49 protein-coding genes and 1 other annotated feature (1 of these 50 running past the window's edge) are annotated in these 57,671 nt (G+C 47.8%); of the genes, 20 read left to right on the top strand and 29 right to left on the bottom strand.

The genetic code is table 11. The annotated features are described in order from the left end of the window. A protein-coding gene (locus AAA939_RS09605) for a hypothetical protein (RefSeq protein WP_338207800.1) crosses the window boundary here: on the bottom strand, positions 1-442 show its 5' portion. It extends 26 nt beyond the left edge of the window; 442 of the gene's 468 nt are visible here — the first part of the coding sequence; its start codon is at positions 440-442; its stop codon lies off the left edge, out of view. A gap of 103 nt (positions 443-545) precedes the next feature. Here AAA939_RS09605 and AAA939_RS09600 point away from each other — a divergent pair, with 103 nt between their 5' ends. The 4 genes from AAA939_RS09600 to AAA939_RS09585 all read left to right on the top strand — a co-directional run bounded on the left by AAA939_RS09600 (position 546) and on the right by AAA939_RS09585 (position 3,687). Further along, a complete protein-coding gene (locus AAA939_RS09600) occupies positions 546-971 on the top strand; it encodes a MarR family winged helix-turn-helix transcriptional regulator (RefSeq protein ID WP_338207799.1) in 426 nt (141 codons plus the stop codon). Positions 972-1,139: 168 nt separating this feature from the next. Then, positions 1,140-2,096, top strand: a complete 957-nt coding sequence (locus tag AAA939_RS09595; protein ID WP_338207798.1) for a Dyp-type peroxidase — start codon at positions 1,140-1,142, stop codon at positions 2,094-2,096. A 180-nt stretch (positions 2,097-2,276) separates the two neighbouring features. Further along, a complete protein-coding gene (locus AAA939_RS09590) occupies positions 2,277-3,002 on the top strand; it encodes a demethylmenaquinone methyltransferase (RefSeq protein ID WP_338207797.1) in 726 nt (241 codons plus the stop codon). Further along, positions 2,992-3,687 carry an ElyC/SanA/YdcF family protein gene (locus tag AAA939_RS09585; protein ID WP_338207796.1) on the top strand — a complete coding sequence of 232 codons (696 nt, stop codon included), beginning with the start codon at positions 2,992-2,994 and terminating at the stop codon, positions 3,685-3,687. Before AAA939_RS09590 ends, AAA939_RS09585 begins: the two co-directional genes overlap by 11 nt. Before the next feature lie 48 nt (positions 3,688-3,735). Here AAA939_RS09585 and AAA939_RS09580 read toward each other — a convergent pair whose 3' ends face one another. After that, the gene (locus tag AAA939_RS09580; RefSeq protein WP_338207795.1) at positions 3,736-4,707 is read right to left on the bottom strand and encodes an SGNH/GDSL hydrolase family protein; all 972 of its coding nucleotides are present in this window, start codon (positions 4,705-4,707) and stop codon (positions 3,736-3,738) included. Positions 4,708-4,830: 123 nt separating this feature from the next. On the opposite strand from AAA939_RS09580, the gene AAA939_RS09575 reads away from it, so the two are divergent. The 3 genes from AAA939_RS09575 to AAA939_RS09565 all read left to right on the top strand — a co-directional run bounded on the left by AAA939_RS09575 (position 4,831) and on the right by AAA939_RS09565 (position 7,589). Then, complete coding sequence (locus tag AAA939_RS09575; RefSeq protein ID WP_338207794.1) at positions 4,831-6,735, top strand: heavy metal translocating P-type ATPase; 1,905 nt, start codon at positions 4,831-4,833, stop codon at positions 6,733-6,735. A 242-nt stretch (positions 6,736-6,977) separates the two neighbouring features. Further along, positions 6,978-7,298: a thioredoxin family protein gene (locus AAA939_RS09570; RefSeq protein WP_338207793.1), complete on the top strand. Its 321-nt coding sequence runs from the start codon at positions 6,978-6,980 to the stop codon at positions 7,296-7,298. A 12-nt stretch (positions 7,299-7,310) separates the two neighbouring features. Next, a complete protein-coding gene (locus tag AAA939_RS09565) occupies positions 7,311-7,589 on the top strand; it encodes a metal-sensitive transcriptional regulator (protein WP_338207792.1) in 279 nt (92 codons plus the stop codon). Positions 7,590-7,669: 80 nt separating this feature from the next. Here the strand turns inward: AAA939_RS09565 and AAA939_RS09560 are convergent, their stop codons facing one another. The 3 genes from AAA939_RS09560 to AAA939_RS09550 all read right to left on the bottom strand — a co-directional run bounded on the left by AAA939_RS09560 (position 7,670) and on the right by AAA939_RS09550 (position 8,776). Then, positions 7,670-7,867, bottom strand: a complete 198-nt coding sequence (locus AAA939_RS09560) for a hypothetical protein (protein WP_338207791.1) — start codon at positions 7,865-7,867, stop codon at positions 7,670-7,672. Positions 7,868-7,991: 124 nt separating this feature from the next. After that, complete coding sequence (locus AAA939_RS09555; RefSeq protein ID WP_338207790.1) at positions 7,992-8,546, bottom strand: ferritin-like domain-containing protein; 555 nt, start codon at positions 8,544-8,546, stop codon at positions 7,992-7,994. Positions 8,547-8,557: 11 nt separating this feature from the next. Continuing rightward, positions 8,558-8,776 carry a heavy-metal-associated domain-containing protein gene (locus tag AAA939_RS09550; RefSeq protein ID WP_338207789.1) on the bottom strand — a complete coding sequence of 73 codons (219 nt, stop codon included), beginning with the start codon at positions 8,774-8,776 and terminating at the stop codon, positions 8,558-8,560. A 474-nt stretch (positions 8,777-9,250) separates the two neighbouring features. Here AAA939_RS09550 and AAA939_RS09545 point away from each other — a divergent pair, with 474 nt between their 5' ends. From AAA939_RS09545 to AAA939_RS09530, 4 genes are all read left to right on the top strand, one after another. Beyond that, positions 9,251-9,916 carry a Crp/Fnr family transcriptional regulator gene (locus AAA939_RS09545; RefSeq protein ID WP_338207788.1) on the top strand — a complete coding sequence of 222 codons (666 nt, stop codon included), beginning with the start codon at positions 9,251-9,253 and terminating at the stop codon, positions 9,914-9,916. 149 nt (positions 9,917-10,065) lie between these two features. Next, positions 10,066-11,982 (top strand): M13 family metallopeptidase, encoded by a 1,917-nt coding sequence (locus AAA939_RS09540; RefSeq protein ID WP_338207787.1) that lies wholly within the window; start codon positions 10,066-10,068, stop codon positions 11,980-11,982. A gap of 81 nt (positions 11,983-12,063) precedes the next feature. Then, positions 12,064-12,540, top strand: coding sequence for a GNAT family N-acetyltransferase (locus AAA939_RS09535; protein ID WP_338207786.1), 477 nt, complete (start codon positions 12,064-12,066; stop codon positions 12,538-12,540). A 298-nt stretch (positions 12,541-12,838) separates the two neighbouring features. After that, entirely contained in the window at positions 12,839-14,176 is a 1,338-nt protein-coding gene (locus tag AAA939_RS09530) for an FAD-dependent oxidoreductase (RefSeq protein ID WP_338207785.1), read from the top strand. Positions 14,177-14,315: 139 nt separating this feature from the next. On the opposite strand, the gene AAA939_RS09525 is transcribed toward AAA939_RS09530, so the two are convergent. The 5 genes from AAA939_RS09525 to AAA939_RS09505 form a co-directional block, all read right to left on the bottom strand. Beyond that, on the bottom strand, positions 14,316-16,451 hold the full coding sequence (locus tag AAA939_RS09525; RefSeq protein ID WP_338207784.1) for a lectin-like domain-containing protein: 2,136 nt from the start codon (positions 16,449-16,451) through the stop codon (positions 14,316-14,318). A gap of 17 nt (positions 16,452-16,468) precedes the next feature. Next, positions 16,469-17,485 (bottom strand): WxLIP family cell surface protein, encoded by a 1,017-nt coding sequence (locus AAA939_RS09520; RefSeq protein ID WP_338207783.1) that lies wholly within the window; start codon positions 17,483-17,485, stop codon positions 16,469-16,471. A gap of 90 nt (positions 17,486-17,575) precedes the next feature. After that, the gene (locus tag AAA939_RS09515; RefSeq protein WP_338207782.1) at positions 17,576-18,262 is read right to left on the bottom strand and encodes a WxL domain-containing protein; all 687 of its coding nucleotides are present in this window, start codon (positions 18,260-18,262) and stop codon (positions 17,576-17,578) included. Positions 18,263-18,292: 30 nt separating this feature from the next. Beyond that, complete coding sequence (locus AAA939_RS09510; RefSeq protein WP_338207781.1) at positions 18,293-18,865, bottom strand: WxL domain-containing protein; 573 nt, start codon at positions 18,863-18,865, stop codon at positions 18,293-18,295. Next, complete coding sequence (locus AAA939_RS09505) at positions 18,865-19,155, bottom strand: cell surface protein (protein ID WP_338207780.1); 291 nt, start codon at positions 19,153-19,155, stop codon at positions 18,865-18,867. The genes AAA939_RS09510 and AAA939_RS09505 overlap by 1 nt, the downstream gene beginning before the upstream one ends. On the opposite strand from AAA939_RS09505, the gene AAA939_RS15250 reads away from it, so the two are divergent. Together AAA939_RS15250 and AAA939_RS09500 are read left to right on the top strand one after the other, a co-directional pair. Next, the gene (locus AAA939_RS15250; RefSeq protein WP_404411836.1) at positions 19,156-19,200 is read left to right on the top strand and encodes a hypothetical protein; all 45 of its coding nucleotides are present in this window, start codon (positions 19,156-19,158) and stop codon (positions 19,198-19,200) included. It begins immediately after the preceding gene. A gap of 606 nt (positions 19,201-19,806) precedes the next feature. Then, entirely contained in the window at positions 19,807-20,391 is a 585-nt protein-coding gene (locus tag AAA939_RS09500) for a TetR/AcrR family transcriptional regulator (protein ID WP_338207779.1), read from the top strand. Between the two features lie 394 nt (positions 20,392-20,785). On the opposite strand, the gene AAA939_RS09495 is transcribed toward AAA939_RS09500, so the two are convergent. The 5 genes from AAA939_RS09495 to AAA939_RS09475 are packed head-to-tail and all read right to left on the bottom strand — an operon-like array spanning position 20,786 to position 27,918. Next, a complete protein-coding gene (locus AAA939_RS09495; protein WP_338207778.1) occupies positions 20,786-21,085 on the bottom strand; it encodes a hypothetical protein in 300 nt (99 codons plus the stop codon). Next, positions 21,078-22,421, bottom strand: coding sequence for a vWA domain-containing protein (locus AAA939_RS09490; RefSeq protein WP_338207777.1), 1,344 nt, complete (start codon positions 22,419-22,421; stop codon positions 21,078-21,080). Before AAA939_RS09490 ends, AAA939_RS09495 begins: the two co-directional genes overlap by 8 nt. An 11-nt stretch (positions 22,422-22,432) precedes the next feature. Then, positions 22,433-23,626, bottom strand: a complete 1,194-nt coding sequence (locus tag AAA939_RS09485; RefSeq protein ID WP_338207875.1) for an ATP-binding protein — start codon at positions 23,624-23,626, stop codon at positions 22,433-22,435. A 36-nt stretch (positions 23,627-23,662) separates the two neighbouring features. After that, complete coding sequence (locus tag AAA939_RS09480; RefSeq protein ID WP_338207776.1) at positions 23,663-26,797, bottom strand: AAA family ATPase; 3,135 nt, start codon at positions 26,795-26,797, stop codon at positions 23,663-23,665. A 2-nt stretch (positions 26,798-26,799) separates the two neighbouring features. Further along, positions 26,800-27,918 (bottom strand): exonuclease SbcCD subunit D, encoded by a 1,119-nt coding sequence (locus AAA939_RS09475; RefSeq protein ID WP_338207775.1) that lies wholly within the window; start codon positions 27,916-27,918, stop codon positions 26,800-26,802. A 328-nt stretch (positions 27,919-28,246) separates the two neighbouring features. Here AAA939_RS09475 and AAA939_RS09470 point away from each other — a divergent pair, with 328 nt between their 5' ends. Further along, positions 28,247-28,906, top strand: a complete 660-nt coding sequence (locus tag AAA939_RS09470) for an MIP/aquaporin family protein (protein WP_272946836.1) — start codon at positions 28,247-28,249, stop codon at positions 28,904-28,906. A 69-nt stretch (positions 28,907-28,975) separates the two neighbouring features. Here AAA939_RS09470 and AAA939_RS09465 read toward each other — a convergent pair whose 3' ends face one another. After that, complete coding sequence (locus AAA939_RS09465; protein ID WP_338207874.1) at positions 28,976-30,712, bottom strand: ABC1 kinase family protein; 1,737 nt, start codon at positions 30,710-30,712, stop codon at positions 28,976-28,978. Positions 30,713-30,864: 152 nt separating this feature from the next. Further along, positions 30,865-31,120, top strand: a binding site (T-box leader). A gap of 65 nt (positions 31,121-31,185) precedes the next feature. Here AAA939_RS09465 and brnQ point away from each other — a divergent pair. Further along, entirely contained in the window at positions 31,186-32,580 is a 1,395-nt protein-coding gene (brnQ, locus tag AAA939_RS09460; protein WP_338207774.1) for a branched-chain amino acid transport system II carrier protein, read from the top strand. Between the two features lie 69 nt (positions 32,581-32,649). Here brnQ and AAA939_RS09455 read toward each other — a convergent pair whose 3' ends face one another. The 6 genes from AAA939_RS09455 to AAA939_RS09430 form a co-directional block, all read right to left on the bottom strand. Beyond that, the gene (locus tag AAA939_RS09455; RefSeq protein ID WP_338207773.1) at positions 32,650-34,689 is read right to left on the bottom strand and encodes a beta-galactosidase; all 2,040 of its coding nucleotides are present in this window, start codon (positions 34,687-34,689) and stop codon (positions 32,650-32,652) included. Positions 34,690-35,181: 492 nt separating this feature from the next. Beyond that, positions 35,182-36,177: a LacI family DNA-binding transcriptional regulator gene (locus tag AAA939_RS09450; protein WP_338207772.1), complete on the bottom strand. Its 996-nt coding sequence runs from the start codon at positions 36,175-36,177 to the stop codon at positions 35,182-35,184. A 24-nt stretch (positions 36,178-36,201) separates the two neighbouring features. Next, positions 36,202-37,677, bottom strand: coding sequence for a UDP-glucose--hexose-1-phosphate uridylyltransferase (locus AAA939_RS09445; protein WP_338207771.1), 1,476 nt, complete (start codon positions 37,675-37,677; stop codon positions 36,202-36,204). Continuing rightward, positions 37,677-38,681, bottom strand: a complete 1,005-nt coding sequence (galE, locus tag AAA939_RS09440) for a UDP-glucose 4-epimerase GalE (protein ID WP_338207770.1) — start codon at positions 38,679-38,681, stop codon at positions 37,677-37,679. The genes AAA939_RS09445 and galE overlap by 1 nt, the downstream gene beginning before the upstream one ends. A 36-nt stretch (positions 38,682-38,717) precedes the next feature. Then, on the bottom strand, positions 38,718-39,896 hold the full coding sequence (locus tag AAA939_RS09435; protein ID WP_338207769.1) for a galactokinase: 1,179 nt from the start codon (positions 39,894-39,896) through the stop codon (positions 38,718-38,720). A gap of 282 nt (positions 39,897-40,178) precedes the next feature. Beyond that, positions 40,179-41,210 (bottom strand): aldose epimerase family protein, encoded by a 1,032-nt coding sequence (locus tag AAA939_RS09430; protein ID WP_338207768.1) that lies wholly within the window; start codon positions 41,208-41,210, stop codon positions 40,179-40,181. A gap of 409 nt (positions 41,211-41,619) precedes the next feature. On the opposite strand from AAA939_RS09430, the gene AAA939_RS09425 reads away from it, so the two are divergent. Then, entirely contained in the window at positions 41,620-43,653 is a 2,034-nt protein-coding gene (locus AAA939_RS09425) for a beta-galactosidase (RefSeq protein ID WP_338207767.1), read from the top strand. 520 nt (positions 43,654-44,173) lie between these two features. On the opposite strand, the gene xylB is transcribed toward AAA939_RS09425, so the two are convergent. The 4 genes from xylB to yicI all read right to left on the bottom strand — a co-directional run bounded on the left by xylB (position 44,174) and on the right by yicI (position 50,944). Next, on the bottom strand, positions 44,174-45,679 hold the full coding sequence (gene xylB / locus AAA939_RS09420; RefSeq protein WP_338207766.1) for a xylulokinase: 1,506 nt from the start codon (positions 45,677-45,679) through the stop codon (positions 44,174-44,176). A gap of 99 nt (positions 45,680-45,778) precedes the next feature. Next, complete coding sequence (xylA, locus tag AAA939_RS09415; protein WP_338207765.1) at positions 45,779-47,134, bottom strand: xylose isomerase; 1,356 nt, start codon at positions 47,132-47,134, stop codon at positions 45,779-45,781. Positions 47,135-47,367: 233 nt separating this feature from the next. Next, the gene (locus AAA939_RS09410) at positions 47,368-48,558 is read right to left on the bottom strand and encodes an ROK family protein (RefSeq protein WP_338207764.1); all 1,191 of its coding nucleotides are present in this window, start codon (positions 48,556-48,558) and stop codon (positions 47,368-47,370) included. 97 nt (positions 48,559-48,655) lie between these two features. After that, positions 48,656-50,944 (bottom strand): alpha-xylosidase, encoded by a 2,289-nt coding sequence (yicI, locus tag AAA939_RS09405; RefSeq protein ID WP_338207763.1) that lies wholly within the window; start codon positions 50,942-50,944, stop codon positions 48,656-48,658. 350 nt (positions 50,945-51,294) lie between these two features. Here yicI and AAA939_RS09400 point away from each other — a divergent pair, with 350 nt between their 5' ends. The 4 genes from AAA939_RS09400 to AAA939_RS09385 all read left to right on the top strand — a co-directional run bounded on the left by AAA939_RS09400 (position 51,295) and on the right by AAA939_RS09385 (position 55,137). Further along, positions 51,295-52,539 (top strand): PTS sugar transporter subunit IIC, encoded by a 1,245-nt coding sequence (locus tag AAA939_RS09400; RefSeq protein WP_338207762.1) that lies wholly within the window; start codon positions 51,295-51,297, stop codon positions 52,537-52,539. A 24-nt stretch (positions 52,540-52,563) separates the two neighbouring features. Then, the gene (locus AAA939_RS09395; RefSeq protein ID WP_338207761.1) at positions 52,564-53,352 is read left to right on the top strand and encodes an alpha/beta hydrolase; all 789 of its coding nucleotides are present in this window, start codon (positions 52,564-52,566) and stop codon (positions 53,350-53,352) included. After that, positions 53,352-54,236, top strand: a complete 885-nt coding sequence (locus tag AAA939_RS09390) for an ROK family protein (protein ID WP_338207760.1) — start codon at positions 53,352-53,354, stop codon at positions 54,234-54,236. The genes AAA939_RS09395 and AAA939_RS09390 overlap by 1 nt, the downstream gene beginning before the upstream one ends. 94 nt (positions 54,237-54,330) lie before the next feature. Further along, entirely contained in the window at positions 54,331-55,137 is an 807-nt protein-coding gene (locus tag AAA939_RS09385) for an AraC family transcriptional regulator (RefSeq protein WP_338207759.1), read from the top strand. Between the two features lie 56 nt (positions 55,138-55,193). On the opposite strand, the gene AAA939_RS09380 is transcribed toward AAA939_RS09385, so the two are convergent. The 3 genes from AAA939_RS09380 to AAA939_RS09370 form a co-directional block, all read right to left on the bottom strand. After that, positions 55,194-56,192, bottom strand: coding sequence for an SGNH/GDSL hydrolase family protein (locus tag AAA939_RS09380; protein ID WP_338207758.1), 999 nt, complete (start codon positions 56,190-56,192; stop codon positions 55,194-55,196). A 239-nt stretch (positions 56,193-56,431) separates the two neighbouring features. After that, positions 56,432-57,130, bottom strand: coding sequence for a carbohydrate ABC transporter permease (locus AAA939_RS09375; RefSeq protein ID WP_338230857.1), 699 nt, complete (start codon positions 57,128-57,130; stop codon positions 56,432-56,434). A gap of 59 nt (positions 57,131-57,189) precedes the next feature. Next, positions 57,190-57,671, bottom strand: a 482-nt coding sequence (locus tag AAA939_RS09370) for an IS3 family transposase (protein ID WP_338230856.1), incomplete at its 5' end; no start/stop codon positions are given.

Raw genomic sequence — 57,671 nt, 5'->3', positions numbered from 1 at the left:
GAAACAACAAGCGCCGAACTAGCGGCATAATCAAGATGTCGCGGACAAAGTAAGCCGTCGTGAACGTGCCAAAAAAGCCTAAAATAAATTGTTCGACCGTCAAATGATAAAACGTCCCATTGATCAAAAGTGCCCGGGTACTCATCGTAAAGCTCATCATCAGTAACATTGTCCAGCCGCGAATGGCCCCGGACTTGAAACCAATCGCTTCAGAATCAGTCATCCCCTTGGTCCACCATTTAGCCAGTAACTCTGACAAAGTGGAGACCACCACAAAATTAAAAACAAATGCAAACGCAATGGTCGGTGCAAGTGCCAGCCAGAATACCCGCCACATTGCGGCATTAATCCCCATATTGGTCGCCATGCCCAACCAACTCATACTGGTCGCCATACCGATACACATCAATAACGTAAAACCTAACCGCTGTTTAAAAGTCATTTTAATTTCTCCTTATAGTTGATAAGTCAACTGTTACAGTTTAGTCGGATTTGGTTTACTTGTCAACTATATGCTATAATAATTCAAAAAGGGGGCAGCTGCTTTGGATACTGTAAGACTTGGAAAATATATTGGTGCACTCCACCGACGCTTTCAGACGGCCATGAATCACGAACTGGCATTGCCAGAAATTAACGCCAGTAACGCCAACTTTCTACTATTTATCGGCGAGCAGGACCGGGTAACTGCCAAGCAGATTACGACCGAACTCGCCATTAACAAGGGCCTCGTCAGTCGTGAGTTAACGCGCCTAGAAACTGGTCAGTATATCACCAGAACGCCTGATGACAATGATCACCGCACCACTTGGGTCAGGATCACACCAAAGGGACTCGCGGCGTGCAAAACCATTCGGCAAATCAAGCAATCGCTCTGGGACCAAGTTCTTGGGGATACAACGGACGCCGACTTAGAAACGATCTTCACTCATTTAGCCGACTGGAGTGAACGAGCAAAGCAGTTCAAATAATCAGAGAATTGATATCAACACTACAATAGTAGCCAACGTTTCATCACCTTTCAAACCAACCATATCCGTCATAAAAAGGTCCGTTGAAAGTTACCATCGCAATTGTTTGACTATCTGAGAGGGCTCCGGTACGCTGAGTTTAATAATGATTCTGGAGGGGATTTTCTCATGTCAATCGATCCAAGTCGTGCCCAAGATGTCTGGAAAGACGTTGGGGAACATGTTCAATTCACCGTTTTAAAGTTAAACCGTCAAGATCAGCGCCACGATCAAGAAGTTTTCCAAGAATTTGCTGACCGTTCGCAAGCCATTATTCGCTCGCTACGCATTCGTGATGCCAAACCCGAAACGGGGACCCAATTAAAAGTCTCAATTGGGATTAGTAACGCGGCTTGGGACTACCTATTCCCCAACGCCCCGAAACCTAAAGAACTCGAAACTTACGAAACTTTGACGGGTCCCGAATACGAAATGCCCGCAACACCGGGTGACCTCTTCTTCCATATTCGTGCTAGCAACGAAGCGGTCGTTTACGAGGCCATCACCCAGTTCGAACGGGTGCTAAGCCCAATTACCACCGTGCTCGATGAAACGAAGGGCTTCCGTTACTTCGAAGGTCGCGCCATCATTGGCTTCATCGATGGTACCGAAGCACCCGCCGTTGAAGACGCTGCCGACTACGCCTTAGTTGGCGATGAAGACCCCACCTTTGAAAACGGGTCTTACGCCTTCGCACAAAAGTGGCAACATGACATGCCTATCTGGGAACACATGCCAACTGAAAAGCAGGAAAAAGCCGTTGGTCGTGAAAAGTTCAGCGACTTTGAACTGGCAGATGAAGATAAATTTAAAAATGCCCATAACGTGGCTTCGAAATTTGAAGTGGACGGCGAAGAACAGAAAATCGTTCGGATGAACGTGCCATTTTCCAACCCGGCCGCCGGCAACACTGGGACTTACTTTATTGGTTATTCCCGTTACTGGCACGTTACCAAGGGAATGCTAGAAAACATGCTGGCCAAGTCAGACTTCTTACTGACATTTTCGACCTTATTATCCGGTCAACTCTTCTTCATTCCATCCCGCGACCTATTAGAAAAGATTGCGGATGGCGATTTCCACTAATTGCAATGAATGTTAGGATTTGGGACAAAACTCAAAAAACCAACCAAATTTCTGGTTGGTTTTTTCTATTGTTATGGTCGAAACGTAGTCCAAAAGGCAATTTGGTCCACTCTCTTTTTCGCGCACTTTTAAAAGGCTTCTGCTATAGTAAGACTAGCAGTACCACGAGGAGGAACAATCATGGCAAATCGATATTTACATAACGTTCAGGGGCTATTTGATACCATCGCCCCCAACTATGACCGGATGAACAACATTATTAGCTTAGGCACCCACCGTCACTGGCGCAAACAGACGATGCACCGAATCCACCTAGCGCCCCACGCGCACGCCTTAGATCTCTGTTGCGGCACTGGTGACTGGACCATCGCCATTGCACAAGAATTGGAAGCTCCCGGTGAAGTAATTGGCTTTGATTTTTCAGCACCGATGCTCCAGCTCGCCCAGCGAAAGGTCGACCAAGCCAAGCTTCATGACCGGGTCTGGTTACGACGTGGCAACGCCATGCACCTGCCATTCAAAGACAACTCCTTTGACCTCGTGACCATTGGCTTCGGGTTACGTAACCTTCCCGACAAGGAGCAGGCTTTAGCTGAAATCTTACGGGTTCTAAAACCCGGGGCACAGTTAGTCTGCTTGGAAACGTCACAACCCGATCAGCCTTTAATTAAACCAGTCTGGCAGTTCTACTTCACCAAAATTGTGCCACTATTTGGCCGTTTATTCGCACACCAATACCAGGAATACTCCTACTTGCAGGAAACGACCCGGCACTTTGCGAGCTATTCCCAATTAGCAACGATGTTCAAACAAGCGGGCTTTCAACAAGTCCACTACGAACGTTTCAACTTCGGCGCGGCGGCGGCCCACTTTGGGACTAAACCGGAGGCCCGCCATGCCGACTAAGCTAGCAGCCTTCAATCAATGTTTAAACTGGCTGACGCAAGCAACGACTTTACCCAAACAAGTCGACGGACTCGTCCTATGCGGAAACAGTCAGCCAGCGACGGCGACGGCAGCCGGACAATTGGCCCAACAATACGCTTTACCCCGCACTATCATTGCGGGTGGTATCGGTCACGCCACCAAGTACCTCCGACAAAATCTAGGCGTCAGTAACACGCTAAGCGAAGCCACCATGATGGCCGACCTCGTCCGACAAACTGGTTATCAGGGTGAAATTCGGTTGGATCAAACGTCAACTAATTCTGGCAGCAACGCTGTCAATGCGTTGGCGTTAGCCCCGTCAGACTGGCGCAGCGTCCTCCTCGCCCAAGACCCAGTGCTAGCACGGCGAACCGCTCTGACCTTCGTCAAAAATTGGGGGACAACTTACCAGTTCAGCCGGTACCAACCGCAAACGCTTAGCGTACGGCAACTTGATCCGTTAGTTTTCACTACTGACAATGACTTTAACTGGCCGGCAGATTACTTGACTGAGTTAGTCCTTGGTGAGTGTCAGCGGCTCATCGACACGCCAGCCGGGTACGGGCCGTTGGGGACCAACTTCATCCCCCACGTAGACGTCCCCGAACCGGTCATCGCCGCGAACCAATTTTTACAACAACAGGCGCTTCGACGAAAGCGCTAACCAATAAAACCAGCAGGATTGCGCAAATCCTACTGGTTTTATTTTGTTCTATTCTAAAAACAATTGGGGATACCGCTGTTGTAAAGCTTGCGCTAACGCCTGCCCCGCGACTTGTGAGCCCGCCAGATTCAAGTGAACGTGATCGGTCAAGCCCGGCTGCCACTCCGCCGTTTCAATCAAATCAACCGCGCTAAACTGTGCCACTGCCTTGCGAATAATCCGGTCAAAACGCTGACTAAACGGAATCATCACCGCAATTTGGCTATCCGGATAAAGGGTTTGGACCCGTTTTAAGAAACGATTGAAAAGGGCTAAGTACGCCTCCGCCGATTCGCGACCGTCGTTGGTCCCAACGTTAATAACGACTAAGTCCGTCGCAATAGGCGTCCACGGCGTTGTGGCATCCAGCTGCGTTAAAACGTCGACTAGCGGGGGCACACCCCCGGTGCCTGGTTTGCTTAATCCCGCCGCGCTGTAAGCAATCCGTACGTTACGAGCGCCCAGGCAGTCACTAGCAATAGCCGCGTAGTTGGCTTCCCCACGGTAATCTTCCGCCGGCTTTTGGCCAGCAACCCAGCAACCGGCCGTAATGGAATCGCCAATAAAAGTAATGCTTTGGTGCCCAAGTTGCACGGGTTGGAGTTGCCCATCGCTAGTCAGACTTTGAACCGCAAAGCCACCATCGCCCGTCCACACTTGGTCTTCGTCGGTATTTCCACTCATCACAACGCGAATGACGTGTGGTCGCTGATCCATCGTTAGTTGGATGGCATCCATTGTCACGGCTTGGCGTTGAAACGGTAACCCATCAATTTGAATTGCAATCCAACTCGGCATCTCAACGGCGCGGGGTAAGAATTTCAAACGAACCCAGCTCGCTGAACTGATGCGAAAATCAAACTCCGCCCCTAAATTTGTACTATACATAACGGGTTGACCAGCAACGTTTTTTTCCGCCCACCGGCCTTGAAAATAGGCCGGCATCAACGGATTATTGGCCGCCACAACTTGATACTTCATCTAAATTCCTCCTCAAAATGCTAATTTTTCAATAAAAAGGCCAAACTTGACCCCCATCAATTTGTTATCAAGGAATTCTTCATATACTAGAGCCATCAAATCAATTAAGGAGCGCATCTAATTATGAAATTCCAAATCTTTTTAACCAAACATACGAATCAGATCACCTTAGCAACCGGCGTCCTCATTGTCCTCGGTATGCTAAGTAAGTACCTCTTGAACTTTACGCCCGGTTACACCGTTACTTTAGCCGTTGCATCCGTCATCGCGGCCGTACCAATTGCCGTCCGGGCGTTCAGTGCCCTCCGCAATAAAGTCTTCAGTATTGAACTACTCGTGACCATCGCCGTCATTGGGGCCTTCGTCATCGGTGAGTTTAACGAATCCGCCATCGTCACATTCCTCTTCTTATTCGGGTCATACCTTGAAAGCAAAACGTTACAAAAGACCCGGACCGCTATCAAAGGTTTGACTGATATGTCACCAACGACCGCAACGTTAGTCACCGACAACGGGACCGAAGAAGTCGACGTTGACGATGTTGACGAAGGCGACGTTGTCTTAGTCAAAACTGGGAGCCAAGTGCCCGTTGACGGCGAAGTCGTTGAAGGCAGCGGCTACTTGAACGAAGCTTCCATTACTGGTGAAGCCCGTCAGATCAACAAGCAACTTCATGATAACGTCTATTCCGGTACCATGGTCGAAAATGGTTACCTGAAGATCAAGGCCACCCAAGTTGGTGACGACACCACGTTTGCCAAAATTATCGAATTAGTCGAAGAAGCCCAAGACACCAAGTCTAAAGCTGAAAAATTCATCGACCGCTTTGCACAATATTATACCCCCGCCGTCTTAGTTTTAGCGGCCCTAGTCTTCGTTTTCTCCCGTGACTTCCGCTTAGCCATTACGGTCCTCGTCCTCGGATGCCCTGGTGCCCTGGTCATCGGCGCGCCCGTTTCCAACGTGGCTGGTATCGGGAACGGTGCCAAACGTGGGATTCTTATCAAGGGTGGCGAAGTGATCGATACGTTCGCCAAAGTTGATACCTTAGTTTTCGACAAAACGGGAACGTTAACGGAAGGTAACACCGCCGTTACGACCATGAACACTTATACCGACCACGTCGCGGACCAGTTAGGATTAGCCGCCGCCATTGAAGGCGTTTCGGACCATCCCCTTGGCCAAGCCATCATTACTTACGCTGAAAAACAAACAACTCATACCGCACCAACTTTAGATGATACTGAAACCGTTAAGGGTCAAGGAATCTGCGCCAAAGTCAACGGTCAATCCATCGTCATCGGGAACCAAAAGATGATGACCGCACATGCCATTGATTTAACGACTAAGCAAGCACAAGACCTCAACGATCTACAATCCGCTGGTCAATCAACCGTGATTATGGCGGTCGACGGCCAAGTTCAATTGATGTTCGGAATTGCGGACACGATTCGCCCTGAAGTTAAGGACTCGCTCGCAGCACTAAAATCACAGGGAATCAAACGGACCGTAATGTTGACCGGCGACAACCAGTTAACTGCCGAATCCGTCGCTAAGGAACTTAACTTAGACGAAGTTCACGCAAACTTATTGCCAGAAGAAAAGGTTGAATACGTCAAAAAGCTCAAAGCGGACGGCAACACGGTTGCCTTTATCGGTGACGGGATCAATGATAGCCCATCGATTGCCAACGCTGATATTGGAATCGCCATGGGTAGCGGTACCGACGTTGCCATCGACACGTCCGACGTGGTTTTGATGCAATCAAGCTTCCCAGCACTCGTCCACGCACACGGTTTAGCTAAGAAGACCGTTTTAAACACCCGCGAAAACATCTTCATCGCCATTGCAACGGTTGCCTTCTTACTAATCGGCTTGATCTTTGGCTACATCTACATGGCCAGTGGAATGTTCGTCCACGAAGCCAGCATCCTCGTCGTTATCTTCAACGCGATGCGCCTGATCAACTTCCAAACTAAGTTCGACAAGCGTCAACCCGTCATGAAGTCACAGCCAGCAACGGCTTAATTAAAACTTCATACTAAACAGAATCCCCCTCGTCATTGAGTAGCTCAACGGCGAGGGGGATTTTGTTGGCTTTGAATTGCCGTCGCAGACCGCAGTGTGGCTGGGACCGACCCCCATAGCACACGGATTCTGACCGACGGAGCGCTTAATTACGTCACGAGAGAACTTTTTAGTTGCTCAAATATACCTAGGGGGGTATATTGGTTTTATTGAAATAACCGATCTACATTGGAGGAAACGTAATGATTAAAGAAATTCATGATCAAGACTTTGCAAAAGAAACTGATACTGGGATCGCCGTTGTCGACTTTCGGGCCGACTGGTGTCCGCCATGTCGCATGATGGACCCAATCTTGAAATCCCTCTCAGAAGACGATAATTACAAGGACCAGGTTAACTTCGTTTCATTAAACGTTGATAATGACAAGGAAGTCGCCACCCAGTTCCAGGTTCAAGGGATTCCAACTTTCTTAATCAAGAAGGACGGTAAAGTTGTCAGCCACATGGTCGGTGCACGGCCAAAGCCTGATTTTGAAGCAGAGCTTAAAAAAGCCCTCAACTAAGGAGGACACTTGATGACAACTACCGATACCGATGAAGGATACGTTACGAGTAAACAGATTAAGTCCCGTTTAAAACGGTCCGCCGGGCAACTGGACGGGGTGTTGCGCATGATGGACGATAACCGGCCGTGTGACGACGTTTTAGTCCAACTTTCGGCGGTCAAATCTAGCATCGACAAGGCAATGAAACTAGTGATTGCGCGCAACATCAACAACTGTGTTGACGGTTCGGATCAAATCGATGTTCAGAAATTCGAACACTCATTGGACCTACTTCTAAAAACTAAATAATGTAATGTTAAATATAAAAAACGAGGCCGTGACAAAAGTCACCGCCTCGCTTTTTTATACCTATCAGGGTATTCAACTGATCAATCTTTCCAGTCGCCCTTTTTCCAATCATCGTGGTTCCAGTCATCTTGTTTCCAATCGTCATCCTTAGGGGTATCCACGGGATCTTGGGGGTGCTTCTTCATTCGCCGTAAGAGGACTGCCGTTGAAATGACCGTCACGAATCCGGTCGCAATTATGAACACGAGCGTCCACATAATAATGGTGCTGATTGACATACACTTGGTCCCCCTTTTAATAGTTGTCGTTAGTATAGCGCACGCCCCTTAGAAACACAAAAAACCATGGTGACTGATGTGCCCACACAGCACCAGTCATCCATGGTTTCCAACTGACTAGAAGTTAATCGTCGTCATCCTCGTCTTCTTCATCCAAACCAGTCCGGGCGTCGTTGCCTAGATAAACTTGTAGTTCACGGATATTGCGGTTATTGCTACCACGGTAATTCGTCAACCAAGCGGCCAATGCTGGACGTTCTTCTTTTTGGGCCAATTTGATTGCCCGGTCAACAAAGAGATTTTCGGTATCAAAATCTTTAATGACTGCTGCCACGGTCGTTGCGGCATCTTGATACTTAAAGGCCCCGTTTTCTTCCAACATGGAATACTTCACTAATTCGGCCGTTGTTGAAGATGGTTTTTGATTTTCATCCAATAGTAAGTCCCCAAGTTCTGCAAACTGTCGAACGTTCAGGTCGAGTAAGCGTTGGTATTCAGCCCGTAAATCGAACGATTGCGCGCCCTTCACGTACCACTTGGCTTGGCTTAATTTGACGTAAGCCACCATTAAGTTTGATAAAATGTGATTCGTCATCGCACCGGCTGTTGGGGTGTGATGGTCAATGTCACTTTGTTTTAATTCTGCTGCGTATTGGTCTTCAATGGTTAATTCACTCATGGGGGTTCCTCCTATTTTACCTTAACGGTTTCAACTTCGTAGCCTAAGCCCGTAACAACCTTAGTTAAGTCGTCGGCGTTGGTAACGTCCGGGTCAAAGTTCGCTTTGACCTTGCTAGCATTGAATAAGACTTTGACATTTTCAACACCGTCGTGGTTCGCAACGGCCTTTTCGATTTTAGTCATGCATGACGGGCAAGTTAAAGTTCCTAATTGCATAATGATTTTCATAAATATCAACCTCCGTTATTTCATTTGATGACCCTATCTTAACGAGAAATTGCCGATAAAAAATTGACCGCCGTCAAGAAACCAATAAAGTTTTTCGGGTAAAATAGATTTTGTTGAAGATTGATCATTTAGTTAGCCCTTCAATGTTTAGTTTCTAACCAAAAGATGAAGATTAGTCACTAATAGCGTACTGTTAAATCGACAGTATTATGTAGCGAAGGCGGACAGAATCGGTGTGCTGTGTCGGCAATATTGGCCGGCGGGTCTTACGGTTAATATTGCGGGGCGATTTAAAGACGCGGGCTATCGGCTTTAAATTGAGGTCTCAGACCGCACTTTGGCTGAGGCCGTCCCCCATAGCACACCGGTTCTGTCCGCCGAAGCGCCAAGCAAAACATTTTTCCAATCCCTGATTCAATAAATTTAATAATAAATCTGCTATTCTATAGGTGGCTTTATTAAGGAGGTTTTTATATGGCAGCCCATGAATGTGTTCAACTCGTTCCCATTTTCCAAGAATTAGCAACCGAACAACTCGACACGATTGAGTCAATTGTTCGCCATCACCACTACCAGGCTGGTGAAACGATTTTTAGCGCGGATGATCCTCTCGATCAATTGATGATTGTTTCGGCGGGTCAAGTTAAAGTCTATCAACTGGCCGCAAATGGCCGTGAACAGTTACTTTACTTATTGCAGTCCGGTGATATCGACGGTGAAGCCGCACTCTTTGAGAACCAGCGTCGCACTTCATTTGGCGAAGCCTTAGTGCCGACCGACGTCTGCAGTATTCGCCGCGAAGACTTCCAGGAACTGATGCAAAAGTACCCGAGCATCAGCATCAACGTTTTAAACGTCTTCGGGAAGCGGCTGACTCAGCTCGAACGCCAAACGACTAGTACGGCGACAGAATCCGTTGAAGCCCGCCTTGCGAACTACTTAACGGAAACCGCGGCATCACTGAAAACCGATACCTTTAAGCTGCCACTGAAAAAGAAAGATTTAGCCACCTTTTTAGGCACAACGCCCGAAACAATCAGCCGAAAATTGACCCGGTTTGAACAACAAGGGCTGATCACCCAGAAGGCCGGAAAAACAATTCAAATTAACGACGCTGACCAACTATTGCTCGCTGAATAGTTGCCCAGCCTAGTCCTGTCAAACACCAACCGTTTGACGGGCTTTTTTTTAATTCATAGTCATAATTCGGCGAACGCACAACCCGCCACTTCACGTAATCTAAGGTATAATTAAACCAGTATTATAAATATTATTAAGGAGTGGATTTAATGGCAACCGTTAATCAAGCAGCAGTAAAACAGGACCTGTACGACGCCGTCAATGGCGAATGGATGCAGACCGCTGAAATTCCAGACGACCACGCGTCAACGGGTGGTTTCATGGATTTAGTCGACGCCATTGAAAAAACGTTAATGCATGACTTTGATGCGATGGCCGCGGGAGATGTTCAACCGGACGATCCCCAATTAGCCGAATTCATCAAATTTTATCAATTGACTAAAGATTTTAAGCAGCGTGACGCTGCCGGCGCTAAGCCGTTGCAGCCATGCTTAAAGCAAATCGACAGTTTAAGTGACTTAGCCGATTTGCAGACGCGCATGCCTGACTGGATTTACGACGGTTTGCCATTACCATTTAGCTTGGACGTCGACGCTGACATGAAGAATACCAAGGTCAACGCCCTCTTCGCACAAGCGCCAGGGACCATTCTTCCTGACAAGACTTACTACGACGAAGGAAACCAGAGCGGACCAAAGTTACTCGCCGTCTACGCTAAAATGATGACCGCACTATTCCAAAAAATGGGTTACGATGCCGATGCCGCGCAAGCAACCGTCGACGACGCCTTGAAGTTCGACCGGTTAATCGTGCCGTGGGTCAAGAGCGCTGAAGAATCCGCCGATTACAGTAAAATGTATAATCCACGGAAGTTCTCCGACTTTGCCAATAACAGTCGCTACTTGGATTTAGCAGCCATTACCTACTCCGTCATCAACGGAAATCCTAAGATTGTCATTTTGCCAGAACCAGCCTACTTCGACCACTTCAACGAAGTCGTCAATCCTGAAAACTTCGACTTGATGAAGAGTTGGATGAAGACTAAGTTGGTCCAACGCATGAGCGGCTACTTGAGTGATGATATTCGGACCCTTGGGACCACTTATTCACGGACTCTATCTGGTCAAAAGGAAGCGCGGAGTCAGGCTAAGAGTGCCTACTACTTAGCTGCCGGAACGTTTGACCAAGTTGTCGGACTATATTACGGCCACAAGTATTTTGGTGAAGCCGCTAAAGCTGACGTTCACCACATGGTTGAAAAGATGATTGCCGTTTATAAACGCCGGTTGCAAGCCAACACTTGGTTGAGCGCAGCCACCCGTGAAAAGGCGGTCACAAAACTGAACAACCTTGGAATCCAGGTCGGTTACCCCGACAAACTGGAACCAGTCTTCACGAAATTTAAGACGCACACTGCTGAAGAAGGCGGCAGCGTCTTGAGTAACGTCTTGGCCTTCAGTCGCATCGCTCGCAAAGAGATGTTCAGTAAGTGGGACCAAGCAACGGACCGGACACGTTGGGAAATGAGCGCGGACACTGTTAACGCTTATTACCACCCATTCATGAACATCATTGTCTTCCCTGCAGCCATCCTGCAAGCACCGTTCTACAGCCTAGAACAGTCTTCCAGTGCTAACTACGGTGGGATTGGTGCCGTGATTGCCCATGAAATCTCACACGCCTTCGACAATAACGGGGCGTTGTTTGATGAATTTGGGAACCTCCACAACTGGTGGACGGCCGAAGACACTGCGCAGTTCAAAGAACTCGCCAAGTCCATGATCAGTGAATTTGACGGTCTTGAATTTGCCGGTGCCAAGGTAAATGGGACCTTGACCGTTTCCGAAAACATTGCCGATGCCGGTGGACTCAGCTGTGCTGAAGAAGCTGCTAAGGGTGAAGACGACGTTGACCTCAGTGCCTTCTTCACTAACTGGGCGATGGTTTGGCGCATGAAAGCCACTAAGCAGTATATGCAGTTACTGCTATCCATCGACGTGCACGCCCCTGCCAAGTTACGGGCTAACGTTCAGCCAAAGAACTTGGACGATTTCTACACTACCTTTGATATCCAACCAGATGATCCGATGTACCTTGCACCTGAAAAGCGGGTCAAGATCTGGTAGTTAATAATTTTTAACAACTTTAAAAGCCTGGGAAGGTTCCCGGGCTTTTATTTAATTTTGTTACGGTAAAAGGAGCCATTTATGTCGCAATTTGAAAAGTACCATCCGATTTTAACGGAGCACTACGCGTTTGACTGGCTGACTAAAGCGCGGGCCATCGACGTCTTTCACTTATACGAAGGATTGTCAGACCAGCCCATCACCATGCCGGATACGGCTACCAAAATCAATCAAACCATGCGGGAAATCTTCCGCGACCAAAAGCTCGTTTGGGGCGTGACCGACCGCATCAGTGGTCACTTTGTTGGTCAGGCCGGCTTCGATCCCGTCGATCTTACTAGTAAAGAAGCAACCATTAGCGTGACCGTCACACCTGACAACACTCAGGATCACGTTCTCCACGAACTTTACCAGCGACTAGTCACGTTTGGATTAGCTGAATTAAAACTAACGACGCTCACCGTTCATTTAGAACAGTCCGATCATCAGTGCAAACAGGTTTTAACTGACCTTGGTTTTCGGCCAACTACTGCGAACACTTATCAATATCAAAAATAAGATTATTTTTAAGCTCTCACAAATTAAGATTGTGAGAGCTTTTATTTGTTCTTATCAATTTCGTATTAATTTATAAATTCTAAATAATTACTCCCATAAATACCCCGATTGAGCTAGCAAGATTCCCAACAAGTCCTTAATACCAGCATTTAATTATCAGTTGATTGCCGAAAAAGTTAAGCTTTTTAACTATAATTGGTTGCGTTTTCTTTTTAATCTAGTACAATAAAATTGTTATCGAAATCATTATACACAATCGTTATTGTGAAAACTAACACATTATAAGGAGCTGTTTTACATGAAAGTTATCGTTATTGGTTGTACCCACGCCGGCACCGCTGCCGTTAAACAAATTTTAGCTACGGATCCATCCACTGAGGTTACCGTTTACGAACGGAACGACAACGTTTCATTTCTCTCTTGTGGGATCGCCCTCTTCTTGGGTGGCCAAGTTGCAGATCCGCAAGGCCTCTTCTATTCCAGCCCTGAACAATTAGCAGAACTCGGTGCCACCGTCCACATGCAACATGACGTGACTGACATCGACACCGAAAATCATCAATTAACGGTAACGGACCTTGAAAGTGGGACCGTCAAAACCGATCATTACGATAAGTTAGTCATGACCACGGGTTCATGGCCTGTCATTCCACCAATCGATGGCATCGACAGCCCCAACGTTTACCTTTGCAAAAACTGGGATCATGCCCAAAAACTCTGGGAAGCCGCTAAACCTGCTAAACGGGTCATCGTTATCGGTGGTGGCTACATTGGGACCGAATTAGTCGAAGCTTACCAACAACAAGGCAAACAAGTGACCTTGATCGACGGCTTACCACGAATCTTAAACAAGTACTTGGACGCCGAATTTACCGACCGCGTTGAACAAGACTTCACCGACCACGGCATTCAACTCGCCCTTGGCCAAATGGTGCAAGGATTTAGCGACAATGGCTCCGAAGTGACCGTTAAGACTGACCAAGGGAGCTATACCGCCGACATGGCCATCATGTGCGTTGGTTTCCGACCAAACACCGGCCTACTAAAAGGTAAGGTCGACATGAACGCCAACGGCTCAATCAAGACCAACGACTACATGCAAACCTCCGACCCTGACATTTATGGCGCTGGCGATTCAGTGGCCGTTCACTACAACCTAACGAAGCGCGATGCCTACATTCCATTGGCAACTAACGCCGTTCGTCAAGGAACCCTCGTTGGCTTGAACATTTTTAAACCAACCCGGAAATACATGGGAACCCAAGCAACTTCTGGCTTGATGCTTTTCGGTAAGACCATCGTTTCTTCAGGAATGACCGTTGAACACGCGCAAGCTGAAAACGTCCCCGCCGTTGCCGTGACCTTAGAAGATAACTACCGGCCAGAATTCATGCCAACAACTAAACCAGTCCTCATGAAGTTAGTTTACAATCCTGAGACCCGCGAAATTCTTGGTGCGCAGTTCATGAGCGAACACGACGTTTCTCAATCCGCCAACACGATTTCCGTCATGATTCAAAATCACAACACCATTGACGACTTAGGGTTTGTCGACATGTTCTTCCAGCCAACTTTTGACCGGCCATTCAACTACCTCAACTTACTTGGCCAAGCGGCAATCGCACAAGCTGACTAAGCGTGTCTGTTCCATAAAGCAGTTAGTTTGCGACCATTAACGTGGCTTTTGGCGCACGTTTCTCGACCATAGTAATAGCAAAAAACCATTCAGAAATATTTCTGAGTGGTTTTTTTAATCTCGTCTTAAGCGTGCCCGTTTAACTCGGCGCGTTATTTAAGGTCCAGGTGATTTTGCCAGAATACGATCCGGGCGTTGCCGCCGCGTTCGTCTTGTAAAACATTCCGGAATCATCCGTCCAATCCTTGGTTACATCATATTCGTCGGTATCACTCGTCGTTTTTCGGTTATCGATCAAGGTTCCCGTACCGTTTAAAACGGTTGTTTTACCATCCCGTTTGAATAGTAATTCTCCTGGCAGCTTCTTCCCATCAGTGGTTGTAAAGTCGCCCACACTAGCCTGTAATTGCCAGCCGGAACCTTTACCGCGTTCATCACTGACGACAACGGCCCAGTCGCCTTCGCGGCCTGTCGTTTGGGACTTGCCGTCTAAGGTAATTGGTTTAAACGTACTAGCACCCGCAACGCTCTTAAATCCTAGTTGACCACTCTGAACAATAATGGTTGTCTTGATTTCTTCAGATTCATTATCATCCATATCAGAGAACCACGCCGTCAGCGTATTTTCACCAACGTTTAGCTGTTCAGGCTTAATCTTGATCACAAAGTATGCCGATTCGTCATCATCACTCATTTGAAAATCATCCAACGCCTTCCCATTTAAAGTTGGGTGCACTGTGATTTTACTGTTTGCGAGTTGTTCTGAATCTTCAGCAATAACTAACCCAGTCGCCTTAGCTTCTTCACCCTTAGCCACCGTATAAGTCGGCTTCATGAAGGTTGCCGAAAGCTTCTGGTCCACCGTAATCGTGTAGTCCGGCGCATCCGCGGTGGTTTCAAACTCTTTATTTTCAAACGTACTCGTGGTAGTCGTCGTCCCACTGTTGATAGCCACGTCGTCAGCCTTCCCCGTTAAGGTAATCGTTGCCGTTTGATTCGTCTGGGAGACGGCTTTTTCAAGGCGGTATTCGACGTCTTCAGCGCCGGCTTCCGGCGCGTTCAATTCCTGTTCCGTTCCGTCTGCATACTTGACCGTTGCCCCGCTAAACGTCACATTTTTAGGCAATTTCAGTTGGGCGTCAATGTTATCCCAGTCCAAAAGGCCACCGGTATGGGTGAGTTGATAATCATATTGCAGCTTATGCTTCGCCTTAACCTTGCTACCAGCCGTCACCGTTTTATTTTTAGTCACATCCGTCACTTTAACGTCGGCCTTAGCAGCCACTAAATTAGGCATACTTTCAATGACGACCATGTTGCTCGTTGAATTACCACCCGTGGCTCCCATAATACCCCAACGAACTAGCCCATCGGCACTCTTGAACTGACTCGTGTCAATGACCTCACTATTCGTATAGCTGGCGGCATTATCAGTCCCATCAGGATTAATATCGTCAAACGTATAAGTCATCGTCTTGGCCGCGGCGTTCCACTTCAAAACCAAGTGATGCCAAGCACCGTTGGATAAACTTTTCCAGTTCATCAAGTTATTATGATTTTGCGAGAAGTAGTACCGCGTCGGCAAAAGGATCCCCGTAAGGTCCCAACTGCCGACCGATTCACTTTTATATTGGGTCGCTAACCCAGGATATCCCGTTGCTAAATGCTGATTTTTATTGCCCTTATCAAAGGCAACCCCACCACCAGCATCACTATACGACGTTGAATTGTTCGCATAGGTATCAAACTCTAAGGCCCAACTATTTTGAATCGCAGAATCTGCAACGGCTTGCGGATCCTGCTGCTTATTATTCGTGTCCAGTCCCCAAGTGCCGAGAGTCTCCCCAATGATACTTCCCGGTTTAATTTGAGCCGCGGCACTCGTGCCACTCGGATCATTTTGTAAGACGAAGGCCATGCCATCGCCGGTACTCTTAGCGGTTCCCAAGTAGAGCCACATTTTGATGGTCGCGTCCTTGTTCAGGTCCAACCGGCTGGCGTCATTCGACCAGAATCCACCAACTTGCTTTTTATTACTGATAACGTTGACCGCCTGCGTATTCGGGGCACTACTATTCGTCGTGTCCACAATCGTGGCGTTATTGGCTACCCCGCTACTAAACGCGCTCGGCAACGTAATGACCTTGTCTAATTGGTTAATTCCAGATGGTGCCGTTGCCAAGTTAGCACTAACCGTGACGTTCTGCGTGGTACCAGTCCATAAACCAGCTAACGCCAACAAACCCATCATTAACAGTTTTGGTACCTTCCGCATATTGAAAACTCCTCTCGCTAGTGATCCTGACGACGGCGGTTTTTCAAGAGTAACCAGATAATGGCACTTAGTAGTGCAAGGATAACCACGCCTAACGCGACGAACCACCAGAAGTAGTTCGGCTGGGTCTGATCGCCGATTGCCGTATCGTTCAAGTGTTTAGCCTCTTTATCCGTGATCGTAAAGTTGCGTGTAAACTGCCACTTACCCTTATCCGCAGTTGCGGTCAAATGAAGAACGTACTTGCCAGCTTTAAGCTGTTTTGAGCCATCACCCATCGCAAAATTAAAGTTACTGTTAGGTGCCATCGCTAAGTTATCTTTACTGGTGACCATCAACTTTTTACTAGCACCCGCGGCCGTCACGTAGCTCTTAATTTTGAGGCCGTGCATAATAACGGGTTGGTCATTTTGCAGATTAGCCGTAACATAGTTGCGATAATTTAACTGTGTCGCCTTAATTTTGTGTAACTTCATGTTTGGTTTTATCTCAATTGACTTAGACTCTCGCAGTTGAACACCTAAGACGTAGGCGTACTGGTTGTCAATTGCCATCCCGCTACGCTTCTTTTTCGTGGCCTTCAACTCTTGAATCACGTTAATTCCGCCTAAAGCAATCCCATCAAACTTTTTCTGCGGTACCGTTAACTTCACGGTGACCCGCTTGCTTGATTTGGCGGGAACGGTGACCACTTGCTTTTCGGACAGTGCTGTTTTGATATTGAACTTCAAGGAAGAATCCGCCTTGGCTTTGCTCTGACTGTAATCAATGATTCCGTTATCGTTAGTCACAGCCAGGTTTGGTGAAATCGTATAGCGGTGAGCTTGCTGATCACTGTTTTTGATTATCAGCGCCAAGTTCTGCTTTTGCCCCGGTTTCACCTTCAAATCAAAATAAGACACCTTTTGATTAATTTGGTTAGTCGGCAATTCTGCCTTGACCGTGTAATTTAAGTTATCAGCTTGTGCGGTCACCGTTAAGCCACCCAACACAACACTTACGAGTAATACCAGTTGCCAAAACGTTTTTTTCATTTAGCGTACCCTTCCTTTCAATAGTCTGAACGAACTATGTACTGATAAACGGCCATGAGCATCACTCAAGTAGCCGTTTATCGTGTTGCTTTAACTTGGCGCGTTTGTCAGCGACCATGCGAGACTCCCCGCGTAATCGCCAGCGGTTAACTGTCGATTATTAATGGTCAACGTCGTTGGATTTGACCCGCGGTTGAGGACCAGGAGCCAAGTACCAAGTCCCGTTTGTCGATCTGCCACAACGACATTATTGGCAATTCCCGGGGTTAACGTCCCCGTATTGACCATCGTCGGCGCTGCACTGGCATTGCCGTCACCGGCACGCAACTGGGCTGAGCCGAGGCTCAAAGATGTGCTTAGCGTCTGCTGGCTACTTCGTAACGGGCTGGGAGTTACTTGTAGCGTCCAGCCGCTGCCAGTGCTTCGGCGATCCGTGACTTGAATCATTGCGCGCTGATTAACCGCGGTCGTTGTTACCGGACCTTGTCCAGTGGTGGTCGCATTAAACTTGAGGTTACTAACGTAATCAATCGTCAGTTGTCCCCGCGAGCCCGTCCCGGTGACGTTACCCGCATCAGCGGAATCTCCGGGGTAAGGCTTGCTCGGATTGTCTGGATCAACTGGTGCGACCGCACCATTGTCATCGGTAGGGGTGAGCCCGACCTGCACCTGCGATCGTGAAGCCGCCTGACCAGTCGTCCTATCCAGACTATTGAGTAACAGCGTTGCTAACAACATCATTAGTAACCCACTCGCCAGTGATAGTCCCTTGACCATGGTCACACCTCAATTTCTACAGTGACGCGCTTAGCTTGGGGCGTTGCTTAACGTCCAAGTTAATTTTGCCGTATACGACCCGGCTGAGTTACCGGCTGGAACTAGCAAGCTCACATCGTTCGCATCGTGCGTCGTTGTGAATTGTCCAATCCCTTCGCCAGCAGCTGCCGTCACGATTGACTGATTAGTGCCATTCACAACGACCTCGCCACTTGTCGGTGTTTCAGAGGCGTTTTGGTCATCATCAGCAACCGTTTTCCCGTTAGCCAAGGTCAGTTTGGCGCCCCGTAACACCTTGTCACCATCTGTAAAATCAGTTCCGAGAACTTGTACCTTCCAGCCATCCGTATTCCCAGGGTTGGTTACCTTAATTGCCCCGGTTACCGTATCGGCTTTGTATGTTTGGGTCGTATTCTCATTTTTATGTTCACCCATATCTAAGCCAGGGACTTGATCCAAAGTAATCGCTTTATTTTGTTCGTCTTGAGTTAACTGAACTTTTGCTTCGGTATCCTGCGTATTAGTATCCGCAGCTTTAGCAGCCATTGGTAAAGCTGCCATTAAAGTAACTCCAGCAAGTAACGTTCCTACATATTTTTTCATCACGGTTGCTCCTTTATTAATTGACGGTTGCGCCACCAGATTATGGTTAGAAAAGTTAACAAAATTAGTCCGGCTAGGCCAATGACCAGTAACCACCACTGCTCGGTTTCATTCATTTGTGGTAGTATTCCGCTCAAAGGTCCTGCGTTGGCATGATCACCCGCAGACGTTCCTGAGGCATTTTTGACCGTTAATCGGTACTGCCCAGGTTGGGCATCCGCAAGTCCGGTTAAAGCTAGCGGTCCCATCCAAAATGTCAGTAGGCTAATTAAGCTAATTCGCCATCGCAAGTGATCACCCCCTATCAGGTCCCAGAGTATAATTTTTCAACTTAACTAAAACTAAATTACTAATAGTGAATCGTTTGAGTAACCCTATCAGCAACGAGAATATAGCATGTTGATGTAAGGGCTGTCAATTGATAATAGGGCTTAACTATGTAGTAGGAACTTCATTTTCAGACTTCTCTGAGATGTTTTTAATTTTAAAAAAAATACAAAAATATTAATATAAACTGTTCGAATCAGTTTACTGGTAAGGCTTTCACTACCCTGATTTAAGTTCAAAACTCTGGTAACAATTGCCCTATTCAACTGAACAAGCAGCAAACATTATATTATCATGAGAGTTTAATTAGTATACTCATTAGTTAAACTTTCACATTACTATAAATAATATCAGCCTATATAAAAACGGAATAATCGCTAACAATCACTATCATCAATAAGCATTCGTTCAAATTGACGCACCAGTATATTCAGCAGAAAATCCCTTATTTTATCAATTAGTTTTCACTAGTCAGCAATTCTTATATTAAAAAAGGCTGACAAGCGACTAAGTCTTTTCCCCCTGCCCCATTGGTGCGCACTTGAACATTCGGCGGCAATCAGCCTATGTTATACTGTTGATAATCACTTCAAACCTTGAAAGGGGGCCATTTTTTGCCCGCAAAAAAGACATTTGATGACGATCAAGTCATTGAACAAATCATGCATTTATTTTGGCAACAAGGGTACTACCATACCTCAATGGATGAAATTGTCGCCACGAGTGGTGTCAAAAAACAAAGTCTGTATAACGCTTTGGGTGACAAACACACCCTCTATTTGAAGGCCCTCCAGCGCTACCATCAACAAGCGCTGACCGCTTGCGCACAAGAAACGCAACGGCTGGAACAGGCTGGTGAACCCGCCCTCACCATTTTGGGACACTTATTCAGCTGGGATTTGACGTCAACTGACCACCCGGCCGGCGATTTAATGGCCAACGCCGTGGCAGAGTTCGGGACGACCGACCCCGATGTTCAGCACGCAACGACTTGGTTTTACGACGACTACCTCACCCTGATCGCCGCGGCTATTTTAAAGGGCCAAGCTAACCAACAAATTACCAACCACCAATCCAGCATGACCTTGGCACAGAGCCTGCTGGAAGCCCGGATTGGCTTGCAGACGCGGCTACGCCAAGGCAGCCTGCAAGATGTTGAACAGCGAAAACAAGTTTGGCTCGATTTTTTAAAAGCTTAATGAACCCGAAATCTAAAAAACCGTAGGAACGATTCGGCACACTGCCAACCAAGTTCCTACGGTTTTTTATTTGCTAAAGATTGAAAAGCTAGATTTAAAATTGAGCCGGGCTGTCCCATACTCAAATTAACACAGATTAGTCATTTATGGCCTAGCCCGAGTATCACCAGTAGTAAAAGTAGTAAGTCTATTTTTAGCGAAGTCGGACAGCCTTGATGTGCTGTGTCGGCAAGATTAGCGGGCGCATTTCACGCTAATCTTGCGGGGCGATTTAAAGACGCGGGCTATCGGCTTTGAATCGAGGTCACAGACCGCACCATGGCTGGGATCGTCCCCCACAGCACATCGGGGCTGTCCGGCGAAGCGACAATTTTAGCTCTTTCTACCTTTAATTCTAAACGTAGTCGTGCACCAACCACTGCTGCGCCGCACCACTCAACAGGCTTCCATAGTGTTGACGAAGCGTTTGCACGCCAGCGTAATTATCAAAATTAAACCGACTCGTTAACGTCCCACTTCTGAGTAATGCTCGTGCAAACTGTAAATCGGTCGGGGTGATTTGCTGGCGGTACGCTAACGTTTCATCCGCCATAATGAGTTGCCACTGATCCTTCAAAATCGCTACCGCGCGTTGATAGCGCCGGTTATGGGTCAGTAAAGCTTGCATATCATCGGGGTTAAGTGGTTCACTCATCTTCATCACTCCCTAAATTTAAACTGATAACCTGTCCAACGACCGGTTGCACAGACAGATGGTCGCTCGCTTTTGCCAGTAACCAGATCACATTTTTAAAGTGGTGGGTATCGACGCTGCGTTCCCCACGGCCATCGGTCAAAATTAGGGCCAACGTTGTTTGATTTGTTCGGTGGTGCGCTACCAAATCGTCGAAGATACTTTGATACACGGTTCCGCCACCACCAGCGCGTGCAAACCGCACGCGTTGCGGCAAATTCGCCTGATAGGACTTTCCGGGTTGAACCACGGCGTCGAACGGCTTAATCGTAATCGTGGCGTTGACCACCCGCGTTAACGCCGCCACTTGTGCGAGCAAGCGTTGCAGCGTCGCGTCACTAATTGATCCCGAATGGTCCACGTATACTTGTAAGTCCAACTGGGTATCACTAATTTGGCCCGGTAGTTCCATTCGTGCCGGCTGCCGGCGATTGAACCGCGCATATGAGACCTTCTTACCGTTTGGCAACTGCCCGATTCCGCGAGCTAACACGCGGCGCCAGTCAACGGCCGGTTTTGCCCGTTGCCGTTGCAATTCGGCCATCACGTGGCCCGCAACTAGTCCCCGGCCAACTTCATTAGTTGCCGTCCAAGCATCACGGATTAATTGTTGGGTTCGACTCGCGGCTAGATTTGGATTAGTCAGCTGACCGCCACTTTCTGACCAGCTTGCCGGGTCATCAATTAGCGGTTGCGACCGTTGACCCGTACTGCGTTGTGGTTTTTTCCCCGGCGCGTGATCTTCAGTCGAATTGCCAGTTGGATCTGATGGTTGCGGTTTTGACTGCTGCTGTAATAACCGTAAATAGGTCCCAGAATCGGCTTTAAGCGGTAAACGGGTCTTGACGAGTGGCTGCACGTCAGCTAACCCAGTTGCGCTTGCCGGTAACCCGGTCACATACTGGTTAACTGCCAAATCGGTTGCTAACGTCACCCGCTGCGGTTGGGACACGATTTGCTGACGATACCGCAACGGGTGCTGCCAAACAACGTGTAACGCCACGTGTTTCAGCCCAGCTTGTAAGCTGTCAAAGCGGTCAAATGTTTGGGCAATTTTCGCTGGTGCGTATTGCAGGACTAGGCGGTTTTGATGCCACGTTAACGCGAACGGTGCCGTCAATTCTGGTGTAACTTCGCGTGGCAGTCGGGTTAACAGTTCTCCATAAAATTGGTCCGCGGCCAGTAGCTCGATTACGGCCCGGGTCACCATTGTCGCACCGGCCCCAAAATCAGCCCGGCTTGGTTGGGTCAAAACGGATTGGCGCCAACGATCATATTCAGCTGCATTGTTTAGCACCGAATCCCTCCCTACTGATTAGACCAGCTCGCAACTTGCTGCAAATACTGATATAACGCGGTTACGTACGGACTACTTTTGGCCACATTGACCGTATATAACTGTTTGAGCAGTTCCCGGTCCTGACCAATCGTTTGCACTAATGCAAACTGACCATCCTGGCTAAGTGTCTGCAATAGTTGTAAAAAGCGCCCCGCATGCTGATCAACAGTCAGTGGGTAGGTGGCCGTTAACTGCAAACAACTGCGTAACACGGTTGCTTTTTGTGGTTCACTCATCGCTTGAAATTGTTTTAACACTGGTGCGGGAACGACTGCCCCTTTAGGTTGACTGTCGAATAAATCGGCTGGAGTCAGGTGGATCGCCTGCTGCTCTAAAAAGGCTTCAAAACTACGGCCAAGATTAATACCGACATCCCCTTGAAAAATATCTAAGGCCACCGTTGCCTGGGCTGCTGGCGGTAACTTCTTCAACTCATATAAATTGGCCGAAACTCGCTCCCAAGCACGCGGCGTCGCGGTAATGTCTTCCTGTTGATCCGTCTGATTCAGACGCGTGACGTCTTCACTGATAAACCGTTCGACCAACGGATGAATATTGGGGCGGTCGGACGTCGTTGAAGGCTGGTGGGCCCACTCTAACCAATCAGCTGCATCCGTCCGCATAATCAAACGGACAGTTCGGTCTTTAATGGCCGCATCACCAGCGACAACCCCGTATGCGCTATCTTCAAACCCCGTCATACTAGCATCCGGGTTTTCAGCTAAGATCAGTTGTACCTGCTCCGGCAGCTTTAACGTGTTAATGGTTCGTTGCAAAACCAAGTTCATTAATTCACTCTGCACCGCTTGCGTGCCCCGGTTAAATTCATCTAAAAACCATAAAATGGGCTGGTGTGGATGGGCCTCCGCATACTGAATAATCTCAATCAGCGTATGAGCGTAGCCAAACTGGACATCGGCTAACTGGCCGTACGCCTCCGTTTGGATGAACGATTCACTGGTTAAAGGCGGAACGGGAATTGCCAAATCCCCCTTTTCCGACAGACTCACTACGGTCGTAAATAACCGCGCGTGCATTTGCGTAGCCACATCACTCACCAGTGCGGACTTACCGATACCCGCCTCCCCCACAATGTTAGGGACGTTGCCCGCCCTTAAAATTACCGGAACGGCCGTTAGTAGTGCTTGATACGATAACGCCATGACTTCACCCAACCTTTCTTGTTTCACGTGAAACAATTAGCTAAATTCTAATTTATATTTCACAACACTTTCGCCATTGCCTTCTGGAATCACTTGTAACTGGGCTGGCAATTGATGTTCTAGCTCACTTACATGGCTAATAATACCAATCATTCGTGACTTTCCTTCAACTTGTTGCAACGTTTCCATGGCCATATCCAACGCGTCTTCATCCAACGAGCCAAAACCTTCGTCAATAAACAACGCGTCAATTTTAATGCCCCCGGCCTGTTCTTGAATCACCGTCGCTAGGGCCAACGCTAATGACAAAGCGGCCACAAAGCTTTCACCACCCGACAGCGTATGCACGCTACGGACTTTACCAGCATTGTCATCGTAAATGTTGATTTCCAACCCAGTTCCATTACGGAAAGTCCCTTGGGAGCGGTCTAGCTGGAACTGATACCGACCATTCGTTAACTGTTTCAGTCGCTGGTTACCAGTCTGTAGAACTTTTTGCAAATACGTTTGCAAAACGAAACGTTCCAAGCTCAACTTTTGCGCACTATTCCCGCTTGCCACGTTGGCTAATTGCGCCAATTCAGCGAGTTGCTCCTGTTGTTTATGTGACGTCGCTAGCATTGCCTGCATCTTTTCAACCACGTCTTGATTGCCTTTTAACTGGCGGTCACAATCATAGTACCGTTGTTCAACCGCCTGTTCAGCTTCAGTCGCCGTTTGCACTTGCGTTGCTAATTGCTGCAAATCGGGTTGCGGACGGTCCCCGATAGCCGTTTTCACCGTCAGTAGCTGCCCGTTTAGTGTGGCAACTTGCTGATCATACGTTTCAACCGCCGCACGCAAATCTGTCAGGTGACCAAGTTGGGCCATCAAACCACCCAAACGGTCGAAATCGACCGTCTCCCAAGCGGTTTGCATCACCGTTGTTAATTGGTCTTTTTGTGCTTGGATGGCCGCTTTCGTTGCTGCCAAATGGTCACGGGTTGTTGTTAGCCGCGCTTCCGTTGCTGACAACTGTTCCTTGGTTGCCGCTAATTGCTGATCGGCGGCCTGCTTAGCCTTACGGTACTCATCCTGTTTCTTAGTCAAAGCTTGCAAGTGTGCGTCTAACGTCGGGAGGTCCGGATAATCTACTGAACGCTGCTGCTCCTGGTCAGCCAACTGCGTTTCAAGTTGCAGGGCCTGATTCTTCACCGCGGTTAACGCCTTCGCGGCCGTGTCATGATCAATAGTTAAGTTTTGCGACTCCGTTTGAACCGTCTTTAGCCGTTCCTGAGCATCCTGAGCCGTTTGAACACGCTGCTGGTTGGCCTGGATATCTTGCTCTAGCTGAGTCTGCGCTTGGGCCAACTGTTCAGTCACGTCCAGCGTTTCATCAACCGTTCCCAGTTTGGCAGATACCGCCTGCTGGAAAGTCGCTTCTTCATCATCTAATTCAGCTTGGGCCGTTTGCACTTGCTTTTCGTCAGCCTTCAGTTGATTTTCAGCCGCCGCTAAAGCTTGTGCAGCCCGCGTACTAGCCTCCTGTGCCTGCTTAACCTCTGCTTCAGTGATGGTCAACGCATCGGTTGTCGCTGGGTGCGGGTGCGTCGTTGACCCGCAAACTGGACACGGTTGGTCGGGCAATAGCCGCTGACTTAAGATGGCGATTTGCGCACTTGCCCATTCACTATCTAGCTTTTGGTACACAGCCGTCTGTTCTGCGGCTTCAGTACGCCGGGTGGCTACGACCGCTTGTTGCGCCGTAACGGCCTCACCGTATTTGGCAACAGTTCGTTGTTTCTGGTCGACCCGCGTTGCTTGCTGGGTCAACGTTTGTAACGTATGGTCCCGTTGATCTAATTCGCGCTGGACTGCTAACGCCGCGGTCAAATCAGCACCAAGTGGGCCAAGTTTTTCCTGTTCTTCGGTCAGCTTGTTCAGTTGTTGTTCAATCTTCGTAACAGCTTGTTGTTGCACTTGAACACGCTGCTGGGCCTGTTGGTAAGCCTGACGCGTCTGTGCTAATTGTTCATAAATGGGCCGTTTTGCCGTCAACGTGGTCAGTTGTTCTTGTCTTTGTTCAGCTAAGGGGGCCTCAGCCGTCAATTTTTGAACACGAACCGTCGCCGTATCACGAGTTGCCTTCAACTCTGCCAGCTCAGTCGTTAACGCGGTAACCTGTTCAGTCTCAGTTTTGACCCGCCGTTGATTAGCCTGAAGTTGTTGGTAAACAGGCGCTGATTCTTGCGCCCAATCAAGCGTTTTAACTTGTTGACGCTGATCATCAATCGTCTTTTTTTGCTCGTCGAGGGTCGCCAGTTGTGCCGTCAGCGTGGCCCGTTCTTCATAATTTTTTTGCAAAGTCTGACCCGCAGTCTGGGCACGCTGCACTTTCGTTAGAGCTGCCTTCGCCTGATCAAATTTTTGCTTTAACGCGGCCAGCGCATCAGCCTGAGCTGCCTGCTCCGTTGCTTGGGCTTCAAGGGTGGCTTGTGGTGAGAGCGTCAATGCTTCGGCCGCATTTCGGGTCGTCCAAGTCAATTGACCCTGTAACGTCTTCAAGCTTTGCGCAACCTGATTATTTTCAGTCTGTTGCCGTTTCAACTGTGATTTTAGTTGCTGGGACCAACGGCTGTATAAACTCGTCCCGAAAATGTCGCGGAGCACTTTTTCCTTATCATCACTATTCGCCATCAAGAACTGACGGAACTGGCCCTGAGGCAATAACACGATTTGTGAGAACTGTTCCCGCGTTAATTGTAATAGCTCATGAATGTAGTTTTGAACCGCATTGACCTTCGTGTATTCGTCAACTTCTTGCCCCGTGGCGTCAAATACCGTCAACGTCACCGCAGCAACTTGCACGTGATTCCCAGTCCCCCGCTTTTTAGCGACGGTCTGTTCTGGTGACCGCACGATTTTGTAGGTTCGATCTTGGTGTTCAAAGGTAAACGTCACCGTTGTGAGTTCATCATCGGTCGCAAAATCGGACCGCATCTGTTTCACCTGGCGATCACCACCAGAGGTACTGCCAAAGAGGGCAAAACACATGGCGTCAAAAATCGTCGTTTTACCGGCGCCCGTTTTACCGCTGATTAAGAATACGGGAAAATCGTTAAACTTCGTAAAATCAACTTTTTCATGCCGAAACGGTCCAAAATAGTCTAGTTCTAATGTCAGTGGTCGCATCCTTAATCCTCCTTATTAGCTAGTTGCAGTGCCGTTTGCGCCCATTTTTGTTGCTGGTCCGTCAACGGTGTATCGGTGGCTTGTTCAAAAAATTGGTCCATCAATTCCATGGGATCTAGGTGCGGGTCAATTGTTGCTAACTCATCACCAGTTACGACCGGTCCACCCACCCGTTCTAGCTCGATCACGTTAGGGTAAACGTCCCGTAACGCCTGCATGACGTTAGGAATCACCCGCTGGTCAGTTAACTGAATTGCTAAATAATCATTCACGGCTTGTTTCTTATAAAATTCCGGTGACGTTAAGTCTTCAAACGCCCCGGTTAGGACGCGCACATCGCGTAATGGCTTGAGTGGTTTGAACGTTAATTTGAACGGATCAGTGTCGACGATCCAAACGCCCTTTTGCTGGTTTGCTTCAGAGACTGAAAACTTCAACGGCGACCCACTATAGCGAACCCGGTCTGCGTGGAGGGCGTCCTTACCGTGCAGATGTCCTAAGGCAACGTAGTCAAAATCAGCTAGGTCGCTGACAGGAATCGCATTGAGTCCCCCGACCATCACTTGGGTTTCGGAATCGACGTGGCTACTGCCCGCAGCAAAAAAGTGCGCGACGAGGACGTGTTTCTTCGCTGGATCAAATTGAGCGCGCATCGCCGCCACGATTTTGACCATTGCGGCCTGAACCGTCCTAAGCTTGTCATCTTTAAAGTATTGACGTGCTTCAAACGGCTCAAAATAAGGGAGTAAGAAAAATTGGGTGTCTGGAAATTCAATCGGCGTGAACGCCTGACTGAGTTTCGTATTGAGGTAAAAGTCCGTCGCTTTAAACCACGAGCTCCCAGTCCGTAACCGGGGTGCGCTGTCGTGGTTGCCACTAATCGCCAATAACGGAAAGTGGTGCTTGAGGTTAAGGTCAACCAGCATGTTGCCCAACTGATTGACGGACGTTTCGTTCGGCACTGAACGGTCGTACAAGTCGCCCGCGATAACAACCGCGTCTACCTGCTCGTCAACAGCGATTTTTTTGATTTGTTCGTAAGCATCCTGCTGTTCTTCCACTAGGTCAAAACCGTGGAGTTTCTTGCCAATGTGCCAGTCAGCGGTATGTAAAAAACGCATGGGTGGTGCCTCCTAAAAGTTATTTGTTTCCATTATAAAACAGTTTCCGGTTTGTTTTGCCATCCGTTCCCTCAAAGTCCACCCACGTTTGATTGATTATTAAACTTACCGCGATTTAACGACCATGTTCATTGACGGTAACAAAATAGTTATCATTTAAAGACTTTTGAAACTTAAAATAACTGAATAAGTCTTACAAACGTAGCACCATCAAACCGTAATAATTGTTTTTCTCTTATTAGAATCATTATTTTTTTGAGCAAATTAAGTTTCACTAGTTAGAAAGTATTGTAAGATAACTTATGTAAGCAATTATTCTAAAAGGAGCGTGAGTACTATGCGCAAGTATTTTGCTGAGTTTCTCGGCACATTCATGTTAGTTTTCTTAGGGACCGCAACCGTTGTGATTGCAAAAGGTGACGTCCTCGCAATCGGGTTAGCCTTTGGGTTAGCCATCACCGTTTCGGCCTACGCCTTCGGGGGTATTTCCGGAGGTCACTTTAACCCCGCCGTTACAACGGCGATGTTAATCAACCGGCGGATCAACGTCGCTGACGCTGTCGGTTACGTGATTGCTCAGATTTTAGGGGCCATCGTTGCTTCTGCAGCTGTTCGCAGCTTCGTCAGTGCCCTTGGGTTAGCAACCAACGCCTTAGGCCAAACTGATTTTCCAAAAATCGGTGCCGGTATGGCGTTCTTCGTTGAAGCCTTAGCAACCTTCCTGTTCTTGATGGTCATTTTGAACGTGACTAGCAACGACCACGGAAATGGCGACTTTGCAGGCTTGGTTATTGGGATTACGTTATCCTTCTTAATCATTGCCACGTTGAACTTGACTGGTGGTTCTTTGAACCCAGCCCGTTCAATCGGTCCAGCTATCTTTGCTGGTGGCAGCGCCCTTTCACACTTATGGGTCTACATTCTTGCACCAGAAGTTGGTGCCATTCTTGCCGCTTTCTGTGCACGAGTACTTGGATCAGAAGATTAATTAGACAAAAAAAGCAGGTGACGGCAAACCGTCACCTGCTTTTTTTGTTTTCTATTTTGACCATTTCGCCTACTTGCGGCGCCAATGTTGATACCAGGAGTGCAAGGTCCCGATGACGAGTCCAATAATGACGACGACCGCGGTAACGTACCCGAAAATCCCAATGTTGGTAATCCAGCTATTATCAGGATGACTCTGAACGAGTAAGGACGAGCCCACGATCAGCGCAGCCAAAATAACGGACAAGACCACTTTATTGACCATTGAATCGATGCGGTCGATGAACATCTTCCGGTGTGAAAAGACAATGTTGACCCGCGTCTGACCATTTTCAAACGTCTCCAACGCGGCTAACAACCGTGATGGCAGTTTGGGCGTATCCCGCACACCTTGGAGCGTCGCCAATAACCCATCTTCCAGTTCATTGCGAAGGTTGAGATGCTCTTGCATGTACTTACGGGCAAACGGCCGGGCCACGTCTAACATGGACAGGTTCGGATCCAAAGTTTCAACAATACCTTCAATTGTGCCGAAGGCTTTTCCTAGCATGGTGACCGCCGGATTCATTTGGATATTATTACTACGGCAGACTTTGACCATTTCAAATAGTAGTCCTTGAAAATCAATGTCGCCAAGTCCCGAGTTATAATACTGGCCTAAAAACGGTGCTAACTCGCTGAAGAAGCCCTCTTCATCGACCGCCCCAGTCCGGTTTGAAATCGCCAGGATGGCTTTGCCGACCTGCCGGGTATCCTCCGTTGTCACGGCCACGATGACGTTTGCAATCCCGTTCATTAAAGACGGACTAATCTCACCCATCATCCCAAAATCCAAGTAGACTAAGCGGTACGGTGGTAACCGCCGCTTGCCGATTTTGCCACGGCGCTGCGGCACGGTGTCGTTATAACCGATGTCACCCGGTTTTAATTCACGCAATAAAATGTTGCCCGGATGGGGATCCGCGTGAAAGAAGCCGTCTTCAAAAACTTGTTTTAAGAAATTTTGTACCAACGTGTGGGCTAAGTACCGCCGTTCATCATCAAATTGCTGATTGCCTTCACGGTCCGCCTTGATCATCTTAGCCATGAAGTGTTGGATACTATCCCCCGGCATATACTGATTAACGAGGACCTTTTGGGTACTGTACTTAGCGTAGACCCGCGGAACTCGAATAATATCGTTCTGATTATTCAACCGGTAAAACCGGGACCCGTTGCGAACTTCGATATTGGTATCCAGTTCATTAAACAGCGACCGCTTAATCTCGCCAACCATTTCACGGAGATCCACGACCGATGACTCTGGAATGTAGCGCAACAGTGGCAACGCCCGCTCAAACAGCGAAATATCCAAGGCCACTTCAGCGTCAATGCCCGGGTGCTGCACCTTCACCACGACTTTTTGACCGTTCAGTAAAGTTGCGTGATGGGTCTGGCCCATCGAGGCCGACGCAAAGGGTTGGTGCTCAAAGGTGGCGAAGATCTCTTCCATCGGTTTACCCGTCTGCCGTTCGATCGTTCGCTGCACCACGTCGTAGTCGTCAGCTTTGACGTCGTCTTGTAATTTTTTAAATTCATTCGCAAATTCCGGCTTAACAATGTCCGTTCGTGCCGACAAAATTTGCCCAATTTTAATAAAGGTCGGTCCTAATTCTTCAAAGGCCACCCGCACCTGTTCTGGATTTTTCTGTCGAGCCAGGTTGCTTAAAACGTTGTAACGTCGCAACACGCCCACAATGGTACGAAAACGGGTGTGACGATTCTGATTTTTCTTCCACTGGGGTTGCTCACTGGTTTCTTCATCCATTTCAGTCACAAGGCGTCCCTCCTTCATCTATGCTATAAAACCTATTATCTAACATTCCCACCCAATTCGCACTAACTAACCGTAAGTTTTTCAAAAAGCATTGACAAACCACAACAACCGTTGTAGATTAAAGGCACATTAAAAAACGGTTAACAAACACGTTGATGAACAAAGTACGTTAGCAAAGCACGCTTAGAGAGTGTCGGTCTGGTGAAACGGCATCCTGCTTTCTTAACTGAAAATCAGTTCTGAGTGGCAGTGGCGAACGATTTAATTAGTTGCTGTTGGGTGCTCCCATTATCGAGCCCGGGTATCACGAGTGGCCGGCCACTCGCCGTACCTGTTAAGGCGGTCCGTAGCAATACGGCCGTAAAGCTAAGGTGGTAACGCGTGTTAAACGTCCTGGTTTCTGAGTCTAACTCAGAAAGCGGGACGTTTTTTTGTTTAACCCAAACCTATAAGGAGTCTTTTATATGCTAGATAAAGTCCAAAAACGATCTTTAACCAAACGTGATTACGTCACCTTAAGTTCCATGATTTTCGCCCTCTTCTTTGGTGCGGGTAACCTGATTTTTCCCCTTCACCTCGGCCAATTAGCCGGGAGTCACTGGGGCATTGCGACCGTCGGCTTCTTAGTTACCGCCGTTTTATTGCCATTATTATCCGTATTAGCCGTCTGCGTCACCAAGTCAAAAGGGGTCTACGACATTGGTAAACCGCTTGGCGCTACCTTTGCCGTCGTCTTCATGGTGCTCATCCACTTCACCATCGGTCCATTTTTCGGAACACCCCGGACCGCGACAGTATCGTTCACCGTTGGCCTGGCACCGTTCTTCCCTGCCAAATACCAATCATTGGCATTACTTGCTTTCTCAGCAGCCTTCTTTGGCCTCGCCTACTACCTCTCCATTGAACAGAGTAAAATCATGGCGCGGGTCGGTAAGTTACTCAATCCACTATTTTTATTACTATTAGTCGCCGTTTTCGCCGTTGCGTTTAGCAGTCCCTTAGCTCACGCCGGCAACACTAGCGCCACCGCCGCTTATCAAAGTGCGGGCTTCGTCAACGGTTTCCTAGAAGGTTACAACACGATGGACGCTTTAGCCGGCCTCGCTTTAGGGGTCACCATCGTTACCGCCGTTAAATTCATGGGCCAAACCGACCCGAACAAAGCGGCTTGGGTCACTGCACGGGCTGGATTCTTCTCCATGGCATTTGAAGGCCTCATCTACACTTTCTTGATCCTACTTGGCGCGCAATCATTAGGTCTATTCAAAGTCTCAGCTAACGGTGGGGTCGCCTTTGACCAAATCGTTAACCACTACATGGGTTCCGTTGGTCAAGCAATCTTAGCCGTATTAATGATCACGACTTGTTTAACCACTGCGATTGGACTCGTTGCGGCCTTCGCTCAAGACTTCCACAAACACTTTGGCTTCTTGAGTTACAAAGCATGGCTACGGGTCACCTGCCTGGCTTCGTTTTTAACGGCTAACGTAGGCTTGAACCAAATCATCGCATGGTCTACACCAGTCTTGATGTTCCTCTACCCACTGGCAATGGCCCTGATTTTCCTATCGATCCTGTCACCACTGTTCCACAAAGCAAGCGTCGTTTACGTCTGGGTCGTTGTCTTTACCGTTGTCCCCGCCGTCTTCGACATGGTAGCTGCTTTCCCAGCAGTCGTTAGCCAAAGCGCCTTAGGACAAGCGATGGCCCACGTACAGAGCTACTTACCACTGGCCAGCAGCGGTATGGACTGGTTAGTCCCAGCCTTAGTTGGGGCCGTATTTGGCACGGCGCACTACCTCCTGTTATCACGTAAAAACAGCGTGGTCACGGATTTAGACGCACCACTCAAACATTAAAAATATAACCATTTAAAAAATCTCCCAGTCTCAAAAAGCTGGGAGATTTTTTGTTGCTTATACTTCAAACTAGCTACGGTAAACTTTCACACCGTACCCGGCAATCGCTTGGGTGCCCTGTTCCGTTTGCCCCGTTAACGCGTTCGTCAACGGCGTCGTAACGGTCACGAGCGTTGGTTCATGGCTGTAGTTGATGACAAAGTAGACGTAGGTGGTGTCATTTTCACGCACTTGAATGGCCACCTTAGTCGTCTTCTTTTGAATCGGCAATTCTGCTTGTAACTGAAGGCGCTGAGTCAACTGGTGGTAGAATTTTTGCAAAAAGTCCGCGTCCGTCCGACAAGCCACGTAATCGGCTTGCCCGCGGCCTAATTGGTTACAAGTAACCGCCGGCGTATCCGCATAGAAGTCGGCACCGTAAGTCCCCAATGCTTTGGCCGTCGTCAGTTGCACAAGGTCGCAGTAATCCCGCACCGCGTATTTTTGATTAAAAATCCGCAGTGAATTGCGCTGACTAGGATACAAGGTATCGGTTTCCGTCACTTTTAACCCGTACGTCGTGATCAAGTCTGCCATCCCGGCCCCTTGATAAGCCAAAAAGTCGCCGTCCACGACGCCACTAATATAAGTTCCAACGAGGTGCCCCCCGTTTTGAACGTAGGCTTTGAGTTTCGCCGCGAATTCTGGCCGCATCAAAAAGTGCATGGGGTCGATCACGAGCTGATACGGTGTTAAGTCGTCGTTAACGCCGACAAGTTCTACCGGAATATCATGTTCCCAGAAGTACCGGTAATGGTCCTGAATCGTCTTCCAGTAATCCTTGCTTGCGTTGGCGTAGGTGCGCGCATCCGCTAACGCCCACATGTTATCGTAATCAAAGACGATTGCCACCTTAGCCACTTTGCGGTGCGTATTAACGACACCCTTCAGTTGGTTCAGCTGTGTACCGAGTTGGGCGACATCCCGAAAAGTCCGGGTCTGCGTCCCACCGCGATTACTAATGACGGCGCCGTGAAACATTTCCGAGGCACCGCGCGATTGATGTAATTGGAAGTACATAACTGAATCGGCGCCGTGTGCGATTTCTTGCAGACTCGCCATGGTGTGCATCCCGGGACGTTTTGCGTGGTTAAACTGGTGCCAGTTAACTTTGGACGGCGTATTTTCCATGATCAAATAGTTTTGATGCTTGAAACTCCGCATCGTATCGTTCATCAAGCTCGTCTTCATCGCAAGCTGTTCCGTAGATTCATAATCATTACCCCAGTTCGGGTACGAATCCCACGAAACGACGTCCACGTGCTGGGCAAATTCTTGATAGTCTAAGGCGTCAAAAACGTCGGATGTTGGCGGATTACCGCCCATAAAGTTGGTTGTCACCGGAATATCCGGGTTAACCGCCCGTAATGGGGCCACTTCCGCATCGAAGAAATCAATCGTCTGGTCCGTCACGAACCGACGCCAATCTAAATTCAGTCCGGTTACATTTTGGTCACCCCGTGGCGAGGGGGCTTCGATCTGAGCCCAGTCCGTGTACTCATGACTCCAAAAAGCACCCCAGTAAGCGTGATTGAGTGCTTCGAGCGTCTGGTATTTAGCTTGGAGCCACTTCCGAAAGGCCGCCTGGCACAAGTCACAATAGCACGCGCCACTGTATTCATTGGAAATATGCCACAAGACGAGATTTTTCCGGTGTCCGTAACGTTCCGCTAACTTCTGGTTCATTTGGTGGACCTTTTCCCGGTAAATTGGCGACGTGTAACAGTGATTATGGCGTTCGCCAAACTGATTACGTTGCCCATCTTCACCAACCCGCAGGACTTCCGGGTACTTGGCCGCTAACCAGCGGGGCCGGGCCCCACTAGGCGTTGCCAAAATAACATTCATCTTCTGGGCAGCCGCCCGGTCAAACATTTCGTCCAGCCACTCAAAATGATACTCACCTTCCGCCGGCTCCAGTCGGTCCCAAGCGAATACGCCTAATGTAACCGCATTCAATTTTGCGTTCGCGAAGGCTTTAAAGTCTTGATCAATTACGTCCGGCTGATTTAGCCACTGATCAGGATTATAGTCGCCGCCGTGCAAAAATTCCTTGTTTTTAAAGCTCATTTCATCCACCCCTAACCTTTTCTAATTGTCTAAATGTTGAAAAATCTAAAATGAATATCAAAGTCATCACAATAGCAGTGTTATTCATAAATAATCCGATCTATCAGACAGAACTGCTGACTGATATTGCCGATACAATCCACCAATTCTGCCCGTCTGCGTTAAACATGGCTCTTCCGTTATCGATGCGCTAAATTTATTGAATAATCGGAGGTCGTCACTGATGATATCGGTCGTGAAGGTGGTCTTAGTCCGGTGATTTTTCCGGACTTAGACCACGGACGGTCCGGGATAATTGCGCATTTTGCAAGTGTTCCGGGCGAGGGGCGAGACCGCTCTTTGGCTCGCCCCGGTCCCACGACCGATGCCATCAGTGACAACCGGACTAGCAGTCTAAATACTGATACAACCGCGTTCAAGTCTATCTTTCACCTTTTAGATTATTCCAAAAAATGCTCCCCTACTCGCTAAAAGTAGTTGGAGCATACTTTTTTATTTGGTACTGTCGCGTTCAACTAGACTAGTGCCAAGTTCAACCCGTTGGACCGTGGTCCGGCCTTCTAGTCGGCTCATAATCAAGTCGACTGCGGCCGTGCCCATGAGCTCCGTGTCGACGTTAACCGCACTTAATTCTGGGTAAACGAACGTTGCGAGTGACGTGTTATTAAAGCTAAATAGCTTAACGCGCTCTGGAACTTTAATCCCCGCAGATTGGAGGGCTTTAAGCGCCCCGGCTGCCATCGGGTCATTGGCAACGAAAAAGGCTTCTGGTAGCTTGTCGCCCAAAGTCGTGATGGCTTTTTTCATCATTTTGAACCCGGATTCACTCGTATAATCGCCCTTGAAAACGACCTTCGGATTATAGGCGTGTCGGCGTTCCATTGCTGTTCGGAAGCCTAACATCCGCCGATCGACAACTTCAAGTTCATGGTCGGTCGTCATTTCAGTCCCGTGAATAAACCCGATATCGTGAATATCACGACCCCAGAAATAGTCGACAACTTTTTCCGTGGCGGTCCGAAAGTCCGTGACCACGCTATCAAAGCCACTGTCAAATTGATCATCATCTACAAAAACGAGGTTGTCCGTAATGGTGGCCATGTTATAGACCTGCTTAGGGCTAAACTTACCAATCGCAATGATGGCATCGACATTGGTGTCCAGTTTCCGGACGTTGTTTTGGAAAATCCGCGTCACTTCGAACTGGTGCTGCTGGCCACGCCGTTCAATGCCCATTCGAATGGACATATAGTACAGGTCATCTTGTTCTTTGGATTCCGAATACCACTGAACAATGGCGAGTTTTTTGCGTGCAATCGGCGTCGACCGCCGCTTGCTCTTTGAATATTGAAGCTGTTCTGCTACCTCAAAGATTCGCTGGCGCGTTTCATCGCTAACGGAGAGTGACTGGTCCTTGTTCAAGACCCGTGATACCGTTGCGAGTGACACACCCACTTCTTTTGCAATATCTTTTAACGTTGCCGCCATTCAATAGGCCCCCCTGATTCATAACTAGTTAGATGACGCTTTTTTGACAGCGGTCACGAAGCGGTCAAATGCCGCTAAACCAGTGTCATTCCACTTGAAGACGCCCGCGTCTGCTAATACGCGTGCAAAGACGCGACCGACTTCACGGTCCAAAATCGTCGTCACATTATCATCATTAAATTCATATTTTGCCTGCAGTACATCCGCCCATGGCTGGTGCATCGCTACCATATGATTATGCCGACCTAGCAAGTATTTTGCAACTTCACTTAATTCAACCTTGAGCCGTGCGGGTAAAATGGCGCGCCCCATGACTTCGATCAAACCAATATTTTCCTTCTTAATGTGTTGGACATCCTGATGTGGATGGAAGATACCGTCTGGAAATTCAGAAGACGTCTGGTTATCGCGTAAAACCAAGTCCATAACGTACTGGTCGCCCACTTTACGGGCAATCGGCGTTGTCGTGTGGTGGCGCGTTGAGTCCGTGTAGGCTCGCACATCTACGCTTTCATCCGAATAGTCTTTCCAAACATTATGCACCTTCGTCGCCGCGTTCACTAATGCGGTGGCGTCAGGACTGCTCAACCGTAACGTCGACATCGGCCATTTAACGATTCCGGCGGTGACACCAGCGACCCCTAAGTCGACCGGTTTTACGACCGGAGCTTTCATCATTGGAAAGTCGTGACGACCCCCTTGATAATGCTCATGGGACAACATTGATCCCCCAACGATGGGGAGGTCCGCGTTACTGCCGACGAAGTAGTGTGGGAACTGTTTGATAATTTCTAATAAGTTAATGAACGTCTGCCGGTCAATCACCATCGGCCGGTGAACGGCATCTAAGAAAATTGAATGCTCGTTAAAATAGGCATATGGCGAGTACTGAAACCCCCACGGTTCCCCGTTGACCGTTAACCGAATGATCCGGTGGTTGCTCCGGGCTGGGTAGCCTAATCGACCCGCGTAGCCCTCATTTTCCATGCAGAGTTGGCAGAGCGGGTAGCCATTTTCCGGCTGGTTGCGTGCCGCCGCAATCGCTTTAGGGTCCTTTTCCGGTTTGGACAGGTTGATGGTAATCTCAAGGTCACCAAAATCCGTCGCCGTATTGAAGACCACGTTCTTCGCAATTGCCTTAGTCTTAACGTAATCGTTGGCTTGACTGAGTTGATAAAAGTAGTTCGTGGCCGTTTCTGGACTCACTTGGTACTTATCCCAGAAAGTTTGATTGACGACCGATGGCAACGGCGTCACTAGGTCCATGAGCTGATCACTCAAGATTTCCTTAGCGGACGGCGTGTCTTCGATTTGGTTATTTTGAATCGCGGTTTGAACCAGCGCCGTGACTAAACTATCTAGGTCACTGCCAGTTGTGGCCACACATGGGCCTTCACCGACCAGTGCTAAAACGTGGTTCGTCACGTAAATTCGGTCCATGGCGGTGTATGCCGATGGTGCCGCAATGACGGCATCTACAAACTGTTTTAATACTGACATTATGCTTGGCCTCCCCGATCATCGTAGCCGCGTGGATGGCTGGTCTTCCAATTCCAAGCGGTCTTAATAATCTCGTGCACATCATCGTATTGTGGCTGCCAGCCAAGAACCTTGCGCGCCTTATCACTGGCCGCAATCAAGGTACTCGGGTCGCCTGCCCGCCGTGGTGCCATGACGGCTGGAATTGGTTTTCCGGTCACGGTTCGCGCGGCTTCTAACATTTGCCGATTGGAAAAGCCCGTCGACGAGCCTAGGTTAAAGGCATCGCTATCGTGGCCCTGCTTTAAATATTCTAGGGCTAAGATATGCGCATCCGCCAAGTCGACAACGTGGACGTAGTCGCGAACATTGGTCCCATCAGGTGTCGGGTAATCGTCACCAAAAATTTGTAACTGGTCCCGTTCGCCCGCGGCCACTTGTAAAATAATTGGAACGAGGTGAGTCTCCGGATGGTGGTCCTCGCCAATACTGCCGTCTGGTTTAGCACCCGCGACGTTAAAGTAACGAAGGGCGACAAACTTGATGCCATAAGCGACGTCGGACCAATGCATGATCTTTTCCATCGCTAATTTGCTTTCGCCGTAAGGGTTGGTTGGCACTTGCGGGTCAGTTTCTTTAATTGGCACCCGTTCAGGCTCGCCGTACGTTGCTGCCGTCGACGAGAAGACGATCCGTTTGACATCGTGTTTAGCCATCACTTCAAGGAGTTTGACCATTCCCGTCGTGTTGTTGTCAAAATACTTCAACGGATTTTTCATAGATTCCGGAACGACGGAAAACGCCGCAAAGTGCACGACGCCTTCAACATCTTCTTGATCAAATACGTCATTCATAAAATCAACGTCGCGGACGTCACCCTCGTAAAAACGGGCTTGTGGGTTGATGGCGGCTTGGTGTCCCGTGACTAAATTATCGACCACGGCAACGTCGTAACCCTTGGCAATCAACCGATCAACTGCATGGGAGCCGATATATCCGGCGCCCCCTAAAACTAACACTGCCATTTAAAATGTACCTCCACGTTCAATTAATCTCTCAAATTATGCTTCTAAATTCGTTAATTCCCGGGGTCCGTCCGCGATTTCTGCAATGTAGAAATCCGCAGCGTACCCAATGGCCGCTTCGTAAATCCGGCCAACGTTTTGCTTGAAGGCTTCGACTGCATCTTTATCCACGATGGCAATCGCACAACCCCCGAAACCAGCACCGGTCATCCGTGCGCCTAAAACACCCGGTTGTTCCCAAGCGGCTTCGGCCAAGGTATCCAATTCTTTCCCAGTAACCGCATAATCGTAATGGAGCGAAACGTGGGAAGCCGTTACTAACTGGCCGAACGTCGTCAAATCATTGACGGCAAGCGCCTTAGTGGCCCGAATCGCCCGCTGATTTTCAAACACTGCGTGACGGGCCCGGCGAATCAAAGTATCATCATTGATTAAGTAGGCCGCTTGGTCAAAACTCTGTTCGTCTAAATCACCCAGTGAATTGATATCCAACTTCTTCTGTAGACGGGCTAACGCCGCTTCACATTCTGAGCGCCGTTCGTTGTATTTTGAATCTTGCAATTCACGCCGTTTATTCGTATTCATGATGACAATTACGTTATTGCCGAGTTTAACCGGCGCGTATGAATAAGCCATCGTGTTCGTATCGAGTAAAATCGCTTGGTCTTTCTTTCCCATGCCGACCGCAAATTGGTCCATAATGCCAGAGTTAACGCCGATGTAGTCATTTTCAACTTTTTGACCTAGTTTAACGAGTTCCAACTGACTCACCGTTAAGTTAAACGTACTGCGTAGAATCGTTCCCATTAAGAGTTCGATCGACGCCGATGAGGATAATCCCGCACCATCCGGCAAATTACCGTGAACAAAGAGGTCAAAACCATGTTCGAAGCTCACACCACTCTTGGCTAACTCATACATCATGCCCTTAGGATAATTCGTCCAACCGGCAGACTTCTGATAGTCCAAGTCGTTAACGTCAAACGTGACGATGCCTTGATCAGGAATATTAGCGGAGTACATCCGGACGACGTTATCCGTCCGGGGGGCGTAAACGCCGTAAGTCCCAATGCTAATTGCGCATGGAAAGACGTGCCCGCCATTATAGTCAGTGTGTTCACCAATTAAATTAATCCGACCAGGTGAAAAGAAAACCCGACCCGATTCACGATCAAAGATAGTTTTGAATTCTTGTTGTAAGTTAGCGACTTCCATAGTTGGAACCTCCATGTTCACTTTACTAAAATTTTACTAAATTAAATGTAAGCCTTTTCATATAGTTTGTCAATCACTTTTCCGGAAAGCATTGGTTAATCGTTAAATCCGCGGTGGGACCAGAATCTAAGTCACTTTCCAATACCACGATTAAATCCTATCACGTGATAAGTGAATCGGCATAGATCAAAATATTTTTACAACCGTTTTGATATTGTGGTATGCTTATTACAACTATTAGGTACAGTAAGGGCCACATCTTCGGATGTGGCCCTTACTTTTTTATTCACCTAAATAGTGATAATCAAACATAATGTGTCGCGTGACCGGTTGATCCGGACGAAGTGTAATATCGCCGAACCCCGGATGGTTGATGGCGTCTGGTAACGTCTGAGCCTCGGTTGCTAACGAATTATACCGCTGTGCATCCTGGTTTTCACCGTCGACCGGGTCAGCCGTGAAAATCACGAGCCCGTTGCGATCCGAATAAATATCGATGCGCCGTTTGCCATCAGTATCTCCTACCGAAGCGACCGGCACCGTCAAACTAGGCGCAACCTCATAAGCGTCGTCGAATTCAACCTTGCCGTTCTCCGCTTTTAAATCTGCCAAAGCAGTCGTCAACGTGCGGGACTGGTTGAAATCATACGCCGTTTGCGCAACCGGTAACAGTTTCCCCGTGGGGAGCTTTTCTGCCGCGGTCTCAACCCGCTTTTCACTGTTAATTTGAAGCCATTGATGGTCAAGATTCTGTTGACCATCCGTGACGTTCCAATAGACGTGGTTAGTGGGATTAAACAGCGTAGGTGCGTCCGTTTGTGCCCCGTATTCAAGGCTAACTTGGTCTTTCTCATTAAGCGTAAATTTGATTTTCAGGGCTAAATTTCCCGGGTAATGATCGTCACTAGCCTTAACGTGATGTGTCAGCGTGACACTGGCCGCGTCGTCACTTTGCGCTACTTGCCCCGCGTAATTAATCTTAGTAAAGCCATGGTAACCACCGTGTAAGGAGTGATTTTCCTCATTCATGTCGACGTGGTAAATCTGCCCGTCCAATTCAAACTGCGCACCACTGATTCGACCGGCGACCCGACCAACGGACTGACTGATGTTAAAGACGTTATGTAAGTAATCGTCTAAAGTCTTTAAGCCAATCGTCAACGGGTGTTCCTGCCCGTTTTCAACGACTACGAACTCTTGCAAAGTCCCGCCAAGACTCAGAACCGCAATTCGGGTTTGGTGTGAATTCGTCAGCACATAACGCACGACCTTTTCACCATTTAGTTCACCAAAAACCTCTTTTTTAATTTTCAAACTGTTGCACCTCCAAATGGTATAAAGCGTTTTCATTAATTATTATAACGTAAATTAACAAACTTTTACTAAAATATCAAAAAGCTCGTCGTGAAATTGGCCATAGTGACCCTTCATGACGAGCTTTCTTGATTATCTTTAAATATTCATCTAACAAAAATTATTGTTTATAGCCACCCGTAATATGGATTCTAATAGCCTATTTAGAATTTTGACGAAAATGTTTAGTTATCAATACTTTTAGTACATTTACGCAAAAGTATCACTGTTATCAGTCTAGTTAAGCAAAATAAGAATAGTTTAGCTTTGTGATATAAATAGAGAATTATGTTGAATTACATTACCCGCATTCTGTGATAATTTAAGTATTGTAAACGATTACCAAACATCGGATGGAGGCACCTAAATTATGAATCAAACATTTTTAAAAGACTACCCAATCCTATTCGGTGGCGACTACAACCCCGAACAGTGGCCAGAAGACACCTGGGAAAAGGACTTAACGATGCTGGAAAAAGCCCACGTTAACTCCGCGACCATCAACGTGTTCTCGTGGGCCTTACTTGAACCTAAAGAAAACACCTACGACTTCAGTATGCTAGACAAGATCATTGCCTTGCTTGGCCAACACCATTTCCAAATCGTCATGGCGACGTCAACCGCCGCTTTACCCGCTTGGATGACTAAGAAGTATCTAGACGTTAACCGGGTCGACACCCACGGGATCCGCCAAGGCTTTGGTAAGCGGCATAACGCCTGCCCGAACAGCCCTAACTTCCAACGACTCGCTAAGGGATTGGTCACTCAGATTGCCAAACGCTACGCGGGCAACCCGAATATCGTCTGTTGGCATATTTCTAACGAGTACGGTGGCCAGTGTTACTGTGACAACTGTGCGCAAGCTTTCCGCGTTTGGCTGAAAAAGCGCTACGCTTCCCTGGCTGAATTAAACGACGCGTGGAACGCCAATATGTGGAGCCACACGTTCAACGACTGGGACGAAATCGTGCCACCGGATCAACATACGGATGAATTCGAAAACGGTGGCGCCACGCTTGGCGGCGAATCACTCGACTACCGCCGTTTCCAATCCGATAGTCTACTTGCTAACTTCAAGATGGAAAAAGATATCATTCGTGACCTCGATACGACGACCCCCATTACGACTAACTTTATGGGAACCCAGAAAGATTTAGACTACTTTAAGTGGGCTAAGGAACTCGACGTCGTTTCATGGGATAACTACCCTAGCTTTGACACGCCCGCATCCTTTACCGCGATGAACCATGACTTAATGTACGGCTTAAAGCACGCGCCGTTCATGCTCATGGAACAAACACCGAGCCAACAAAACTGGCAACCGTATAACGCACTCAAGGACCCCGGTGAATTCCGGATGCTCAGTTTCCAAGCGATGGCGCACGGCGCTAACACCGTTCAGGTCTTCCAGTTGCGGCAAGCTCGTAACGGTTGCGAATCCTTACACGGCGCAATTATTTCGCACGTTGATTCTACGGAAACCCGGGTCTTCAAAGAAGCTGGTCAAATTGGTGCCGAACTCCAAAAATTGCCAGCCGATTTATTAACGAGTCAACGACACGCCCAAGTTGCGATTGTTTTTGACTGGAACAGTTTCTGGGCACTCGACTTCGCGCTGGGTCCTAACATTCGCTTACAGTACGTTGACCAAGTGCACGCCTACTACCAGTATTTCTATAACCACAACATCCCCGTTGAGATGATCTCACCGGAAGATGATTTTTCCGACTACGAAGTCGTGATTGCCCCGGCACTCTTCATGTTTAAACACGGTTTGGCCGATAAAGTTAACGACTACGTTCACGCCGGCGGTAACTTCATTACCAACACGATGAGCGCAACCGTCGACGAACACGATAACGTTTATCAAGGCGGCTACTTCAAGCAACTGGAACCAGCCCTTGGACTTTGGTCCGAAGAATGGGACGTCTTGCCACCCGTCAGCACCTGCCAGATTACGTTTAACGACCAAACAACGGCCAAAGCCAACATTGTCTGCAGCCTGTTACACCTTGGCACTGCAAAACCGTTAGCTAGCTATGAAGCGGACAAGTTCTACAACGCAACGCCCGCCGTCACCCAAAACGCGTACGGTAAAGGCCACGGCTTCTTTGTCGGAACTTACCTCGATCAAGCTGGCATGGAAGTGCTCGGCGCCCAATTAATGCCGTTATTGAATCTTAAAACAAGCGACCAGCCAACCACTGACAGTCAGGGCATCGAATTAACGACCCGGAAATCAGCAAGTGCCCGCTACGATTTCTTGATCAACACGACCGCCGACACCCGCACTTATCACTACGCGGCACCAGCGAACGCTAAAGATTTGTTAACTGGTAAGGCTGTCAATAGTGGCGTCTTAACACTCGCCCCTTACGCCGTTCAAATTATTCAGGCCAACTAAGCTCTTTTCCGGATAACGCTTTAATTTGAATTACAAACAAATCTCGTGCAACAAAAGAAGAATACCTGTTCAGAAATCAGCGTTTCTGAACAGGTATTCTTTTGTGCTCATTTTCCCAGTATGTGGTAAAAGTCATTTATCTATCATTACGAACGCGCTAGCTCGTTGCATGGCCAGAGGTTGGCGCTGATAACATCGGTCGTGAAGGTGGTCTTAGGCCGGTGAATTCTTCCGGCCTTAAACCACGGACAGTCCGGGACAGCTGCCATTTAAAGAGTGTTCCAGGCGAGGGACGAGACCGCTTCTCAGGCTCGACCCGGTCCCACGACCGCATGTTATCAGCGCCAACCGGACTAGGTACCTATTTCTGAACAGTCATTTCTTATTATTATGGTCGAAACGTGGACCAAAAGGCAGTTTATTCCGCTTAACCCGGCATCAGCGACCGTCCCAAACCCAGGGACAATCACTGATGCCACGTTAATGCTCACAAACTAATCGCCTTTTGGTCCACTCTTACCTATTCCGCCCGCCGATAAGCCATCAGCGCCGCAGTCATGCCCTTAGTTTGTGAATAAGCTTGGTGATAGACTTGGTCGATCTGTTGATAAGCCGTCACGTTTTCAGCAATCGGTTCGTAGACCTTGCCGTAGTGAACGAAGGTTTGGGCGCAGTCTTCCATCGAATCAAACCAGCCCAGACCAGTGGCCGCAATCATTGCCGCCCCCATGCCGGGTCCCTGCTCATTTTGTAAGCTGACTACGGGGTGATTGAAGATATCGGCTTGGATTTGTAGCCAGAGCGGGCTCTTCGCCCCTCCACCGATGGCGACCACCGTCTTAAACTGACTGCCGTGTTCTTCGTAGATCTGCATTAAATCTTTGAATGAAAAGATGATACCTTCCAAAACGGCCCGCACAAAGTCGTAGCGCTGGTGCGTGCCGTCGATGCCGATGAAGCTCCCGCGAATGTCGGCGTCGGCGTACGGCGCCCGTTCACCCACGATGTACGGGGTAAAGATTAAGCCATTGGCACCAACCGTCGACTTGGCAGCGCTAGCGACCATTTCCGTAAAATCAACGTCTGGTGCAAACGTCTTTTTAAACCAGCTCAATGAATAGCCAGCCGCCAAGGTGACGCCCATCGAGTAATACTTGTCAGGAAAGGCGTGGTCTTCAAACTGCAAAACGCCGTGATAATTCGTATTGGGGTTATCTTCATACTTCAAGACCACGCCCGACGTCCCAATGCTGGCCATGACTTTGTCTTCAGATAAAATTCCGGCACCAACCGCACCGGCAGCGTTATCCGCAGCCCCACCATAAACCTTGGTGGTAATCGTTAACCCGGTCTGTTGCGCATACTTCGGTGTGACGTTACCCGCAAAGTCCACCGACTTCATCAAAGGTGGGCAGATCCGTTCAGGAATCCCGAGCTGTTCACAAATTGTCTTGCTCCACTTGCCCGTTTTAACGTCTAACAGGACCGTCCCGGTCGCATCGGAGTAATCCATGGCGAGCTGCCCCGTCATGCGGTAACGAACGTAATCCTTAGGCAAAACGAAGCAATCCGCTTGGGCCCAAATTTCAGGTTCATTTTCTTTGACCCACAGTAACTTAGGTAACGTGAAGCCTTCGAGTGGCCGGTTACCCGTAATATCAACAAATTGATCACCCAACACCCGTTCAATTTCATGACACTGTGGCGTAGTTCGGGTATCGTTCCATAAAATTGCCGGTCGTAACACTTGGTGGTTTGCGTCCAGCAAAACTAACCCGTGCATTTGTCCCGAGTAACTAATGCCTTGAATGTCTTCAGGCTTTACATGGTCCTCACTGATTAACCGTTGAATAGCAGCCGTCGTACTGGTGACCCAGTCTTCGGGCCGTTGTTCACTATAACCCGGTTGTGGCTGTTGTAATTCATAGCCGACACTTTGCTGGGCAACAACGGTCCCCGCTTTATCTACGGCCAACACTTTAACGGCGCTGGTCCCTAAATCAACACCTAACACTACTGCACTCATATTTTTCACCAACTTTTTATTTTTAAAAAAGGACCCGCGACGTTGGTCTCAGGCCCTCCCATTCTCTATCTCAAAATGTCATCAATTCTCTTAACCTAATTATTTACTTAACGTATCGATAATGTAGTGGTTGATCGTATCCTTGATTTCTTCAAGGTGATCAGAACTAGTTGCGGCTAATAATTCAGATTGTGGCTTGTCGATCGCGTACTTTTCAAGGGACTTGAAGTCAGCCTTGCCGCTTTCGATATCCGCACCGATACCACTGCCGTATGAGGCGTAGCGGTTCTTCACGATATCTTCCAAGAAGCCGTCTTCCTTCATCTTCATGGCAACCCGTAGACCAGCAGCGAAGCTGTCCATCCCAACGATGTGGCCGTAGAATAAGTCGTTTGGTGCGAAGGATGACCGGCGTGGTTTAGCATCGAAGTTCAAACCACCGCGAGGGCCGATACCGCCGTTTTCAACGACTTCGTACATTGCAGCAGTCGTTTCGTAAAGGTTAGAAGGATATTCATCGATATCCCAGCCTATCAACTTGTCACCCTGGTTAGCATCCAATGAGCCTAATAAGCCGGCTTCACGGGCAACCCGAATTTCGTGTTGATAAGTATGACCAGCCAAGTTAGCGTGGTTACCTTCCAAGTTCAACTTGAAGTCTTTATCCAAACCATAAGTCTTCATGAAAGCAATCGTCGTTGCGGCATCAAAGTCATATTGATGGGTCGATGGTTCCTTTGGCTTTGGTTCGAGTAACATTTGGCCGTCAAACCCAATTTCGTTAGCGTAATCCTTCGCCATGTGGAAGAATTTAGCGGCGTGTTCTTGTTCAGCCTTCATGTTCGTGTTCCAAAGTGATTCGTAACCTTCACGGCCACCCCAGAAGACATAGTTTTCAGCACCGACGCGCTTCCCAATTTCCAAGCTGTGCTTCAATTGTGCAGCGGAGTAGGCGAAAATGTCTGCGGATGGTGATGTTGCGGCCCCTTCAACAAAACGAGGGTTGGTAAACATGTTGGAAGTATTCCAAAGAACCTTCATCCCGGTCGTCTTTTGATATTCAACGATGCGGTCAACAACTTTGTCCAGATTCTTGTTGGTTTCACGTAACGTGTCACCTTCTGGGGCTAAGTCGCGGTCGTGGAAGCATAAGTAGTCAACGCCTAATTTGTCATAAAATTCAAAGGCGGCATCCACTTTAGCCAAAGCTAAGTCCATCGGATCGGTAATGTGATCGTATGGACGTTGCGCAGTCCCATCACCAAATGGGTCGACTAACCGTTGATCAAAAGTGTGCCAGTAGGCAACCGCAAAGCGAAGCCAGTCGCGCATCTTTTTCCCACCGATCACTTCGTCAGGATTGTAATATTGAAAACCTAAGCCAGATTTTTTATCTTGATGGCCGACGTACTGAATCTTGTCGACGCCTTTCCAATAACTTGTTTTTGTTTGCATTTCGATATCCCTCCACGTTAGTTTGTTCCAACAACCAACTTACAAGTATCATTATAAAACTTAGTTTCGCAAATGCAAGCGCTTTCTAAATTTTGACAAAACTGCTTCATTTTCACCACTTTTATCCACATTATTCAAAATTTTCAGTCACTTAAAACAACAGCAAAACGCCCCCACACCAGTTACATACTGGTATGGGGACGTTTAAAGGTTATTTCTTTCATTATGACGGCTTAATTTTCACTGGCAACGTCTGCGACTTCACCTTGTTGGAACCGGAGTTCATAGTCATCTAGATTCAAAACATGGTGCGTAATTAGTGAGCAGCCCCCCAGTAACGTCACGTACTGGGTCCGCGGAATTAAGTTAATTGGAAAGTCCGTTTGGGCAATGTCTTGATAGTCGCCTCGAATTTCATCCATCAGTTCTGGTAACCCTTCAACGAGCGGCGAGTTGATAAAGACCGCCTGGGGATCAAGCATGGTGACCACGTTAAAGATGAGGCCCGCCACGACGCTGCACGCTTGCCGTAAAATCCGTTCCGTATCACGGTCACCAGCCTCAAAGAGTTTGATAATCGCAGCGCGGTCTAAGTGTTCAATTTGCTTAGCATTTTCAATGCGTGTAATCAGGGCATCTTCTGAACATAGAGACTCCACGGACTGAGCCGCAGTGTTGGGGCCGAGTAAGGTCAGCGTCTTCCCGATTTCACCCCCGCGGCCATTTTCACCCCGCGACAATTGCTGGTCCAAAATAATCCCGGCACCGATCCCACGGTGAATACTTAGCGTCACGAAGCTACGGTAAGGTTGGTCAGTGCTAAAATCACGCGCATAGATAGCAGATAAGTTTGCTTCGTTTTCCAATAAAACCGGGACGTGGTACTGCGTTTCAAAGAGCCGCACCAAGTCGACGTCTTGCATATCGATCCATGGTGATTGCAGGATCTGATTGTCCTTAATAATCCCGTGAATCGAGAAACAAATCCCGAGCAGCCCGTTGACCGTCGTCACTTCAGACGCGATTTTGGCAAGAAAGGCCTGACACTTCGCGACCATGACCGTAATTGGCTGGTCCACAATGTCAATCCGTTGGTACTCGATAATCGTCGTATCAATGTTGTTCGCCGTCGCGTGTAAGTGCCGATAGCCCAGGTCAAACGTCACCGTGTACCCGTAATTGCGGTTAACGGTGACCATCGTTGGCTTCCGGCCCCCAACGTTTGACGCCGCCCCCTGGCCGATTTCGGTCAATAGTTGTTGCGCCATCAAGGTATTATATAGCGATGAGATCGTCGACTTGTGCAATTCTAGCTCGTGTGAGATCTCGATCCGCGACGTTGCCGGATGGTTAATAATTTGTTGTAAAACTAATTTTAAATTTAAATCGTGGAGTTGATCCCGATTCAAACTGCGCTGTTCCATGCCCATGACCTCACCTTTTGTCTAATACCATCATCATATGTATACAAAGACGACTTGTCTACATTTTTGTTAACAAGTCGTCTTTAAAACTGCTTATTTACAGGGTAAGTGCTGCTTGCCCGTTTGTTAACTTAGTTGAAGCAATCCCATCATTTTCATGAACGTAAACCGTAACGTCACCACTAACACCTTGCGTGTCAACGGTCACTTGATTGCCATTCCGGTGTGCCGTGACGGTTGCCACGTCATTGCCATGACCATCAACGATCTTGGTTGCGACTTCACCATTTTGCAATTGATACAGGTGAATGTCGATATCTCGTGTGTAATCGTAGGCCGCGTGAACGGCTTTTGAATTTTGAACTAAGATTGAGTTTGGCCGTGCCAAAACTGGTAGGCTCAATTCGTCAAAGTGTTCATCGATCCATTGACCCGTTGCGGGTGCATCGTAAACTTTGCCGTCTAAGATGCTGGTCCACTTGCCACCTGGAAGGTAGAAATGGGCTTGCCCACGGTCGTTGAAAATTGGTGCGACTAACAGTTGTGACCCAAACATGTATTGGTTACCGTTGTCGTAGACGTTCGGGTCTTCCCCGAATTCTAAGAACATCGGCCGCATCAGTGGGTTTCCATAATGGGCACCGTGCGCTGCTTGCGTGTACAAGTATGGCATCAACGATAACTTCAAGTCTACGAAGCGCTTGGTATTCGCAACCGCTTCGTCATCGAAGTTCCATGGCACCCGGTAAACGTTGCTGCCATGGTAACGACTGTGTGATGACAACAATCCAAATTGCGTCCAGCGTTTGTAAAGGTCTGGTGTTGGACGATCATCCCCGTCTTCGAAACCACCGATATCATGGCTCCAGAAACCAAAACCAGAGAGTAAGAAGGATAACCCACCGCGTAAAGTATCACGCATGGAGTTGTAGTTAGAGAGGCAATCGCCACCCCAGTGTACGGGGTAGGATTGGGAACCGGCAGTTGCGGAGCGTGCAAAGACGACCGCTTCTTCCTTCCCTTTTACTTCTTCAATGGCTTCGTAAACGGCCTGGTTATATTGCAACGTGTAGTAGTTATGTTCTTGTTGCGGGTCGGACCCGTCAAAGAACTTCACGTCATCAACCGGAATCCGTTCACCAAAGTCGGTCTTGAAACAGTCGACACCCATGTCGAGGAGTTCTTTTAACTTGTCTTGGTACCATTTAGTAGCGTCGGGGTTAGTAAAATCAACGAAGCCGTTCCCAGCTTGCCAGAGATCCCATTGCCAAACGTCGCCGTTTTCACGCTTCAATAGGTAGCCCTTATCCTTGGCTTCCTTAAAGAGTGGTGACTTTTGTGCCACGTAAGGGTTTAACCAAACGCAGACTTTAATGCCGCGGTCATGAATCTTCTTCAATAAGCCAGCGGGATCTGGGAACATTTCTTTATCCCAAGCAAGGGTGCACCATTCGAATCCTTTTTGCCAGAAACAGTCGAAGTGAAAGACGTCGAGCGGAATGTGGTGTTCCTTCATGCCGTCGATAAACTTCAACACGGTGGCTTCACTGTAGTCCGTCGTAAACGACGTGCTGAGCCACAGGCCAAATGACCAAGCCGGTGGCAAGTTGATGGCACCCGTTAATTCGGTATAACGGTGCAAAACTTCCTTCGGTGTTGGGCCATAAATCACGTAATATTGAAGGGATTGGCCCTCAGTACTGAACTGAACTCGGTCCACGTTTTCAGAGCCCACTTCAAAGGAAACTCGTTGTGGTTCATCCACGAAGACCCCGTAACCGCGACTACTAATGTAGAACGGCACGTTTTTATAAGCTTGTTCACTACCCGTCCCACAATCTTGGTTCCAAGTATCGACTGACTGACCGTTCTTGACGAAGTTCCCAAACCGTTCGCCTAAACCGTAAATCTTTTCATCGATATCCATTGCGAGTTGTTCGCGCATGTAGCTGACCTTAGTGTCATGATTAAAAATCACACCCTGTGCTTTTTGTGCGGATTCCGTAATCAATTCACCGTTCGCCGTAAACTTCATGTCAAAGTCCGTCTTGAGCGGTAGAGAAACTTTTAACTGGCCACTGGTCAAAGACGCCATCTGATCATCAACTTGAATGTCCACGTCAGGATCTTGGTCATTGATCTTAAACTTAGGCCCGTGATCCTCGCTATCAAAATGTTCTAGTTTTACCCCGATCACATTTTCGATCGGTGAAGTGAACGTCATCGTTGTGGCACCCAAGTTCAACTGGTCACCACGCGATAAGACGCGCTTAAAGGGCGCAAAAGTTGTCAGCGTTTTGCCAACTTTTTTTGCATCGTACGTTTCCATCGGTGATTCAACGTCGTATTCGTCGCGATTCATCCAATAACCATTTGTAAATTTCACTAATCGCACCTTCTTTTAACTTTATTCATCTATATTATTTATTCGCAAAAAAGATTGCTTTTCTGTGTACCGCTAACTATGATTAGTAGGTAAGTTGGTTGTTTTATTCAACTAAATCAAGTTAACGCTTACATTGTACACTCAACGCCACCCATAATTCAAACCATTTTTACAAAAAAGCACAATAAAATTCAGAGCTAAGTATTTTGGCATTATTTTTAGCCGTTATTGCTACGACGGCCATAAATACATTATATTTTAGTTTCATTATCGTGTATTTTTGAATAACTTTACTTAATTACAAGTACGATTAGTCATGCTAAAGTAGGGGCAAAGTGAGGCATCGACGTATGGCAAAAACGATGAAAAAAATGCAATTAGCACTCGATCCGGTCCTAACTAAATTCAGCAATTTGAAAATTCTCTTAATTCTAAACATGGGCTTGAGTTTTATCGGCCCCCTAGTCTTGATTGGCAGCCTATTCGTTATCATAACGCAGTTTCCTTGGGTTGGTTGGCAACACTTCATCCAGCCGGTTCTGCCACAATTGAAGGTTCCAATTCAATTGATTTTCAATTACTTTTCACTCTTAGTGGCCATTAACATGAGTTTTGCAGCGACTAAATTAAATCAATTGAGTCCGCAAGCAGGAACAAGTATCGGCATCATTGCCTATTTAATGGTTAATTTAACGGCAACGGGGCGTTTAAGTCGCACGGCGTTTGGACCGGCTAACTTTTTTACCGCAATCATTGTGCCCATTCTCGCTATCGAAGGACTGAACTGGTTATCTAATCACAACTTTCATCCCCAAAACACGGGTAATTTACCCCCGGCCGTGCCGGCGTCGTTTCTAAGCGGACTACCCGCACTGTGCGTTCTCCTGGTGACCGGCCTGTTGCAATGGCTGTCACCCTGGTCAATCAGCACGTTAATTCAGCGCATCTTTACACCGCTGATCGTTGGGTTCAATAGTTTTCTGGGTATTATGGTCATCTTATTTTTAACCTTACTCTTATGGGGACTAGGGATTCACGGCAACAACGTCATTGGCGCGCTGCTCAGTCCATTTTTCCTACAGTCGTTAGTGCTCAACGGTCTGAACGTGACTAACGGTCAGGCGGCTTCCCGGATCACCGCCGATGGTTTCCTAAACTTCGGAATGAACATTGGTGGTACCGGGGCCATTCTTGCGCTAACCCTGTGCGCGTTAACTGCAAAAAGTAAGCGCTTTAAAGAACTGGGACACATGAGTTTGGTGCCATCATGCTTCGGCATTAGTGAAGCAGTCATGTTCGGGCTCCCCGTTGTGATGAATCCTGTGCTGGTGATTCCATTCATTGGAATTCCCATGCTCTTACAGGGATTAACTTACATCTTGATGCAGGCCCACGTGATCGGTATGGTCGTCGCCCAAGTGCCATGGACCACCCCAACGATTCTAAACGGCTTTCTCGTTACCGGGGGCGATTGGCGCGCCGCCGTCTGGCAATTGATTGAACTGATCATTGCCGTTGTCATCTACTGGCCCTTCTTCCACGCCTATGACCGCCAAACCTGGCAGGGGGAACAATTGCAAGCCAGCGCTAATTAAATCTGATTCAGGAGGATTTTAAAAATGTCGCTACATCAAACCACGTTTTATTCGAACGAATTACAAATGAACACCACGGCGTACGTCATCTTACCAGAGTCAAAGGTGGGCAATGACGTCCCCATTCAACCGGCGGCCCACCGCCTACCCGTTATGTGGCTCTTGCACGGCCTGTTCGACGATGAATCAATGTTCTTACGCTACACATCGATCGAACGCTACGCAAGCGATACGGGAATTGCCGTCGTCATGCCCCGTGCTGAACGGAGTTTTTACACCGACATGGCGGCGGGTGGCCGCTACTGGCACTTCATTACCGAAGAACTCCCACAACGGATGCGCTTCTTTTATCCCTTGTCATTAGATCCTAGCGAAAACTTCGTCGCCGGGGCTTCCATGGGCGGCTACGGCGCTTATAAATGGGCCTTCACCCATCCCGAGCGCTTCGCCGCGGTCGCAGCCCTCTCTGGGGTGATGGACGTTACCAAGTTCGGGCAGGATAACCCTAACTTGGTGCCCGACTGGTCCTTGATTTTTGATCAGTCCGACCTTCATCAGACCCCCGCAGACTTGACCTACTTAGCCACGCACTTACCAGCAAACCAGCTCCAAGTGCTTCAAACGGTTGGGACTGAAGATTTTCTTTATCAGATGAATCAGGCCATCCGCCCAGTGCTGACCAAGACGTTTGCTGAGCGTTACACTTACCTTGAGGGGCCCGGCAACCACGATTTCAAGTTCTGGGACCACCAGTTACCAACGATTATGGCTTGGTTTAAAACAATTTTGACAAATAAGGAAGGTACTAAATAATGACACAAACAATTGGTTTAATTGACGTTGGCGGCACTAGCATCAAGCTGGGGGCTTGGGCGGATCAACAAGTCCACACTTATCCAGCGATTCCAACACCCGCGACGCTAGCAGAATTTTATACCGCCCTCACCGCGGCCGTTGAACAGATGAAACGCGACTACCATATTAGCGGTGTCGGCATCAGTTCTCCCGGTGCCGTTAACAAGCAGTCTGGCCAAATTGAAGGTGCGAGCGCCATTCCTTACATCCACTACTTCGACATTCATTCAGCACTGGTAGAAAAGTTCGGCCTCCCCGTCACCATCGAAAACGACGCAAACTGTGCCGCCTTAGCTGAAGTCGCAGCTGGTGCTGGTAAAGATGTTGATAACCTGATTTTTATGATTATTGGAACCGGGATTGGTGGTGCCATCATCGAACATAAACAGGTTGAACACGGTGCCCACCTCTTTGGTGGTGAACTTGGTTACATGTTAATGGACGACCAGTCGACCTTAAGCGAACTTGGCTCACCAGTCCGGGTCGGCAAACGGTACACGAAGCGCGTTAACGACGGTCAGACTTACAGCGGTAAGGACGTCTTCGCCTTGGCTGACCAAGGAAACGTCGACGCTCAAGCTGAAGTTCAGACCATGTACGCCGCTTTAGCGAAAGCCATTTACAACTTGCAATACAGTTTCGATCCTGAAAAGATTGTTTTGGGCGGCGCGGTTTCTAATAACCCCGAATTAATTCCCGGCATTCTCGCTGAAATCAAGAAGATTCGCAAAATCGTGACTATCGCTCCCTTCGATCCCGAAGTGGTGCCGTGCGCCTTCACTGACGGGGCCAATTTACGCGGTGCCGCGGTTGATTTTATGAATACTTATCCAGAAAAATAAGTTTTTTTGCATTTTTTAGCACGTGTCACCCGCTTTCACGAGTGCCGCGTGCTATTATAAATGACGTTAGATTAAGTTTGGGGGCCTCTTTACTATGCGCTATAGCTTTCGTGTTACTGACCGATCACTACCGTTCTTCGTAGACAGTATCGGCTATGATTGGCACCAAGAAGATATTAACCGTCCTCACGGCTACCCATACGTTCACTGGTTACAAGGCTTATCCGGCACCGGTGAAGTAACCGTGGGTGATCATACTTTTTCACTGGGACCGGGACAAGGCCTTTTGATCAACCAAGGCATCCCACACGCCTACCACTCAAACGGTGGCGACTGGCAAACCGAGTTCTTTACCTTCGGTGGTGCTTTAATTGCGGAAGCCACGGCCATGCTGGGTTTTCATGATTATTTATTGATTAAAGAAGAAGACAACCAGGTGTTTGATTTTATTAAAACCCATCACTTGGAGATTGAAGACCCCGATCCACTGAAGATTTACCATTCATCCGAGTTAGTGTACAGTTTCCTACTATTATTGAAGCGCCACATGATCACCAATCCACGTAATCAACCAATTTACCAAAACGTGATTGAGCCAATTATTCAGTTGATTCACGACCGTTACAGTGAAGACCTTGAGAACAACGATTTTGCGGAGTTTTCTAATTACAGTGAACAGTACATCTTGGAAGTCTTTCGGAAGTTCGCGGGTACGTCGCCGCACCAGTACTTATTGCAGTACCGGATTCAAAAGGCCAAGGAACTCCTGCTGAATAACTCAAAGTATTCCGTTGAACAGGTTGGTAAAATGGTTGGCTTCAACACCAACAGCCACTTCATCTCCGTCTTCAAACGTTTTGAGCACATCACCCCCGGGAAGTTCCGGCATTTCTACTTTTAAAAAACAAGAGCACCATCATAAGACTGCCTAACTAGTCTTATGATGGTGCTCTTTATTTAATCAAAAAACTCTGACCCAAGCTGGCTCCTAAGCTTATTTGCTAGGTAAAGTCCCAACTTTCTCGAGCCTAATGCATTAGGATGAAGCCCATCCGTCAGCTCAAACTGCCAACTTCCAGTATCAACATACACCGCATTAGGGATTGCCTTAACCACGCGTTGGATTTCTGCTGAAAAGTCACCAACAAATGGGCGTAAAGCGACAATCGGCACTCCGGGAGCTCGTTTACTTACAGCTTCCATAAAGGTCTTGTACTCCGATTCAAATAAGTCGCGATTATCCCGATCATTAGTCCCGTAATTGACGATACAAATATCCGGCTGATCACAAATTGCAGAAACACCGTTCATTGCAAAATCTAAGTAATCTAGGGCCTTAGGAACATCGCCCGACCCTCCTGTCGTCACTCCGGTTGCACCAAATGCCATTGGAATATTGGCTAATCGCAAGTTTTCCGACGCGACGTTGCCATAAGACTGAATATAACTATTAGTTTCCGGTTCCGGGTCACCATTAACGTGAATGCCCGCCGTAATTGAATCACCTAAAAACCAAGCGACTTTATTCGTAGGTTTAATCGGCTTAGCATTCGTTGTCGTAATAGCTTTAACTGCCAATCCCTTGCCACCAAACCAGACATCATCCGTTTCTTTGATTGCATCAACAACGATGCGAACATTATGTTCCCCGGGGTTTAAACGTTTAGAAATGATACAGTGTTCCGTAGCTGGCATTTTTCGATACGGTTGATGATCAATGGAGACGGCAACAATACCCATCGTTTGTAAAATTTCAAAGTCAATCTCTAAGTAAGTTCCTTCGAATTGAAGGTACATCGATGAGCCTTCCGTAATCGTGCTAACAGTTATCCCATCATCCGTTTTTTGTTCAAACCAGCGTCCTTGAAAATACGCTTCAGGAATCGCCTCGAAATTGGCCTCAGCTGGCCCCATCTCTAATCTATTTGCATAATTAAAAACATGTTCACCAAGCATTATTTGTTCTCCTGTCTTTAAATTAATAAAAGCGACATTTCAATCAACGAAATGTCGCTTTTACTACTTTATGAGTTTAATGGTTACTAACCAGTCTCATTGATTATGTCTTTCCAATCAGGAGTGGGCCTATTAGACATGACAATCAATTTGATCTACTGACTGGAAGGTTGGGGTAGTGATTATAACCAGTCAGTTATCAGCAAACCAACCATCCCCTAAAGTATTGCCAATTCGTTTTATCCCTTATTGGCACCCGTCATACCTTGAACAAAGTACTTTTGTAAGAAGAGGAAGATAACGAAAATTGGAATGGTTGAGATAATAATCAAAACCATGATAATCCCGTAATCAATTGAAAAGTTCGTTGTTGCTGATAATCCGGAAATCAATAGTGGCAATGTCTTTTGGTCATCACTCTGCAAGACGATTAAAGGCCACATATAGTTGTTCCAGGCACCCATGAAGGAGTAAATTGCAGCCGCCGCGAAGGTTGAACGCAATTGTGGTAATACCACGCTCCAGAAAATTCTTATTTCACTGGCGCCATCAATCCGTGCCGATTCAATCGTATCAATCGGGAACGTTTCCAAACTTTGATGGAAGAAGAAGATCAAGAACACTGAGAGAATACCTGGTAAAACAACCGCCCAAGCATTATTGACCAAACCAAAGTTTGTCATCATCCGGTATAGCGGAATCATTAACACAGAGAATGGAATCATCATGGAAGCAATGAAAATTGAGTAAACCCAATTTTTACCACGTGAACGATAAATCTGAAAACCATAGGCGGCTAACGATGAAACAATGATTGAAAGCACAGTTACTAATACCGCAATTTTCAAACTGTTCCAAAAGTCTTGGACAACCGTTGGATTGAAGTCAATATCTGAGACAGGTTTTAAGAGACATTCAGAACCGCGTTTACCTTCCACAGCTCAAATAAATCATTAATCGTGATTAATAACTTATTTGAACCATGGAAAGCATTAAATCAGGCGGCCATTTGGCTCGTAAGTGTTGCAATTTCAACTTGTAAGGGGGTCTGGTAGCCCAGTGAACTATGAATTCTCTTCCTATTGTAGAAAGCATGCACATATTCAAAAAGGACGGCAGCGGCAGTTTCATAATCTTCAAAGACCGGCACTGGATAAACACATTCCTTTTTGAGGGAAGCGTGAAAGGATTCCATTGGCGCATTATCATACGGACAACCCTTACGGCTGTACGAGTGGCGGATATGTAGTTCAGTTAAACGTTGATTGTAATCATCGCTGGTATACTGTGATCCTAAATCCGTATGGATAATCAGGTCCCCAGTAATGGTTCGATTTTTAACCGCGCTTTCGAGGGTCTTTAAGACTAAATCAGTAGCCATCTTTTTTGAGAACGAATAGCCGATAATCCGTCGTGAGTGCAGGTCCATGATGGTTGATAAGTAACACCAGCCATTACGCTTCGTTTGAATATAGGTCA

This window comes from Lactiplantibacillus paraxiangfangensis (assembly GCF_036246185.1).
In the GTDB taxonomy this organism is placed as follows: Bacteria; Bacillota; Bacilli; order Lactobacillales; family Lactobacillaceae; genus Lactiplantibacillus; species Lactiplantibacillus paraxiangfangensis.
Note: the sequence above shows the minus strand (reverse complement) of the source record. Positions and strands in the feature narration are given on the sequence as shown.

What these genes read in the sequence shown, in the direction of transcription:
- AAA939_RS09595 (WP_338207798.1), top strand. Translation starts at nt 1,140, where the DNA reads ATGTCAATCGATCCAAGTCGTGCCCAAGATGTCTGGAAAGACGTTGGG.
- AAA939_RS09590 (WP_338207797.1), top strand. Translation starts at nt 2,277, where the DNA reads ATGGCAAATCGATATTTACATAACGTTCAGGGGCTATTTGATACCATC.
- AAA939_RS09585 (WP_338207796.1), top strand. Translation starts at nt 2,992, where the DNA reads ATGCCGACTAAGCTAGCAGCCTTCAATCAATGTTTAAACTGGCTGACG.
- AAA939_RS09580 (WP_338207795.1), bottom strand. Translation starts at nt 4,707, where the DNA reads ATGAAGTATCAAGTTGTGGCGGCCAATAATCCGTTGATGCCGGCCTAT.
- AAA939_RS09575 (WP_338207794.1), top strand. Translation starts at nt 4,831, where the DNA reads ATGAAATTCCAAATCTTTTTAACCAAACATACGAATCAGATCACCTTA.
- AAA939_RS09570 (WP_338207793.1), top strand. Translation starts at nt 6,978, where the DNA reads ATGATTAAAGAAATTCATGATCAAGACTTTGCAAAAGAAACTGATACT.
- AAA939_RS09565 (WP_338207792.1), top strand. Translation starts at nt 7,311, where the DNA reads ATGACAACTACCGATACCGATGAAGGATACGTTACGAGTAAACAGATT.
- AAA939_RS09560 (WP_338207791.1), bottom strand. Translation starts at nt 7,867, where the DNA reads ATGTCAATCAGCACCATTATTATGTGGACGCTCGTGTTCATAATTGCG.
- AAA939_RS09555 (WP_338207790.1), bottom strand. Translation starts at nt 8,546, where the DNA reads ATGAGTGAATTAACCATTGAAGACCAATACGCAGCAGAATTAAAACAA.
- AAA939_RS09550 (WP_338207789.1), bottom strand. Translation starts at nt 8,776, where the DNA reads ATGAAAATCATTATGCAATTAGGAACTTTAACTTGCCCGTCATGCATG.
- AAA939_RS09545 (WP_338207788.1), top strand. Translation starts at nt 9,251, where the DNA reads ATGGCAGCCCATGAATGTGTTCAACTCGTTCCCATTTTCCAAGAATTA.
- AAA939_RS09540 (WP_338207787.1), top strand. Translation starts at nt 10,066, where the DNA reads ATGGCAACCGTTAATCAAGCAGCAGTAAAACAGGACCTGTACGACGCC.
- AAA939_RS09535 (WP_338207786.1), top strand. Translation starts at nt 12,064, where the DNA reads ATGTCGCAATTTGAAAAGTACCATCCGATTTTAACGGAGCACTACGCG.
- AAA939_RS09530 (WP_338207785.1), top strand. Translation starts at nt 12,839, where the DNA reads ATGAAAGTTATCGTTATTGGTTGTACCCACGCCGGCACCGCTGCCGTT.
- AAA939_RS09525 (WP_338207784.1), bottom strand. Translation starts at nt 16,451, where the DNA reads ATGCGGAAGGTACCAAAACTGTTAATGATGGGTTTGTTGGCGTTAGCT.
- AAA939_RS09520 (WP_338207783.1), bottom strand. Translation starts at nt 17,485, where the DNA reads ATGAAAAAAACGTTTTGGCAACTGGTATTACTCGTAAGTGTTGTGTTG.
- AAA939_RS09515 (WP_338207782.1), bottom strand. Translation starts at nt 18,262, where the DNA reads ATGGTCAAGGGACTATCACTGGCGAGTGGGTTACTAATGATGTTGTTA.
- AAA939_RS09510 (WP_338207781.1), bottom strand. Translation starts at nt 18,865, where the DNA reads ATGAAAAAATATGTAGGAACGTTACTTGCTGGAGTTACTTTAATGGCA.
- AAA939_RS09495 (WP_338207778.1), bottom strand. Translation starts at nt 21,085, where the DNA reads ATGAGTGAACCACTTAACCCCGATGATATGCAAGCTTTACTGACCCAT.
- AAA939_RS09485 (WP_338207875.1), bottom strand. Translation starts at nt 23,626, where the DNA reads ATGGCGTTATCGTATCAAGCACTACTAACGGCCGTTCCGGTAATTTTA.
- AAA939_RS09480 (WP_338207776.1), bottom strand. Translation starts at nt 26,797, where the DNA reads ATGCGACCACTGACATTAGAACTAGACTATTTTGGACCGTTTCGGCAT.
- AAA939_RS09475 (WP_338207775.1), bottom strand. Translation starts at nt 27,918, where the DNA reads ATGCGTTTTTTACATACCGCTGACTGGCACATTGGCAAGAAACTCCAC.
- AAA939_RS09465 (WP_338207874.1), bottom strand. Translation starts at nt 30,712, where the DNA reads ATGGATGAAGAAACCAGTGAGCAACCCCAGTGGAAGAAAAATCAGAAT.
- brnQ (WP_338207774.1), top strand. Translation starts at nt 31,186, where the DNA reads ATGCTAGATAAAGTCCAAAAACGATCTTTAACCAAACGTGATTACGTC.
- AAA939_RS09455 (WP_338207773.1), bottom strand. Translation starts at nt 34,689, where the DNA reads ATGAGCTTTAAAAACAAGGAATTTTTGCACGGCGGCGACTATAATCCT.
- AAA939_RS09450 (WP_338207772.1), bottom strand. Translation starts at nt 36,177, where the DNA reads ATGGCGGCAACGTTAAAAGATATTGCAAAAGAAGTGGGTGTGTCACTC.
- AAA939_RS09445 (WP_338207771.1), bottom strand. Translation starts at nt 37,677, where the DNA reads ATGTCAGTATTAAAACAGTTTGTAGATGCCGTCATTGCGGCACCATCG.
- galE (WP_338207770.1), bottom strand. Translation starts at nt 38,681, where the DNA reads ATGGCAGTGTTAGTTTTAGGGGGCGCCGGATATATCGGCTCCCATGCA.
- AAA939_RS09435 (WP_338207769.1), bottom strand. Translation starts at nt 39,896, where the DNA reads ATGGAAGTCGCTAACTTACAACAAGAATTCAAAACTATCTTTGATCGT.
- AAA939_RS09425 (WP_338207767.1), top strand. Translation starts at nt 41,620, where the DNA reads ATGAATCAAACATTTTTAAAAGACTACCCAATCCTATTCGGTGGCGAC.
- xylB (WP_338207766.1), bottom strand. Translation starts at nt 45,679, where the DNA reads ATGAGTGCAGTAGTGTTAGGTGTTGATTTAGGGACCAGCGCCGTTAAA.
- xylA (WP_338207765.1), bottom strand. Translation starts at nt 47,134, where the DNA reads ATGCAAACAAAAACAAGTTATTGGAAAGGCGTCGACAAGATTCAGTAC.
- AAA939_RS09410 (WP_338207764.1), bottom strand. Translation starts at nt 48,558, where the DNA reads ATGGAACAGCGCAGTTTGAATCGGGATCAACTCCACGATTTAAATTTA.
- AAA939_RS09400 (WP_338207762.1), top strand. Translation starts at nt 51,295, where the DNA reads ATGGCAAAAACGATGAAAAAAATGCAATTAGCACTCGATCCGGTCCTA.
- AAA939_RS09395 (WP_338207761.1), top strand. Translation starts at nt 52,564, where the DNA reads ATGTCGCTACATCAAACCACGTTTTATTCGAACGAATTACAAATGAAC.
- AAA939_RS09390 (WP_338207760.1), top strand. Translation starts at nt 53,352, where the DNA reads ATGACACAAACAATTGGTTTAATTGACGTTGGCGGCACTAGCATCAAG.
- AAA939_RS09385 (WP_338207759.1), top strand. Translation starts at nt 54,331, where the DNA reads ATGCGCTATAGCTTTCGTGTTACTGACCGATCACTACCGTTCTTCGTA.
- AAA939_RS09380 (WP_338207758.1), bottom strand. Translation starts at nt 56,192, where the DNA reads ATGCTTGGTGAACATGTTTTTAATTATGCAAATAGATTAGAGATGGGG.